This is a genomic window from Allohoeflea poritis (genome assembly GCF_027889715.1).
Lineage (GTDB): Bacteria > Pseudomonadota > Alphaproteobacteria > Rhizobiales > Rhizobiaceae > Hoeflea_A > Hoeflea_A poritis.
Window position 1 is genome coordinate 112,117 of record NZ_JAPJZH010000002.1, and the last position, 57,237, is coordinate 169,353.

General features: G+C 61.5%; 54 protein-coding genes (2 of these 54 cut by a window edge). 30 read left to right on the top strand and 24 right to left on the bottom strand.

The window, feature by feature from the left end; genetic code table 11:
• The 6 genes from OOZ53_RS03590 to OOZ53_RS03615 form a co-directional block, all read left to right on the top strand.
• Positions 1–530, top strand: partial view of a MurR/RpiR family transcriptional regulator gene (locus tag OOZ53_RS03590; RefSeq protein ID WP_271087946.1) — the 3' portion only. It extends 349 nt beyond the left edge of the window; 530 of the gene's 879 nt are visible here — the last part of the coding sequence; its start codon lies beyond the left edge, outside the window; its stop codon occupies positions 528–530.
• On the top strand, positions 527–1,840 hold the full coding sequence (locus OOZ53_RS03595) for a type I glutamate--ammonia ligase (RefSeq protein WP_271087947.1): 1,314 nt from the start codon (positions 527–529) through the stop codon (positions 1,838–1,840). The genes OOZ53_RS03590 and OOZ53_RS03595 overlap by 4 nt, the downstream gene beginning before the upstream one ends.
• A gap of 241 nt (positions 1,841–2,081) precedes the next feature.
• On the top strand, positions 2,082–3,647 hold the full coding sequence (locus OOZ53_RS03600) for an ABC transporter substrate-binding protein (RefSeq protein WP_271087948.1): 1,566 nt from the start codon (positions 2,082–2,084) through the stop codon (positions 3,645–3,647).
• A gap of 9 nt (positions 3,648–3,656) precedes the next feature.
• Positions 3,657–4,643, top strand: a complete 987-nt coding sequence (locus OOZ53_RS03605; protein ID WP_271087949.1) for an ABC transporter permease — start codon at positions 3,657–3,659, stop codon at positions 4,641–4,643.
• Positions 4,640–5,554, top strand: coding sequence for an ABC transporter permease (locus OOZ53_RS03610; RefSeq protein ID WP_271087950.1), 915 nt, complete (start codon positions 4,640–4,642; stop codon positions 5,552–5,554). The genes OOZ53_RS03605 and OOZ53_RS03610 overlap by 4 nt, the downstream gene beginning before the upstream one ends.
• A gap of 81 nt (positions 5,555–5,635) precedes the next feature.
• Complete coding sequence (locus OOZ53_RS03615) at positions 5,636–6,988, top strand: UDP-glucose dehydrogenase family protein (protein WP_271087951.1); 1,353 nt, start codon at positions 5,636–5,638, stop codon at positions 6,986–6,988.
• Positions 6,989–7,003: 15 nt separating this feature from the next.
• On the opposite strand, the gene OOZ53_RS03620 is transcribed toward OOZ53_RS03615, so the two are convergent.
• Positions 7,004–7,672, bottom strand: coding sequence for a nitroreductase (locus tag OOZ53_RS03620; RefSeq protein ID WP_271087952.1), 669 nt, complete (start codon positions 7,670–7,672; stop codon positions 7,004–7,006).
• Positions 7,673–7,966: 294 nt separating this feature from the next.
• Between OOZ53_RS03620 and OOZ53_RS03625 the strand changes: the two genes are divergently transcribed.
• Together OOZ53_RS03625 and OOZ53_RS03630 are read left to right on the top strand one after the other, a co-directional pair.
• Positions 7,967–10,681, top strand: coding sequence for an ABC transporter transmembrane domain-containing protein (locus OOZ53_RS03625; RefSeq protein WP_271087953.1), 2,715 nt, complete (start codon positions 7,967–7,969; stop codon positions 10,679–10,681).
• Positions 10,682–10,725: 44 nt separating this feature from the next.
• Positions 10,726–11,187: a cyclic nucleotide-binding domain-containing protein gene (locus tag OOZ53_RS03630; protein ID WP_271087954.1), complete on the top strand. Its 462-nt coding sequence runs from the start codon at positions 10,726–10,728 to the stop codon at positions 11,185–11,187.
• 9 nt (positions 11,188–11,196) lie between these two features.
• Here OOZ53_RS03630 and OOZ53_RS03635 read toward each other — a convergent pair whose 3' ends face one another.
• A complete protein-coding gene (locus OOZ53_RS03635) occupies positions 11,197–11,835 on the bottom strand; it encodes a DUF3307 domain-containing protein (protein ID WP_271087955.1) in 639 nt (212 codons plus the stop codon).
• A gap of 70 nt (positions 11,836–11,905) precedes the next feature.
• Here OOZ53_RS03635 and OOZ53_RS03640 point away from each other — a divergent pair, with 70 nt between their 5' ends.
• The gene (locus OOZ53_RS03640; protein WP_271087956.1) at positions 11,906–12,664 is read left to right on the top strand and encodes a glucose 1-dehydrogenase; all 759 of its coding nucleotides are present in this window, start codon (positions 11,906–11,908) and stop codon (positions 12,662–12,664) included.
• Between the two features lie 13 nt (positions 12,665–12,677).
• Here the strand turns inward: OOZ53_RS03640 and OOZ53_RS03645 are convergent, their stop codons facing one another.
• Positions 12,678–13,487, bottom strand: a complete 810-nt coding sequence (locus tag OOZ53_RS03645; RefSeq protein ID WP_271087957.1) for an enoyl-CoA hydratase/isomerase family protein — start codon at positions 13,485–13,487, stop codon at positions 12,678–12,680.
• A 20-nt stretch (positions 13,488–13,507) separates the two neighbouring features.
• The gene (locus OOZ53_RS03650) at positions 13,508–14,218 is read right to left on the bottom strand and encodes a transglutaminase-like domain-containing protein (protein ID WP_271087958.1); all 711 of its coding nucleotides are present in this window, start codon (positions 14,216–14,218) and stop codon (positions 13,508–13,510) included.
• A gap of 164 nt (positions 14,219–14,382) precedes the next feature.
• Between OOZ53_RS03650 and OOZ53_RS03655 the strand changes: the two genes are divergently transcribed.
• Both OOZ53_RS03655 and OOZ53_RS03660 read left to right on the top strand, forming a co-directional pair.
• Positions 14,383–15,900 (top strand): class I adenylate-forming enzyme family protein, encoded by a 1,518-nt coding sequence (locus OOZ53_RS03655; RefSeq protein ID WP_271087959.1) that lies wholly within the window; start codon positions 14,383–14,385, stop codon positions 15,898–15,900.
• A 21-nt stretch (positions 15,901–15,921) separates the two neighbouring features.
• Positions 15,922–16,716: an alpha/beta fold hydrolase gene (locus OOZ53_RS03660; protein ID WP_271087960.1), complete on the top strand. Its 795-nt coding sequence runs from the start codon at positions 15,922–15,924 to the stop codon at positions 16,714–16,716.
• Positions 16,717–17,035: 319 nt separating this feature from the next.
• Here the strand turns inward: OOZ53_RS03660 and OOZ53_RS03665 are convergent, their stop codons facing one another.
• On the bottom strand, positions 17,036–17,629 hold the full coding sequence (locus tag OOZ53_RS03665; protein WP_271087961.1) for an NAD(P)H-dependent oxidoreductase: 594 nt from the start codon (positions 17,627–17,629) through the stop codon (positions 17,036–17,038).
• A 116-nt stretch (positions 17,630–17,745) separates the two neighbouring features.
• Positions 17,746–18,732 carry a helix-turn-helix domain-containing protein gene (locus OOZ53_RS03670; protein WP_271087962.1) on the bottom strand — a complete coding sequence of 329 codons (987 nt, stop codon included), beginning with the start codon at positions 18,730–18,732 and terminating at the stop codon, positions 17,746–17,748.
• A 75-nt stretch (positions 18,733–18,807) separates the two neighbouring features.
• Here OOZ53_RS03670 and OOZ53_RS03675 point away from each other — a divergent pair, with 75 nt between their 5' ends.
• Entirely contained in the window at positions 18,808–19,827 is a 1,020-nt protein-coding gene (locus tag OOZ53_RS03675; RefSeq protein WP_271087963.1) for an NAD(P)H-dependent flavin oxidoreductase, read from the top strand.
• A gap of 10 nt (positions 19,828–19,837) precedes the next feature.
• On the top strand, positions 19,838–20,704 hold the full coding sequence (locus OOZ53_RS03680) for an NAD(P)H-binding protein (RefSeq protein ID WP_271087964.1): 867 nt from the start codon (positions 19,838–19,840) through the stop codon (positions 20,702–20,704).
• Between the two features lie 11 nt (positions 20,705–20,715).
• Here the strand turns inward: OOZ53_RS03680 and OOZ53_RS03685 are convergent, their stop codons facing one another.
• Together OOZ53_RS03685 and OOZ53_RS03690 are read right to left on the bottom strand one after the other, a co-directional pair.
• Positions 20,716–20,937, bottom strand: coding sequence for a hypothetical protein (locus OOZ53_RS03685; protein WP_271087965.1), 222 nt, complete (start codon positions 20,935–20,937; stop codon positions 20,716–20,718).
• Between the two features lie 46 nt (positions 20,938–20,983).
• The gene (locus OOZ53_RS03690; RefSeq protein ID WP_271087966.1) at positions 20,984–21,847 is read right to left on the bottom strand and encodes an HTD2 family dehydratase; all 864 of its coding nucleotides are present in this window, start codon (positions 21,845–21,847) and stop codon (positions 20,984–20,986) included.
• Between the two features lie 160 nt (positions 21,848–22,007).
• Between OOZ53_RS03690 and OOZ53_RS03695 the strand changes: the two genes are divergently transcribed.
• Genes OOZ53_RS03695 through OOZ53_RS03705 form a run of 3 tightly spaced genes read left to right on the top strand, consistent with a single transcriptional unit; the run spans position 22,008 to position 25,702 of the window.
• Entirely contained in the window at positions 22,008–23,138 is a 1,131-nt protein-coding gene (locus OOZ53_RS03695; protein WP_271087967.1) for a CaiB/BaiF CoA transferase family protein, read from the top strand.
• 18 nt (positions 23,139–23,156) lie between these two features.
• On the top strand, positions 23,157–24,314 hold the full coding sequence (locus OOZ53_RS03700; protein ID WP_271087968.1) for an acyl-CoA dehydrogenase family protein: 1,158 nt from the start codon (positions 23,157–23,159) through the stop codon (positions 24,312–24,314).
• 23 nt (positions 24,315–24,337) lie between these two features.
• Positions 24,338–25,702 carry an MmgE/PrpD family protein gene (locus OOZ53_RS03705; protein ID WP_271087969.1) on the top strand — a complete coding sequence of 455 codons (1,365 nt, stop codon included), beginning with the start codon at positions 24,338–24,340 and terminating at the stop codon, positions 25,700–25,702.
• Between the two features lie 191 nt (positions 25,703–25,893).
• On the opposite strand, the gene OOZ53_RS03710 is transcribed toward OOZ53_RS03705, so the two are convergent.
• Positions 25,894–26,910, bottom strand: a complete 1,017-nt coding sequence (locus OOZ53_RS03710) for a Gfo/Idh/MocA family protein (protein ID WP_271087970.1) — start codon at positions 26,908–26,910, stop codon at positions 25,894–25,896.
• Positions 26,911–26,951: 41 nt separating this feature from the next.
• Complete coding sequence (locus tag OOZ53_RS03715) at positions 26,952–27,461, bottom strand: flavin reductase family protein (RefSeq protein WP_271087971.1); 510 nt, start codon at positions 27,459–27,461, stop codon at positions 26,952–26,954.
• A gap of 223 nt (positions 27,462–27,684) precedes the next feature.
• Here OOZ53_RS03715 and OOZ53_RS03720 point away from each other — a divergent pair, with 223 nt between their 5' ends.
• A complete protein-coding gene (locus OOZ53_RS03720; protein WP_271087972.1) occupies positions 27,685–28,791 on the top strand; it encodes an LLM class flavin-dependent oxidoreductase in 1,107 nt (368 codons plus the stop codon).
• Entirely contained in the window at positions 28,792–29,595 is an 804-nt protein-coding gene (pcaD, locus tag OOZ53_RS03725) for a 3-oxoadipate enol-lactonase (RefSeq protein ID WP_271087973.1), read from the top strand.
• Positions 29,596–29,601: 6 nt separating this feature from the next.
• Here pcaD and OOZ53_RS03730 read toward each other — a convergent pair whose 3' ends face one another.
• The 3 genes from OOZ53_RS03730 to OOZ53_RS03740 all read right to left on the bottom strand — a co-directional run bounded on the left by OOZ53_RS03730 (position 29,602) and on the right by OOZ53_RS03740 (position 32,283).
• A complete protein-coding gene (locus OOZ53_RS03730) occupies positions 29,602–30,549 on the bottom strand; it encodes a LysR family transcriptional regulator (protein WP_271087974.1) in 948 nt (315 codons plus the stop codon).
• A gap of 81 nt (positions 30,550–30,630) precedes the next feature.
• Positions 30,631–31,530 (bottom strand): AEC family transporter, encoded by a 900-nt coding sequence (locus OOZ53_RS03735; RefSeq protein WP_271087975.1) that lies wholly within the window; start codon positions 31,528–31,530, stop codon positions 30,631–30,633.
• Between the two features lie 306 nt (positions 31,531–31,836).
• On the bottom strand, positions 31,837–32,283 hold the full coding sequence (locus OOZ53_RS03740; protein WP_271087976.1) for a MarR family winged helix-turn-helix transcriptional regulator: 447 nt from the start codon (positions 32,281–32,283) through the stop codon (positions 31,837–31,839).
• Between the two features lie 131 nt (positions 32,284–32,414).
• Here OOZ53_RS03740 and OOZ53_RS03745 point away from each other — a divergent pair, with 131 nt between their 5' ends.
• The 9 genes from OOZ53_RS03745 (at position 32,415) to OOZ53_RS03785 (ending at position 41,443) form a co-directional block, all read left to right on the top strand.
• Positions 32,415–33,434 (top strand): TRAP transporter substrate-binding protein, encoded by a 1,020-nt coding sequence (locus tag OOZ53_RS03745; RefSeq protein ID WP_271087977.1) that lies wholly within the window; start codon positions 32,415–32,417, stop codon positions 33,432–33,434.
• 2 nt (positions 33,435–33,436) lie between these two features.
• The gene (locus tag OOZ53_RS03750) at positions 33,437–33,943 is read left to right on the top strand and encodes a TRAP transporter small permease (protein ID WP_271087978.1); all 507 of its coding nucleotides are present in this window, start codon (positions 33,437–33,439) and stop codon (positions 33,941–33,943) included.
• Entirely contained in the window at positions 33,933–35,237 is a 1,305-nt protein-coding gene (locus tag OOZ53_RS03755; protein ID WP_271087979.1) for a TRAP transporter large permease, read from the top strand. The genes OOZ53_RS03750 and OOZ53_RS03755 overlap by 11 nt, the downstream gene beginning before the upstream one ends.
• Before the next feature lie 263 nt (positions 35,238–35,500).
• Positions 35,501–36,082 (top strand): carboxymuconolactone decarboxylase family protein, encoded by a 582-nt coding sequence (locus OOZ53_RS03760; RefSeq protein ID WP_271087980.1) that lies wholly within the window; start codon positions 35,501–35,503, stop codon positions 36,080–36,082.
• Between the two features lie 41 nt (positions 36,083–36,123).
• Positions 36,124–37,239 (top strand): Bug family tripartite tricarboxylate transporter substrate binding protein, encoded by a 1,116-nt coding sequence (locus OOZ53_RS03765; protein ID WP_271087981.1) that lies wholly within the window; start codon positions 36,124–36,126, stop codon positions 37,237–37,239.
• Between the two features lie 97 nt (positions 37,240–37,336).
• The gene (locus OOZ53_RS03770; protein ID WP_271087982.1) at positions 37,337–37,885 is read left to right on the top strand and encodes a tripartite tricarboxylate transporter TctB family protein; all 549 of its coding nucleotides are present in this window, start codon (positions 37,337–37,339) and stop codon (positions 37,883–37,885) included.
• A gap of 3 nt (positions 37,886–37,888) precedes the next feature.
• On the top strand, positions 37,889–39,385 hold the full coding sequence (locus OOZ53_RS03775; RefSeq protein ID WP_271087983.1) for a tripartite tricarboxylate transporter permease: 1,497 nt from the start codon (positions 37,889–37,891) through the stop codon (positions 39,383–39,385).
• Entirely contained in the window at positions 39,378–40,508 is a 1,131-nt protein-coding gene (locus OOZ53_RS03780) for a Gfo/Idh/MocA family protein (RefSeq protein WP_271087984.1), read from the top strand. Before OOZ53_RS03775 ends, OOZ53_RS03780 begins: the two co-directional genes overlap by 8 nt.
• Positions 40,508–41,443, top strand: coding sequence for a TRAP transporter substrate-binding protein (locus OOZ53_RS03785; RefSeq protein WP_271087985.1), 936 nt, complete (start codon positions 40,508–40,510; stop codon positions 41,441–41,443). The genes OOZ53_RS03780 and OOZ53_RS03785 overlap by 1 nt, the downstream gene beginning before the upstream one ends.
• 32 nt (positions 41,444–41,475) lie before the next feature.
• On the opposite strand, the gene OOZ53_RS03790 is transcribed toward OOZ53_RS03785, so the two are convergent.
• From OOZ53_RS03790 to OOZ53_RS03835, 10 genes are all read right to left on the bottom strand, one after another.
• Positions 41,476–42,012: a DUF2478 domain-containing protein gene (locus OOZ53_RS03790; RefSeq protein ID WP_271087986.1), complete on the bottom strand. Its 537-nt coding sequence runs from the start codon at positions 42,010–42,012 to the stop codon at positions 41,476–41,478.
• Positions 42,013–42,093: 81 nt separating this feature from the next.
• Positions 42,094–42,738: a carbonic anhydrase gene (locus tag OOZ53_RS03795; RefSeq protein ID WP_271087987.1), complete on the bottom strand. Its 645-nt coding sequence runs from the start codon at positions 42,736–42,738 to the stop codon at positions 42,094–42,096.
• The gene (locus OOZ53_RS03800) at positions 42,728–43,309 is read right to left on the bottom strand and encodes a hemerythrin domain-containing protein (RefSeq protein WP_271087988.1); all 582 of its coding nucleotides are present in this window, start codon (positions 43,307–43,309) and stop codon (positions 42,728–42,730) included. The genes OOZ53_RS03795 and OOZ53_RS03800 overlap by 11 nt, the downstream gene beginning before the upstream one ends.
• A 10-nt stretch (positions 43,310–43,319) precedes the next feature.
• Positions 43,320–44,237: a peptidylprolyl isomerase gene (locus OOZ53_RS03805; protein ID WP_271087989.1), complete on the bottom strand. Its 918-nt coding sequence runs from the start codon at positions 44,235–44,237 to the stop codon at positions 43,320–43,322.
• 3 nt (positions 44,238–44,240) lie between these two features.
• A complete protein-coding gene (gene narI, locus OOZ53_RS03810) occupies positions 44,241–44,960 on the bottom strand; it encodes a respiratory nitrate reductase subunit gamma (RefSeq protein ID WP_271087990.1) in 720 nt (239 codons plus the stop codon).
• A 12-nt stretch (positions 44,961–44,972) separates the two neighbouring features.
• Positions 44,973–45,686, bottom strand: a complete 714-nt coding sequence (gene narJ, locus OOZ53_RS03815) for a nitrate reductase molybdenum cofactor assembly chaperone (protein ID WP_271087991.1) — start codon at positions 45,684–45,686, stop codon at positions 44,973–44,975.
• Positions 45,686–47,224 carry a nitrate reductase subunit beta gene (gene narH, locus OOZ53_RS03820; protein ID WP_271087992.1) on the bottom strand — a complete coding sequence of 513 codons (1,539 nt, stop codon included), beginning with the start codon at positions 47,222–47,224 and terminating at the stop codon, positions 45,686–45,688. Before narH ends, narJ begins: the two co-directional genes overlap by 1 nt.
• On the bottom strand, positions 47,221–50,979 hold the full coding sequence (locus OOZ53_RS03825; RefSeq protein ID WP_271087993.1) for a nitrate reductase subunit alpha: 3,759 nt from the start codon (positions 50,977–50,979) through the stop codon (positions 47,221–47,223). Before OOZ53_RS03825 ends, narH begins: the two co-directional genes overlap by 4 nt.
• Before the next feature lie 65 nt (positions 50,980–51,044).
• Positions 51,045–52,652 carry an MFS transporter gene (locus tag OOZ53_RS03830; RefSeq protein WP_271087994.1) on the bottom strand — a complete coding sequence of 536 codons (1,608 nt, stop codon included), beginning with the start codon at positions 52,650–52,652 and terminating at the stop codon, positions 51,045–51,047.
• Between the two features lie 70 nt (positions 52,653–52,722).
• The gene (locus tag OOZ53_RS03835; RefSeq protein ID WP_271087995.1) at positions 52,723–54,138 is read right to left on the bottom strand and encodes an MFS transporter; all 1,416 of its coding nucleotides are present in this window, start codon (positions 54,136–54,138) and stop codon (positions 52,723–52,725) included.
• 264 nt (positions 54,139–54,402) lie between these two features.
• Here OOZ53_RS03835 and OOZ53_RS03840 point away from each other — a divergent pair, with 264 nt between their 5' ends.
• Both OOZ53_RS03840 and OOZ53_RS03845 read left to right on the top strand, forming a co-directional pair.
• Entirely contained in the window at positions 54,403–55,101 is a 699-nt protein-coding gene (locus OOZ53_RS03840) for a cyclic nucleotide-binding domain-containing protein (protein WP_271087996.1), read from the top strand.
• A gap of 70 nt (positions 55,102–55,171) precedes the next feature.
• Positions 55,172–55,918 carry an SDR family oxidoreductase gene (locus OOZ53_RS03845; RefSeq protein ID WP_271087997.1) on the top strand — a complete coding sequence of 249 codons (747 nt, stop codon included), beginning with the start codon at positions 55,172–55,174 and terminating at the stop codon, positions 55,916–55,918.
• On the opposite strand, the gene OOZ53_RS03850 is transcribed toward OOZ53_RS03845, so the two are convergent.
• Positions 55,919–56,878 carry a GlxA family transcriptional regulator gene (locus tag OOZ53_RS03850; protein WP_271087998.1) on the bottom strand — a complete coding sequence of 320 codons (960 nt, stop codon included), beginning with the start codon at positions 56,876–56,878 and terminating at the stop codon, positions 55,919–55,921.
• Positions 56,879–56,964: 86 nt separating this feature from the next.
• Here OOZ53_RS03850 and OOZ53_RS03855 point away from each other — a divergent pair, with 86 nt between their 5' ends.
• A protein-coding gene (locus tag OOZ53_RS03855; protein WP_271087999.1) for a sarcosine oxidase subunit beta family protein crosses the window boundary here: on the top strand, positions 56,965–57,237 show its 5' portion. Its footprint extends 978 nt past the window's final position; only the first 273 of its 1,251 coding nucleotides appear in the window; its start codon is at positions 56,965–56,967; the stop codon falls past the right edge of the window.

The window sequence follows — 57,237 nt, forward strand, 5'->3', positions numbered from 1 at the left end:
CGCAAAGTCAGTTTGACGACGTGTGCGAACTTGTCGGTGATCCCGGCCGCAACATCTTCCTGATCGGCGGCCGGATGAGCGACAGCATCGCCGGCATGCTGACGATGCATTTGCGCCAGATCCGGGAACGCATCTACCACATCCCCTCCAATCCGGAGTTGTGGCCGGATTACATATTGCGCATGCGCAAGCAGGACGTAATGATCCTTCTCGATTTTCGGCGCTATCAATCCAGCCTGACGCAGCTGGCCGAGATCGTATCGGAAAAGCGACACGCGCAGATCGTCGTCATTACCGACCGCTGGCTGACACCGGCATCGCGGCACGCCGCGCATGTTCTCGCCGTTCCCACTGAGATCGGAACAGCCTGGGACGGACAGGTCAGCGCCTTGACTCTGGCGGAGGCGATGATTGTAAAAATCTCCGAGCAGGATTGGGACGCGACACGCAGGCGGATAGAAAAATGGGATGCCGCCAGGCTGCAACAGCCGGGCAGCATTCAGGATGGTATCAAGGACGAGCAGACATGAAATCGGAACCGTTGATTGTGGCCTGTACGAGCGATTTTGCCGGAAAGGTGCGCGGCAAGGCTTTCCCGCAGGACCAATTCGAGAAGCGTCAGAAACGCGGCATCGGCTGGACACCGACAAATGTGCAGATCACCTGTTTCGACATGATTGCCGAAAGCCCCTTTGGCGCGCTTGGCGACCTGGTGCTGATCCCCGCCCCGGAAACACGGGTCAGTCTCGACTACCAGGACGACCTGCCGGCGGAACAGTTCGTTTTCGGCGATATTCTGCACACGGACGGGCGGCCGTGGGAATGCTGCACGCGTTCGCTTCTCAAGGCAGCCCTGGACCGCCTCGAGGCGCTATCCGGCCTGACGCTGCACGGAGCCTTCGAGCACGAGTTCCATATCAAGGACGGAGGCTGCGCCCTTGGCAGCGCCTACACGGCCTCGGGTTTCCGACTGCAGCGCACATTCGGCGAAAAACTGCTCTCGGCCATGCGCAGCGCCGGCCTGAAACCCGACACCTTCATGAAGGAATACGGCGTCGATCAATATGAAGTCACGATGGGTACGTCGGACGGGATCGCGATCGCCGATCATGCGGCGATATTGCGCGAGCTTGTCTATGTCACCGCCGAGCACACGGACAGGCAGGCCAGCTTCACACCCCTGCGCGATCCGGCCGGGGTAGGCAATGGCGTACATCTGCACCTTAGCCTTCGCGACGCGGCAGGAAATCCGGTTACATACGATCCGGACGGCAAGGATGGTCTCAGCGAACCCGCGGGGCGGTTCATTGCCGGGATACTGAAATATCTGGACCGGATCGTCGCGATCACGGCGCCGAGCGTCGTTTCCTATACGCGGCTTACGCCCCATCGCTGGAGCGCCGCCTACAACAATCTCGGATTGCGGGACCGTGAAGCGGCCGTGCGGATCTGCCCGGTATCCGAGTTAAGCGACGTCTCGGTTGCCGATCAGTTCAATTTCGAGTTCCGCGCCGCAGATGCCGCCGCCAGCCCCTATCTCGCCATGGCGGCTATTGTCCACGCTGGCGTCCAGGGCATCGAAGAGGCGCTCGCACAGCCCGACGCAACGGAAGAGGACGTATCCATCCTGTCGGAACAAGCGCTGAAGGAAAAGGGTCTTGTGCGCCTGCCGGGCACCCTTGAAGACGCGCTGGACGCCTTCAGTTCGTCCGACATTGTCAAGGACTGGTTCTCAGCGGAATTCGTGGATGTCTACACGAGGCACAAGAAGGGCGAAATGGCGTTTCTGACCGACAAGTCGGAAGCCGAGATCTGCGCTGCCTACGAAGCGGCCTATTGACACCATAAAGCCGCTGGCGGCACGGATCAGGCCTTGCGGTCCGGCTTGCGACAATCGTAAGGTCAGGCCGGTGCGACCAATCAGAAGTCGACAAAAAACACCGGCATAGGCCGCGGTGCCCCGGCAACCTTCCGGGCATACACCGCGTCACCAGGGTAACGGCCGGCGGGCAAGCCTCTTCGCTCAAGGCGCCTCGAGTACGGAACAGAGCCCGGTCCGGCCTGGATAAAAGGACTGAAAAATGAAGCGACTGATTTTGGGATCTCTCCTGTTTGCTCTTGCGGGAACGGCGGCCAATGCCGAGACGTTCCGCTGGGCCTCGGTAACCGATCCCCAGACAATGGACCCGCATGCTGTCAGTTCCGCACCGGTGCTCGGCTTCCTCAACAATGTCTATGAAGGCCTCGTGCGGCGCGACAAGGATATGCGCATCGAGCCGTCGCTTGCGGTAAGCTGGGAGCCGATCGGCGATGGCCAAGGCTGGCGCTTCAAGCTTCGCGAGGGCGTCAAATTCCACAACGGATCCGATTTCACCGCTGAGGACGTCAAGTTCTCCTACGAGCGCGCCTCGAGCGAGGAGTCGGATGTATCCTCCTGGTTCGCCCCTGTGTCTGAGGTCGTTGTGGTCGACGATTTCACCGTCGACATCATGACCAAACAGCCCAACCCGATCTTCCCGGACTCCATCGCCAACTGGATGATCATGGATTCCGGCTGGGCCGCCGACAACGCAACCGAGCGCCCGGACAAGGAGAACGGCAACCATGCCACGCTCAATGCGAACGGCACCGGCGCATTCATGCTTTCCGAGCGGCAGCCCGGACTGAAGACGGTGCTGGTACCATTCGACGGCTGGTGGGGCGATGCGGAACACAATGTGACCCGCGCGGAATTCACACCGATCCAGAACCCAGCGACCGCCGTGGCCGCGCTGCTCTCGGGCGACGTGGACATGATCAACCCGGTACCGATCCAGGATGCCGAGCGGCTCAAGGCACGCGATGATCTGAAGGTGCTGCAGGGCATCGAGGCACGCGTCATCATGCTCGGTTTCGGACATGAGGCCGACACGCTGAAATATACCGGCGACGCCGGCAAGCCGAACCCGTTCAAGGACCCGCGTGTCCGGGAAGCTGTTGCCAAGGCGATCAATGTCGATGCCATTCTCGCGACCATCATGCGCGGCAATGCCGAGCCGGCCAGCCAGTTGGTGAGCCCGGCCATGCGCGGCTATTCGACCAGTTCCGCCGACCGCCCGGCCTATGACGTCGACGGAGCCAAGGCTCTGCTCGCCGAAGCCGGTTACGGCGATGGTTTCTCTTTCGGTCTCAAATGCCCGAACGACCGTTATCTCAACGACGAGGCGGTCTGCCAGGCCGTTGTCGGCATGCTCGCGCAGATCGGCATCACGGCCGAGCTGGAGGCCATGCCGGTGCGCAATTACTGGCCGGAACTGCGCGCTGACAATTACGACATGTATCTGCTCGGCTGGTCGCCAGGCACGTTCGATGCAGAGCATCCCATCCGCTTCCTGGTCACCACCCCCAACGCCGAAAAGAAGCTGGGATCGTGGAATTTCGGCGGCTATTCCAATGCGCGGGTCGACGAATTGCTGCCGATGATCCAGTCGGAGATCGATGACACGAAGCGTCAGGCTATGCTCGACGAGGTCGCCAGGATACTGCGGGACGACACGGTGTATGTCCCGCTTTATGTGCAGCCGCTGGTATGGGGTGCGCAGGGCAATATCGACCTGACGCAAAGGCCGGACAATTTCTTCATCCTGCGCTGGGTGAACGTGAACTGACCGGGCATCATGCTCGCCTATACCGTCAAGCGCCTGTTCCAGGCCGTCGTCGTATTGCTCGTCGTCGGCCTGGTCGCGTTTTCCATGTTTCGTTTCATCGGCGATCCCATCGACAACATGCTGGGCCAGGAAGCGACGCAGGAAGACATCACGCGTCTGCGCACGCAACTTGGCCTCGACCAGCCCTTTCCGGTCCAGTACGTTAAATTCATCGGCAACAGCCTGCGCGGCGACTTCGGCGTCAGCTACCGCCAGGGCCGGCCCGTGGCCGAAATCATCGCCGAACGCGCCCCGGCGACGCTCGAACTGGCCGCCGTATCCGGCCTTTTCGCCATCAGCATCGGCATCGCCCTGGGCGTCTTTACCGCCATCAGGCGCAAGGGTCTGGGGGCGAACATCGTCATGGCCCTGTCGCTCATCGGTGTTTCGCTGCCGACATTCCTCATCGGCATACTCCTGATTTACATATTCTCGGTGGAACTCGGCTGGCTGCCGAGCTTCGGCCGCGGAGAGACGGTTAAGGTCGGCGACTGGACCACCGGTTTCCTCACCGAGTCCGGCCTCAAGGCGCTGATCCTGCCGGCCATTACGCTGGGCCTTTACCAGATGACCCTGATCATGCGTCTCGTCCGCTCCGAGATGCTGGAAGTGCTGCGTCAGGATTACATCCGCTTCGCCCGCGCCCGCGGCCTGTCGGACAAGGTGGTCCATTTCCGCCATGCGCTGAAGAACACGCTGGTGCCGGTCATCACCGTCACCGGCCTGCAGCTGGGTTCGATCATCGCCTTTGCGATCATCACCGAGACGGTGTTCCAGTGGCCGGGCATCGGGCTTCTCTTCATCAACGCCATACAATTCGTCGATATTCCCGTCATGGCGGCCTATCTGCTTTTGATCTCCGTCATGTTCGTCGCCATCAACTTCGTCGTCGACCTGCTATATTTCGCGGTCGATCCACGTCTGCGCGACGATGCCGTTACGGCAGGTGGATCATGACCGCGCTGTCCGCCGCATGGCAGTCGGATTTCATGTGGTCGTTCCGCCGCTCACCGCTTGCGATGATCTCTTTCCTGGTCGTCGTGCTGCTGATTTTCGGCGCGCTCTTCGCGCCGCTGGTCGCACCTCACAATCCCTATGATCCCGCGACGTTGAACCTGCTCAACGGCTTCACGCCGCCCATGCAGCCCAGCGCGATGACCGGCCAGACCTTCCTGCTTGGCACGGATGGTCAGGGGCGCGACATGTTCTCGACAATCCTCTACGGCATGCGTGTATCCCTCTTCGTCGGCTTCATGGCGGTGCTTTTTGCCATGGTCCTGGGCGTCAGCCTGGGTCTGATTGCCGGTTATGTCGGCGGCTGGATCGAATCCGTCATCATGCGGATCGCGGACGTCCAGCTAACCTTCCCCGCCATTCTTGTCGCGATGCTGATTTTCGGCATTGCAAAGGGCTTCACGCCGGTGCATCTGCGCGACCAGATGGCGATCTGGGTGCTCATTCTGGCGATCGGCCTGTCCGACTGGGTCCAGTTTGCAAGGGTCGTGCGCGGCGCGACGCTGGTCGAGAAGAACAAGGAATATGTCCAGGCGGCGCGGCTCATCGGTCGCCGGCGAAGCGCCATCATGATGCGTCACATTCTGCCCAACGTCCTCGGCCCGGTGCTGGTCATCGCGACGATCAGCCTGGCGCTGGCGATCATAGCCGAGGCGACGCTGTCTTTTCTGGGTGTCGGCGCGCCCCCGACCCAGCCCTCGCTCGGCACGCTCATACGCATCGGCCAGGGTTTTCTGTTCTCCGGCGAATGGTGGATCCTGCTTTTTCCGGGCATCACGCTTCTGGCCCTGGCGCTCTCGGTCAATCTTCTTGGTGACTGGCTGCGCGATGCGCTCAATCCGCGGCTCAAATAGCGGCGGAAAACTGTCTGATCGTTTGATGTTGCAATGCGGCAATGCTAGCATCGGACAGGACTATCAAGCGAAAGAACCAGCATGCATATTGCGATGATTGGCGCAGGTTACGTCGGGCTTGTATCGGCCACCTGCTTTGCTGATTTCGGACATGACGTCGTTTGTGTCGACAAGGATCCGAACCGGCTCAATACACTGCGCGGCGGCAAGATTCCCATATATGAGCCCGGCCTCGAAGAGCTTGTGAAGTCGAATGCGGAAGCAGGCCGCCTGCACTTCAGCGACGATGTCGGTTCCGCAACAGGTCGCGCCGATATTGTGTTCCTTGCAGTCGGAACGCCCTCCCGGCACGGCGACGGCTATGCTGACCTGACCTTTGTTTACGAGGCAGCCAGGGAAATAGCCCCTCACCTGTCCGACTTTACCGTTGTTGTGACAAAATCCACCGTTCCGGTGGGAACCGGCGACGAAGTGGAACGGATCATCAGGGACGTCAATCCGGCCGCACAGTGCGCAGTCGTCTCAAATCCCGAGTTCCTGCGGGAAGGCTCGGCCATCGAGGACTTCAAGAAACCGGACCGCATCATCATAGGAACCGATGATCAACGCGCGCAGTCGATCATGGAAGAGGTCTACGGGCCGCTATGCGCCAATGAAGCACCGATCCTGTTCACGGGACGGCGCACCGCCGAACTGACGAAATATGCAAGCAACGCATTTCTGGCGATGAAGATCACCTTCATCAACGAGATGGCCGATCTGTGCGAAAGGGTCGGCGCCGATGTTCTCTCCGTTGCGCGCGGCATGGGTATGGATGCGCGCATAGGCGACCGCTTTCTGCAGGCGGGTCCCGGCTATGGCGGCTCCTGCTTTCCGAAAGACTCCACGGCACTGACCAATATGGCCCAGGACAGCGACAGTCCGCTGCGGCTTGTCGAGACCACGGTCGCGATCAATGACCAGCGCCGCCGCGCCATGGCCCGCAAGGTCATCCGCGCCTGTGGCGGGCGGGTCCGCGGCCGCAGGATCGGCATTCTCGGCCTGACGTTCAAGCCGGACACGGACGATATGCGCGAGGCGCCGTCCATCCCGATTATCCGGACACTGCTGGACGCGGGCGCCATTATCCGCGCCTATGACCCGGCCGCTGTCGCCGGCGCAAACAACACGCTGCGTGAAATTGAAATCTGCCCTGACCCCTATGCTGCCGCCGAGGGCGCGGCCGCGCTTGCAGTCATCACGGATTGGGATGAATTCAGCTCACTCGACCTTGATCGCCTGCGCCGGCAGATGGATCCGGCTTCGACCGTGCTGGTTGATCTGCGGAATATGTTCGACCCGGCACGGATCACCGGAGCCGGCTTCGTCTACGAAGCCGTCGGACGGGGCGATCTCATCGGCACCGGAGCGACAGTCAAACACGCCGCCGAATAGCGGCTCCCACGCCATTCATTTCATGAACGTTGCGATCTCGTCGACACTCGCCCTGTCGGTGCGCAGCCCGTTGATCGGAGCGGCCTCGTCCATGTAGCCGAGGCCCAATCCGCAAAAGAGCATCCAGTCATCGGGCGGATTGAGATGGCCGGCAACCGTCTCATGCCACTGCACCCAGGCCTCCTGCGGGCAGGTATGAAGCCCGTATTCCCGCGCCAGCAGCATGATGCTCTGCAGAAAAATACCGGTATCGGCCCATTGCGGCGCACCCATGGTGCGGTCGAGATAGACGAACATGCCGACCGGTGCGCCGAAAAACCGGAAATTGCGCTGGAATTGTGCGATCCGGCCCTTCTTGTCCTCGCGCGTCACCCCGATGGTCGCATACATGTCCTCACCGCATTTGAAGCGCCGTGCCTCATAGGGATCCTTCAGATTTTCCGGGTACACCCGGTACTGAGGCGTTTGCCCGCGTGGCATTTCGACCATTGTTTCCTGAATGTCGTTCAGCAGGCCACTCAAGGCGCGACCGGTCAGGACAAAGACGTGCCAGGGCTGAAGGTTTCCGCCGGAAGGCGCGTAACGCGCCTTGTCGATGATGGCACGCACCGTTTCTTCCGGCACCGCATCGGGACGAAAGGCGCGGCAGGTGATGCGGGTGGCAAGGGCATCCGATACGTTCATGCAGATTTACCTGACGGTTGGGATGAATAGCTCATGGCGACCTCCGTAGACGGGATGTGTCGGGTTCGAGTTTCCAGGCAACGGGATCTTTTGAACAAAACAGGCTCCGATTGACAGCGAATTTTTCCACCGGAAACAGCTTCGCAGAGCTATGTGGATGGAGACAAGGTTCGATAGATGCTTGATCTTGACTTGACACAATTGGACCGTCCATGAACTGTCTAGGGCGAATTCGTTTGTTGGCATACCAGTTGGGCTGACCGGGACGGATCCGCCACGCAACCGAGGAAAACCTTGCAGCGCAATCTCCTGAAATACATCTGGACGCATTCGAGAAACCAGCAGATCTGGATATTCGTGGTCGTGGTAGTCTCCATGCCGGTCTATTTCCAGATGCTGCAGCTTCCGAAGCTGATCGTCAATGGACCGATCCAGGGTGACGGATTCGACTCACCAGGCGCCACGCAAAGCTTCCTGACGATCGATCTGCCGTTTTCGGAAACGTTGTTCGGCCGGACAGTCAACCTGTTCTCCGGCGTACAGTTCGACCGCCAGCAGATGCTGATTGCCCTTTGTTTCAGCTTTCTGTTTGCCGTGGCGCTCAACGGCTGGTTCAAGCTCTACATCAATACCTACAAGGGCAAGCTTGGCGAGAAACTCCTGCGCCGGCTGCGCTACGAGTTGTTCGACCGGGTGCTTCGCTACCCGATAGCCAAGGCGCGCCGCGTCAAACCGGCGGAGATAACAAGCGTTATCAAGGACGAGATCGAGCCGCTCGGCCAGTTTTTTGGCGACGCTTTTTCCTCACCCGTGTTCCTCGGCGCCCAGGCCCTTACCGGACTGACCTTCCTGTTCCTGCAGAATACGATGTTCGGCATCATCACCCTGGCGATTGTGCTTTTCCAGGCCTGGATTATCCCGCTGCTCCGCCGGCGCCTGCTTGAACTCGGCCGTCAGCGGCAGCAAACCGCACGCAAGCTGTCTGGGCGGATCGGCGAATATGTGCAGGGCATGGACGATGTCCATCTGCACGCCATGTCAAACCGTGCGCGCGAGAATATCTGGCAGATGCTGCGGCGCATCGTGGTCATCCGTTTCGAACTCTACCAGCGCAAGTTCCAGGTCAAGTTCCTGAACAACTTTCTCATTCAGGTGCTGGCGTTCATCTTCTATCTTCTTGGCGGCTATCTCGTAATAACGGGTCGCATGGATCTGGGCGCGCTGGTCGCCTCTATTGCCGCATACAAGGATCTTCCGGCGCCGATCAAGGGGATCATCGACTGGGACCAGCAGCGCCTGCTCAACCAGATCCGCTACGAACAGGCGGTCGAGGATTTCGCCAACACCCATATCATGCCGGGCGCAAGGCAGGAGGCGAGCGAAACGCCGGTGGAACCGATCAAGGACGGTTTCTCGTTCGATCATGTCACGGTGCTCGACGCCGCCGAGCAACCCGTCATTCAGGATGTGTCCGGAGCGATCTCACGAAACGAAGCTGTTGCGATCGTCGGCAACGCCGATTCAGGCGCCGAGCACCTCGCGGAGATGCTTGCACGCCTGCTTGTCATCGGTTCGGGCCGGATCGCGCTGGACGGGCAGGATCTGGAACGGGTGCCCGAGAGGCTGAGCGGGCAGCGGATCGGATACGCGGACAGCAACATATTCTTTGCCGGCGGCAGCATTCGCACCACTCTTGCCGAAACGCTTCCCTACACAGAAGGCTCGCCGCCCATCATCGATGAGGACAGCAAGAACACCGAATTCCGTGTCTACGAGAACGAACCGATACCGGCAAAGGCCGGCGTGCTGGAAGATGAGAGCTTCGGCCGGGAGATCAACGCGGAGTGGCCGCAGGGCGACACATCGGAACATTTGCTGTCGATCATGCACCGCGTCGATCTCTACGACGATGTCCTGGAATACGGCCTGTTGCGCCGGCTGGGCGATGATGCGGACGACGATATCAAGAACGGCATCATGGAAGCGCGACGCAGCTTTGCCAGCGATCAGTCCGGTGCGCAGATGAAGGGTGCGGTGGAATTCTTCGACCCCGCAAAATACAGCCAGGAACTGACCATCGGCGAAAACCTGATCTTCGGCACGCCCGTCGATCAGGCGTTCAGCCCGGAGAACCTGCCTTCGAACAATTCGGTTCGCGGGCTGCTCGATCAGGCCGGCCTGTTGTCGGAACTGTTCGACATCGGGGTGGAGATTGCGCGAAACAACATCGAACTGTTCGGCGACCTTGCCGAGGACAGCACATTGCTTCAGCGATCCGGCGGCCCCTCGCCCGAACGTCTCCAGGAAATGCGGATTGCGCTGGAGAAGCTTGACGGCAAGACCAGCAAGAGCGCGGACGAAGCGGATCGCGACACGATGCTCGCCCTTGCGTTCGAGTATTGCGAAGCGCAGACCCGCTTCGGCCTGGTCGACGACGCGATGCAGTCCAAGCTGCTGACCGCGCGCGACAGCCTGCGTACCATGCTGGAGAAGGAGCACAGCGGCGCCGTCGCATTCCTTGACCCGGAAAGCTTCAACCCCGCGCTGAGCGTGCTCGACAACATCCTGTTCGGGCGGATCGACGCGCGGCGCATCGGCGCACGCGAGCGCGTCCTAAAAGCGATCAAGACGCTGCTTGAAACCAGCGGCGTTTCGGACACGGTGTTCCATATCGGCCTGTCCTACGATGTCGGCAATGGCGGCCGCAATCTGTCGACGAACCAGGCCCAGAAGCTGAAAATCGTGCGGGCATTGTTGAAGAAACCCGATATTGTTATCCTCAACCGTGCGCTCTCGGCCCTGGAATCCGGCGAGCGGATGAAAATCATCCATGAAGTCGTGCGAATGGGCGCCGAGAACGGGCAGCGTCATATGGGCGTGATCTGTGTCCCGCTCGATAATGGCGGATGGAAGGATTTCGACCGCATCCTGCTCATGGAGCACGGACGTATCGTATCGGAGGGATCGCCGGAGAAGGTTTCCGAGCGGCTTGAAGCGATGGCCAAATAAGACCGGCCTGGGCTCGAAGGCAGGGAGTGAACGGGAGTTTGTAGATGAGCACGCTGAATGATGATGTCGCAATGCTGCGAAAGGTGCCGCTGTTCGAGAGCGTGGATCCCAGCAAGCTCAAGCTGATCGCCTATACGTCGACACAGCTGGTGTTCGACGACGGCGAAGAGGTGTTCTCGCAGGGCTCCAACGGAACATCCGCCTATCTGATCGCCAATGGCGAGGCCGATATTCTGTCCGACAGCGGCGACAAGCAGGTTGTTGTGGCGACCCTCGGCACAAATGCCCTTTTCGGTGAGATATCGGCATTCTGCGACGTGCCGCGCACGGCCTCGGTACGCGCCCATGGTCCGCTCACCCTGCTGGAGCTCAAGCGTGAGAACCTGATGGAGCTGATCGGCGAGTTTCCCGATGTGGCTGTTGAGGTCATCCGCGAACTGGCCAGGCGGCTTGCGCACACGACCTCCGATCTTGCCCATGTCCTGGACAAGCAGAATTCCGGCTGACGGTTTGCCTCAAACCGGTTGCGACAGGATTATGACGGCGATTATCGCCGCATAGGTGAACTGGTGAATGAGCTGGTCGGCGCCGTGAATGACCCAGAAATGCCGGGTGTGAACATCCAGCTTGTGCTTGCAGTCATAGGCACCCTTGGCGAAATCCGTAGCGTAATGAATCACGAACTCGAACACCATCAGCAGGATGACGGTCAGTGCGCTCAGGCCGCACAGCAGCAGGATAGGAAGTGTAAGCAGCACATGGATGCCGGCATGCAGATACCCGCCCATCTTGTTGACATGGCACTTGCCGGCAATCATTGAGGGCCACTGCAGCGTATAGTCCGCCACGTAGTGCTTGACCTGCAAGCCAACCAGCACCCAAACAACAAATAGTTCCATCAATCCACCCCGGAGCGAAACACGCCCTGAACGCAAGGATCGTGCGCCCCTCTCCCCTTCAACATGGATTGTCGTTCGTTTGCGGTCAACGATTTGGCGCCAATTTTTTTGGAGAAGGCCGGCAATTGGCACCATCGGATAAAAATTTTTTTCAGGGCCTTTTTGCTGTTTCCGCGGTGCAAGAAGTGAGATTTCCGGTCGATTGGACCAGCGAGGCGCATTTGCGCCGATCGCCATACGATTGATCACGATCATCGTCCCCGGGCTCAACACTGTCTAAGCTCGCCGGTGTCCTGGCAGCAATCACTCAACAGGGGAACGAACCATGCGCGGATTGAAAGGAAAGCGGGTCATCGTAACCGGCGGAGGCAGCGGCATCGGCGCGGCCACATGTCGGCGGTTCGGAGAAGAAGGCGCTCACGTCCTCATTTTCGATGTCGATATCGAAAAGGCGCGGCAGACCGCGCGGGATATTGCGGCGGGCGGCGGACAGGCGGAGGCTTTCGACGTGGATATCACCGACCGCGACACCATCTCGGCAGCCCTGTCGGAAATCGGTCCGGGCGGCATCGACGCCCTCGTCAACAATGTCGGGTGGGACAGGCTCGTTCCCTTCGTGGATTCCGATACGGAGCTATGGACCAGGGTCATCGATATCAATCTCTACGGCCCCCTGCACATGCACCACGCCGTGCTGCCGGTCATGATCGCGCAGGGCCACGGGCGCGTGGTCAATATCGCCTCGGATGCGGGACGGGTCGGATCGTCCGGCGAAGCCGTCTATTCGGCCTGCAAGGGCGGAATCATAGCGTTCACCAAGACCATGGCCCGTGAGCTTGCGAAAACCGGCATACAGCTCAACGCGGTCTGCCCGGGACCGACGGATACGCCGCTATTCGCAAGCTTTGCCGAAGGCGGCTCGGGTGAACGCATCAAGGCGGCGCTTGAAAAGGCGATCCCGATGGGCCGACTCGCGAGTCCGGACGATTTTCCGGGCATTATCTGCTTTCTGGCCAGCGACGATGCCGGCTTTATCACCGGGCAGACGATATCGGTATCCGGCGGCCTGACGATGAGCGGCTAGAACAAATTCTGAGCTAGACCGGACAGTCCGGATTGAAGTTCGGCTTGCGCTTCTCGCGCAGCGACGCAACGCCCTCACGCACATCCGGCCCCATGAATCCGAGCATCTCCAGCGCCGTCGATGTATCGAAGATCGGCCCGGCCGAGCGCAGCCAGTTGTTCAGCGAATATTTGGTCCAGCGGATGGCGCTCTGCGAGCCGGTTGCGAGGTCCGACGCGATACCGAGTACGGTTTCCTGGAGTTCATCGTCATCGACACACAGCGAGACGAGACCGATACGCTCGGCTTCCTCGCCGGTCAGCGGCTTGCCGGTCAGCAGATAATATTTCGACTTGGCCATGCCGCACAGAAGCGGCCAGATGATCGCCGCCACATCGCCGGCGGCAACGCCGAGCCGCGGATGGCCGTCGACGATGCGTGCCGCCTTGCCCGCCACCGAGATATCGGCGAGCAGGCCGACCACGAGACCCGCGCCGGCGGCCGGTCCGTTGATCGCCGAGATGATCGGCTTGTTGCAGTTCACGATGTTGTAGACGAGGTCCTTCGCCTCCTTCCACACCCGCATCAGCACATCGTAATCGCCGGCCATTTCCTCGATCAGGCCAAAATCCCCGCCCGACGAGAACGCCTTGCCTTCGCCCGTGACGATCACCGCATTGGTTTGCGGATCGCGATCGATTTCGCGCCAGATATCGGTCAGCTGGCCATGGGTTTCGCCGTCGACGGAATTGTAGCTCGACGGATTGGAGAAGGTGATGCGCAATATCCGCTCGGCCGGGCGATCAAGCTTCAGTTTGCCGTAGGCGGCATAGCGGTCGGTCATGGATGTATTCCTTGTTTTTGTCAGGCGGAGCCGGAAAAGGCTTCATCTTCCACCCGCAGGCCCCGCTCCCCTTGCGCCTCCGCATGGGCGGCCAGGTTTGGATAGAATTCGCGAAAATCGGACAGGATCTGCTCCATCGGTGCTTCCTGGAAAATACCCCTGTCCCTGACATATTCCATATGCCGCCGGTTCTTTGTATCGAATTCGTGAAAGAGCGCATCGCCGGTCCCGTCGAACTCCAGCGGCTTGACCCCGAATTTCCCGCACAGCTCACTGTTGAAAGCCGGGGTTACCTTGAAGGATCGGTCGCCAAGCCACAGTTGCACATAGCCGTGATAGATAAACAGGTCGGTCTGCATCATCTCCGACAATTTCGGCGAATTAAGGTGGTTGCGCACATCCGCAAATCCCACCGCCGCGGGAATGCCGACCGCACGCAGGCAGGCTGTCAGGAGGATGGCCTTTGGCACGCAATAAGCGGATTTGAAGCCGGCGATCGCACTGGCGGTGTAATCTTCCGGCCGAAGCGAGAAGGCGTAGGGATCGTATCGGATATCGTCCCGGACCGCGTGAAAAAGCCTGACGGCCTTCTGTGTCTCGGACTGTTCATCTGACGCCGCCAGCGCCCTTTCTACAAATGCGCGAACCGCCTCCGAATCGCTGTCGATAAAGCGGGTCGGCTGCAGATAGCCGTCGATGTCCGCCGGGAGCTGCCCGTTTGCTTCGCTCACCTGCCACCTCCTGCACGCTTCGGAAATTCGATATGATTTTCTAACGACCGTTAGAATATTGGCGCCCAAAAACAGTGTCAATCGACCGCCGGAGCGTTCATTTAAAAAAACTAACATTCATTTGTTTTTTGTGTAACATCGCCCCGCTGATTTCGGAGGCGCGCATGATGTACGAACCATCGGCCCTGTCCGGCCGGTCCACCGTTTATGGCCTGTTTCGCGCTCGGGCACGCGTCGCACCCGACATGCCGGCACTGCGCCAGCGCGACATCGAAATCTCATACGGAGCGCTTCTGTCCCGGACAAACAGGCTTGCCAACGGTTTGCGGGGAAATGGTATCGGGCGTGGCGATCGTATCGCCATCCTGTCCCGCAACCGGACGGAATATATTGAACTGGAACTGGCAGCAGCCGCAATCGGCACCATCGTCTGCTGCCTGAACTGGCGCCTTGTCGAAGACGAGCTGGCGCACTGCATATCGCTGGTGGAACCGTCTCTGATCATCGCCGAGGAGGCGCTGGCATCCGGCCTGCCCGGGGATGGCGGCGCGCCGGTCCTCAAATTGGGCAAACCCTATGAGGCGCTTCTGGCAGGCTCTTCAAGCACCGACGTGGAAGGCGACGTCGAGCCCGAGGACGGTTTGATTATCCTTTATACCAGCGGCACCACCGGTCTGCCGAAAGGCGCGGTCATCAGCCACCGCGCCATGATCGCGCGGTCGCTGGTGTTCTCATCGGAATGGGCGCTGGCGCCGGATGATGGCTTTGTGGCCTGGGCGCCGCTGTTTCATATGGCCTCAACCGATCACGCCCTCTCGACCCTGATGCGCGGCGGTCTTGTCTCAATTGTCGACGGCTACAATGCGGACGAGATCATCGCGGCGATCGAAAGGCACAAGATCGGCTGGCTGGTGCTCATACCGGGCATGATCGAGGATTTCATCGCAGCGGGCAAAGCAGCCGGCGTCAAGCCGGTGGGCATCGTGATCTGCGGCGCCATGGCCGACCTTGTGCCGCCGCAGCAGATTGCCGAGGTGACCCGCATTCTGGATACGCCTTACGCAAACTCCTTCGGCGCCACGGAGACTGGCCTTGCACCGGCGTCGCGCGGCAAAATCCAGCCCGGGGAATTTCCTGAAAGCCTCTCGAAGCAGCAGACCGCATTCTGCGAGGTCCGCCTGGTCGATCCGGACGACAAGGATGTCGCCGATGGCGAGCCGGGAGAACTGGCCCTGCGCGGGCCGACCCTGTTTTCCGGATACTGGAATGCCGACGCGGCCAATGCCGAGTGTTTTCGCGGCGGCTGGTTTCACATGGGCGATGTTTTCCGCCGCAACCCGGACGGAACGCTGGATTTCGTCGACCGCGCGAAATATCTCATCAAGACAGGTGGCGAAAATGTATATCCCGCCGAGATCGAGCGCGTCCTGCTGGCCGATCCGGGGGTCAGCGACGCCGCCGTCGTTCGTACCGGCCATGAGAAATGGGGCGAGGTTCCGGTCGCTTTCGTTTCGGTTTCGGATGAAACCCTGACGGAAGAAGCCCTGTTGCAGCGCTGCTCGCAATCGCTTGCCCGGTACAAGCGGCCGAGCCGGATACGATTTATCGCCTTTGACGATTTTCCGCGCTCGACCAGTGGAAAGATCCAGCGGCATCTGCTTGAACAGATGATTGACGAATAGCCGCCCCAATAAGGAGGTCCCATGCACAACAAAGTGTCGGTCGGAGATTATGAGCTGGCTTACAGCTTCAACGGCGTCGAACCCGTCGGAGAAGGCCCGGTCATCGTGCTGGTCCACGGTGCCGGCGGCCAGATGGCCGACTGGCCGATGGCATGGCGCGGCAATGCCAAGGGCTGCCTTGCAAAATTCCCGTGCTACGCCATCGACCTGCCCGGGCACGGCCAGTCGGGCGGCACGAGCCAACGCACGGTGGACGACTATGCGCAGGCGGTCGCCGCCTTTCTGGAGGCGCTTGATCTCAACAACGTCTTCCTTGCGGGCCATTCCATGGGCGCCGGGATCGCCCTCACGCTCGCCGTCGCAGGCAATCCGCGTCTGTGCGCGATCGCCATTGTCGCGGGATCCAGCAAACTCTCCGTCAGCCCGGCAATCCTCGAAGGTCTTCAGAACAATTTCGAGGCGACCGTCGACAACATCGTCAAATATTCATGGCACCGCGACACGTGCGATGCCTTCAGGCAGGAAGGCCGCAAGCGGCTGATCGAGGCCGGCCCGGAGGTTGTCCATGACGATTTCTTTGCCTGCAGCAACTATGACCTCTCCGACAGGCTGGACAAGGTAGGCATTCCCGTTCTCGTCCTGGCCGCCACCGCCGACAAGATGGTGCCCGCCGACAAGAGCGAAGCCTTGGCCGGCAAACTGAAGCGTGCCAGTTTTGTCGCGCTCGACGGCTGCGGACATTATCTGCAGATCGAGCAGACCGAAGCCGCCGGACAGACGTTTTCCGACTTTCTGACCAAAGAGATCGCGCGTTAGGGGCCGGGAACGCGATCTGAACACCGCGACCACGCGCCAAGCCTGTATTTTCAGGTCGCCGGCCGGCCTGCACCCGATGGTGCAAATCACGGCCAGCGACCTGCCTCTGGAGCGCCTTTGCGGCACCCTCGCAAAGGTCCCCTCTGGACCTGCACAGAACATTGCAAGCTCTATGCCAGATTTTCGAGAGAAGATTTAGATTATTTAATTCAATGAATTACGCCGATTTCTTTATTCTTTTTGACCGGCGAGCTGGACCTTCAGAAGTGAATAAGCAGGCAGCCGGCTCAAAATTTGTGCACCGCACCGTTCCGAATGATCAGAACTTCGACAGGATTTTTTCGACCTTCCCGAGAAATCGCGCGCGGGCGCGGTCGTCGGCATGGTCCATATCGTAGAGCTGCAGCCAGGTCGTCCTGCAGGTCGGGCTGAACATGATACGCATGCCGCGCATCAGGAAATTGCGCCCCGGATCGCGCACGATCCGCAACCACCAGCGCGGCGAGCCGGACGTCGTGATCACGCAGAACCGCCTGATATTCTTCAGCTTTCCAACGATACGCGCATTCTTCTCCGGCGCCACCTCGAATGCAACGCCCGGAAGACTCACCCGCTCCAGCCAGCCCTTGAGCATGGCCGGTGGGCCATACATCCAGGTCGGAAAGATCAGCACCAGCCCTTCGGCCCAGGCAAGGGCCTCCGCATAGCGCTTTACCGCCTCGATGTTCTTTTCCGGCGTGCTGAAATAGGAAAGCCACTCTTCACGGCCCAGAACCGGATCGAACTCTTCCTTGTACAGGTCAATAACCCGAACCTCGTGCCCGCCCGCCTCAAGCGTCGATACCGCGCGCCCATGAACCGAGGCCACAAAGCTTTCTTCGCACGGATGGCAGTAGATGATCAGCAGGCGCACGTGCCCTCCCCGGTTCCCGTTTGACCGACAATCAGTTAAACGCAATTTCAGCGCAAGTCACTCGCCACCGACGACCTGTCGTGTGCAAGAGGAGCACTGGCTCCGGTCCGATGCGTTCAGCAGAGGCCGCGCATGGCCGAGGGTGTCATGCCGAATTCGCGCGAGAAGCAGCGCGAGAAATGACTGGGGCTCTGGAAGCCCGCCTCCAGGCCGATCTCGACAATCGGACGCTGCGGGTTCAGCAGAAGCGCGATGCGCGCCTTGCGCAGCCGGCTGCGCAGAAGAAACTGTCCGAAGCTGATGCCCGAGCGGGCGAAAAGTTTGTGCAGGTGTCGGGTGGAAATGCGGAAATGCGCTGCCACCGTGCCAGGCGACATGGCGGGATCGCTGCAATTGCCGGCGACAAACCGCTTGATATGCCGCAAATGCCGGTCGGCAAGCGCATCGGCGCGACCGTCGCCAAGACTCAGCCGCAGCAGATGCACCAAATGATCGGGCGATCCTTCCGTGTCCTCCTCATCGATAATGGCATCGACACTGTCGAGCAGCGCCGCCCCGAAGACGTCGCCCCGCCCGACCGGCCTTGCCACGGCCATCTCCGGATTGAAACCGTGCCCGTCCAGCAGGTGCATCGGCAAATGCATGCAGACCTGCCTGAAATTTCCGTCAAAACGCATGTCGAAGGGCTGGCGTGCATCCAGCATGACGAAGCTGCCGGGCTCCAGTTTTGCCTCCACGCCGCACTGGCGCACAGCGCTTGTACCCGACACCTGGATATTGACGAAGACGGCATCGCATGGCCGGTCTTCCACATCGCGCCTGCGCCGCTGAACAAGTTGCGGGCTTGCGGTGATTCTGGAGAAGGTACCTGTTTGCCCGAAGGGCGAAAGCCGTATTTCTCCGGCAAACCGGCCGTCCGAAATGCGTTCGGGCGTCAGCTTGGTAAAGGCCTGACAAACGACTTCTCGCCAATGGGCGAACGTATCGTTCCGCCCGACCGTAGACCAGACATTCGATCCTGACGGCACCGCTCCCATCGCGAAAATATGGCACCGAACCGCCTCATGGGCAACGGGCGCGGACAAGAGTGCACTTTCAGGCAAGGCGGGGTCACGCTGGGGCAAGCGCCACGATTTGCCTTCATCTACGGTTTTCGAATTCAGATCCGGGAGCCGACAATGAACGACCGCCTTGCAACACGCCTTACCGAAAAATATGGCCTGTCGACACCCATCGTGCAGGCAGGCATGGCCTTTGCCGGCATGACGCCGCCGCTGTGCATCGCCGTCAGCGAAGCCGGAGCGCTGGGCTCGATCGCCGGTGTCGGCATCATCCCGCCGGAGGGCGTGCAAATGCTTGTCGGCGGCGTGCAGGCCGGAACGTCGCGCCCGTTCCACGTCAATTTCATCACCTGCTACACGACCGACGCCCACATAGACCTGATGTGCGACATGAAGCCGGCCGCCGTATCGTTCCATTGGGGCCGCCCATCGTCCGCCTGGATCGGCAAGCTGCACGATGCCGGCATCGATGTGATCGAACAGGTCGGCTCGGTCGAGGACGCGAAATCAGCGGCGGATGCCGGCGTCGACATCATCGTCGCGCAGGGAACGGAGGCCGGCGGACACAATTACGGGACCGCCGGCACCATGGCGTTGACGCCGGCCGTGGTCGATGCGGTCGGGGACCGGGCGCTTGTCCTGGCCTCCGGCGGGATCGCCGACGGACGCGGCCTGGCGGCGGCGCTGATGCTCGGCGCGGACGGTGTCTGGGTGGGGACCCGGTTTGTCGCGACAGCCGAGAGCGCCGTCGCCGAGGATTATAAAAACCGCATCGTATCCTCCGGCACCGCCGACACCGTTCTCACTCACGTTTTCGGGCGTCATCACCCGGAATTCAATCCCATCCGCGTGCTCAGGAACCGCGTGGTGTCCGAGTGGCAGGACCGGGTTGCTGAAATCCCGGCCGACAATTCGGGTGAGCCGGTGGTCGGCCAGATGGATCTGCTCGGCGAGGCAACGCCTCTGCTCAAATTCACGAACCTTGTGCCCATGGCCGGCGCCAGTGGCGATTTCGAGGAAATGCCGCTTCTGGCCGGCGAAGGGCTGGGGCTCGTCAACGATCTGCCATCCGCAGCCGATGTCGTGCAGCGCATGACCGATGAGGCCCGTTCGGCGTTTGCCGGACGCCGGGCGTAGGGCCGGAAAGTTGGCCCGCATCCTTGTCACCGCCGCCACCGGCCGCGTCGGCTCCGAGCTGGCGCAAAGGCTGATTGCGGCAGGCCACGATGTGTCGGCCGTCACAAGCCGGCCGGAAAACGCCGACGCGCTTCGCGATGCCGGCGCAACCCCGGTCATTGCCGATCTGCAAGAGCCGGAAACCTTCCGGCAACCGGCGGAGGGAATGGATGCGATCTTTCTCGCGACGCCGGATGACCCCAGACAGGATGTCATGGAGGGCAATCTGATCGCCCTTTTCGCGGCAGCCGGCAAACCGCATATCGTCAAGCTGTCCGCCCAGTCCGCGGGGCTCGATCCGCCGGTCAGTTTCGGAGCCTATCATCGACGCTCGGAGGAGGCGCTGGAAGCAAGCGGCCTGCCCCACACCGTGCTGCGACCGACCTTTTTCCAACAGTCGCTGTTGCTCTTTGCGCAGGACGTTGCGCGCAAGCGAAAAATCACCGCGCCCGTCGGCAAGGGTCGGATCGCCATGGTGGATGTCGCCGATGTCGCGACAGCCGCGGAAGCCGTGATCTGCAGTGACCGCCATTTCGGTGAAACCTACACGCTGACCGGGCCGTCAGCACACAGCTTTGACGACATTGTCGGCCTTCTCTCGGATCGGCTTGGCCATAAGATAGGCTTTTCCAGCCCGCCGGCCTTCGCCGCACGGATCGTATTGCCGCTGGTGACCGGAATGCCCCGCTGGCAATCAGGCCTTGTCGTCGATCTTCTGTCGGCTCTCAAGGCCGGTGCGCAACAGGAAACAAACGGCGATGTCGAGCGGCTGACCGGCCGCCCGCCCCGATCCATCGAGGATTTCATCACCCACAATCTCCACGCCTTCGGCGGTTGAGGAAGCAAGGCTCACGCAGCGGAGCGGGCCACGAACCAGCGCCGAAGCGCAATCACCGACCAGATCCCCTCGGCAACGACAAAGGGATAGGAGTGGATCAGGACGGCATAGAACGCCGCGAGGGCGCAGCCTCCTGAAAAGATGGCTATGAAAATCGGGTGGCGATGTTCCAGCGCATAGCTGGTCACCATGATGATCACCGCCACGATGCCGATTGTCTCTGTTCCAACCATGGTGCCCTCAGCTTCCAAAACAGACATTGACGCCTGGCAGGATCAGTCATGACCAGTACGCCGTTGCTTCCATCGCAGCCGGACCGCCCTCCCGCGCCGTCCATAGATGCAGAACGTCGCCGTCTTGCGCTGCATGGAGGATAAAATCGCCGTCATCGAACAATGGCGCTTTGCTGCGAAAGGTGAAGCGTGACGGCGACCGGCCGGCATTCAGTTCCGCGGCGAAGTGCAGGAGCAGTGTCGCCTGCAGCGGGCCGTGCACGACGAGGCCCGGATAACCTTCCGTGCCGGTCGCGTAAGCCCGGTCGTAATGAATGCGATGCCCGTTGAACATCAGCGCCGAATAGCGAAAGAGGAGCGGCGCGGTGACGCGGATGCGCCTGCTATGCTCGCCGGATTTCGCGGGCTGCGGCGAGCCAGCTCCGCGCGACGGATCGCTCGGGCCACGATAGACGATGTTCTGGATCTCGGTCAGCACCGGCCTTGCATCGACTGAAATCCTGTGCTCGACCGTTACGAAACACAAGGCGCCGCTGCGGCCCTGCTTGACCGCGATATCGGCCACACGCGAGTGCCGCTCGACCCGGTCGCCGATCCGAAGATCATCGAAGAATTCCAGTTCACCGCCTGCCCACATGCGGCGCGGCAGCGGTACCGGTGGCACGAAATCGCCGCGCGGCGGGTGACCGTCCGGACCGAGTTCGCCGGTCGCGGCAACCGACGGAGCGAGGCACAGATGGACAAGCAGCGGCGCCGGCGCTCCGATCTCCGGTGGTGGCGCACCAATGTCGAGGGTCGCGTTGAAGCGGCGCACCAGTTCCGGTGTCACCACATCCGAGACGGTCTCCTCGCGCCCGATCCATCCGTTCAGATAATCCAGATCCAATTCTTCAGACCTATCGTCAGGCACGTTGCGTCCTCCGGCTTGCTTCCCAAAGACATGGCAGGTTTTTCCCGATCGGAAAAGACCGCGCATGCGGGCTGTTTCGCAGAACAGATTGCTCCTATAAGAAATGCGTACCGCTTGCCGCCGGTGAGCCTGAGGCCCGCATGCTGACGGAGACCGTTTCATGACCGCCATGCTTGATCGTGAACTTGAGGGCATGACCGCCATATCGCTGGAACAGGCCGTCGCCGCGCCCTATTGCGGCCTGCTTCTGGCCGATGCCGGCGCGCGGGTCATCAAGGTCGAGCGTCCGGACGGCGATTTCGCGCGCCTCTACGACCATGGCGCGGACGGCGAGAGCGTCTGGTTTGCCTGGCTCAACCGCGGCAAGGAGTCCATTGCCGTCGACCTCAACAACCCGGACGACGCGGCCTTGCTGCACCGGCTCATCGACAAAGCCGACATCTTCCTTCACAACCTTGCGCCCGGCGCATTGGAGCGGCGCGGCTTCGGCGGCGAGGCCCTGCGGCAAACCAATGCCGGGCTGATCACCTGCCAGATTTCCGGCTATGGCGATCATGGCACCGCCGCGCAGATGAAGGCCTATGACACACTCGTCCAGGCCGAGAGCGGCATCTGTTCCGTCACCGGAACGCCGGAACAGCCGTCACGGGCCGGTGTCTCGATCTGCGACATCGCTACCGGCTTGACAGCCTTCTCGGCAATCCTGCGCGCCCTGATCCAGCGCGGCCGAACGGGAAGCGGCCTCGATCTGTCCGTCTCCCTCTTCGATGTCATGGCGGACTGGATGAACATGCAGATGCTGGTCTACCGCTACCTCGGTCACGCGCCCGCGCGTACCGGCCTCACGCATCCGGTGATTGCGCCCTACGGACCCTACGAAACCTCCGACGGCCAGATCATGATCGCCATTCAGAGCAATCACGAGTGGCAGAATTTCTGCAAAACGGTGCTCGAACGCCCGGAACTCGGCGCAGATCCGAGATTCGTCGACAACACGGCACGCGTTGAAAACCGTCCCGTCATGGACGAGGCGATCAATGCGGTGTTTTCGAAGCGAGGCCGCGACGAACTGATGGCAATCCTTCGCGAGCACAAGATCGCCTGCGCGAGGATCTCCAGCGTCGAGGACCTTTCCAATCACGAATTCCTGCGGCAAACGCAGATCCATTTCGGCAATGCCGAGCTGATGGCCGCCGACCTGCCGGTCCTGACCGCCGGGCCGCGTCGCTCCCATGTCCCCAAACTCAACGAGCACGGAACGGCCATCCGGCGCGAATTCGCCGAAGGCTGACCGTGCGATGGAAACGTCATGAGATACGAAACCGGAAATGAGGACATTCGCGAGGGCGTGCGCCGCCTGTGCACCGATTTTCCGGATGCCTACTGGCGGCAATGCGACCGCGAACAGGCCTATCCGAAGGATTTTGTCGACGCGCTGACGAAGGCGGGCTACCTCGCGGCACTGATACCGCAGGACTATGGCGGCTCCGGCCTGACCATCTCCGCCGGCGCGGCAATTTTGGAAGAGATTCACAGATCTGGCGGCAATGCCGCCGCCTGCCATGCGCAGATGTATACGATGGGCACGGTCCTGCGCCACGGATCGGACGAGCAGAAAAAAGCCTATCTGCCGGCCATTGCCTCCGGCGAACTTCGGCTTCAGGCCTTCGGCGTGACGGAACCGACCAGCGGGACCGATACCGGATCGCTGCGCACCACCGCGCGGCGCGAAGGAGACACCTATTTCGTCAACGGCCAGAAGATCTGGACGTCGCGCGCCGAGCACTCGGACCTCATGGTGCTTCTGTGTCGCACGACACCGCATGAAGAAGTCGCGAAAAAGACCGACGGGCTTTCGGTGCTCCTGGTCGATATGCGCGAGGTCCGGGACAAATCGCTGACCATCCGGCCGATCCGAACCATGATGAACCATTCGACGACGGAGATCTTCTTCGACAACATGCCCGTGCCTGCCGAGAACCTGATCGGCGAGGAAGGCAAGGGTTTCCGTTACATCCTGTCGGGCATGAACGCCGAGCGCATCCTGATCGCCGCAGAATGCATCGGCGATGCCAAATGGTTCATCGAAAAGGCGGCGAGCTACGCAAGCGATCGCGTGGTCTTCGACCGGCCGATCGCCCGGAACCAGGGCATCCAGTTTCCCATCGCAAAGGCCTATGCGCAAATGCGCGCGGCCGAACTGATGCTGCGCGAGGCGATCCGCCTTTATGAAGCCGGCAACAATCCCGGGGAAGAGGCCAACCTTGCCAAGATGCTGGCGGCCGACGCGTCCTGGGCTGCTGCCGAAATGTGCCTGCAGACCCATGGCGGCTTCGGCTTCGCCGAGGAATATGATGTCGAACGCAAATTCAGGGAAATACGGCTCTACCAGGTCGCGCCGATTTCCACGAACCTGATCCTGAGCTACCTTGCGGAACATGTTCTGGGACTGCCCCGCTCCTTTTGAAGGCCGATCACAGGGAAAAACCAATGTCTCGCACGGATGCGCCGCCGAACCGGACAGAACAGATCTCGCCGCGAATTGCCGAATTTGCCGTCGCCCTGCCTGCAGCGGACATTACCGAGAGCGCCCGCCAAATCATGCGCCTTTCCCTGCTCGACTGGGCAACCGTCGCGATCTGCGGCCGCGACGAACCGGTCGCCCGCAAGCTGCGCGGCCTGGTCGCAGGCGAAGGCGGCACCGCCGAAGCGTCGGTGATCGGACTGGACACCCGGCTGCCGGCACGGGCGGCGGCGCTTTCAAACGGCACCACGTCCCACGCGCTCGACTATGACGACACCCATTTTATCCACGTCGGCCACACCAGCGTCGTCGTTGTCTCCGCCGCCCTCGCGGCGGCGCAGAAGACCGGTGCAAATGGCGGCGCGTTCCTCGATGCCGCGCTGATCGGCGCCGAGACCGCCTGCCGCATCGGCGACTGGCTCGGCCGAAAACACTATGATGCCGGCTTCCACCAGACCGCGACCGCCGGCGCCTTCGGTGCCGCGATGGCCTGCGCCCGGCTTCTCGGGCTGGACGCGACGAAGGCACAACACGCCCTCGGGATTGTCTCGACCCGCGCTTCGGGGCTGAAATCCCAGTTCGGGACCATGGGCAAACCATATAATGCGGGGATCGCCGCATCCAATGGCGTCGAGGCGGCCCTGCTCGCAGATGCCGGCTTTGTTTCCCGCCCGGACGGACTTGAACGCCAGCAGGGTTTTGCGGAAACCCATGCCGGCGCGTTTCGCGATCCAAACACCGTTCTGGCCGGCCTCGGAGAACACTTCGTCTTTGAAGCCGTCCAGCACAAGTTCCACGCCTGCTGTCATGGTCTGCACGCCATGCTCGAGGCGCTCACCGAAATGCGTATGCAGGATTCGCCCTCACCGGACAGTATTGCGGAAATCGTCGTGACAACGAATCCGCAGTGGCTTCGCGTGTGCAATCAGGCAGAGCCGCAAACCGGGCTTGAGGCGAAATTCAGCTACCGGCTGACGGCGGCCATGGCGCTGTGCGGAATCGACACCGGCGCGCTGGCCTCCTTCACCGACGCGATCTGCGGCGACGAGCGGCTGGTCCGGCTGCGCGACCGGGTCCGCGTCGAAACCGACGATCGCCTCGCGGAAACGGCAAGCCGTGTTTCCGTCACGCTCGATTCCGGTGCCGTCCTGTCCAGGGAGCACGACCTGAGCGCACCGCTGCCCATGCACGTGCGGGAAGACAAGATCCGCGCCAAGGCAGCAAAATTGCTGGGCGCCGATGAAAGCGCCGAACTCTGGCGGATCGTGTGTTCACTCCATGCCACAAATCTCGATGATTTCACGGGCTTTCTCGGCCGGTACACAATCTGAAAATACGAGAGGCCGCATGCGCCCCCGTGCATGCCCACCATACCGTCCGAACAAAAACCGGACCGGAGGACGGCCCCGCCCTGCCCTTCCGGTTCCGGTATTGGGCCGCCCTTGCGGCACCGGCCCCGTGTCGATCTTTTTCGGACGCCAGCGATTTGGGAGCAATGCCGGGCAGACATAGGACGCCAATATCAGCCGATATGCACCGTCTCGCCTTCCTCTGCCGAGCGGGCAATTGCCTCGAGAACCTCGATATTGTGAACCAGTTCCTCGGACGTGTAGGGATAGACCGCTTCGCCGCGTATGGCGGCGGCGAACGCCTCCAGATTGGCAACAACCGTATCGGTCCATTCATAGCGCTCGACAGCGTGTGGCGAACCGGTGCGCGACAGCACAAGCTCCGCTATGCCGCCCGGCGTGTCGGGATGCGTATCGTTGCGCACCTCGACCCACTGTTCGGAACCGAAGACATGGAATCGGATGAAATGCGGGGTCGCCAGCACGGCACTCAGGCTTGCCGTCATGCCGGCCTCGAAGCCGAGCTGAACGGTGACGACGTCGCCCGTCTCCCAGCCCAGTATCCGGTTCGCTGTCAACGCCTGCACCGTGCGCACACGGCCGAATAGCGAGATGTAGAGATCGGTCAGATGGATGCCCATCGCCGTCATGCCGGCAGCCGGCGACACGGCTTTCGACGTGCGCCAGTCGCCGGCCGGCACATTGATGAGCTTGTCGTGGCTGAAGGCCGCTTCGGCGTGCATCACGGTTCCGAGTTCGCCCTCTTCCACAAGTGCGCGAACCTTCACGAGCGCCGGCTCGAAACGGCGTTCGTGACCGATACCAAGCACGACGCCAGCGGCTTCGCACGCGTCGACCGAGCGGCGCGCGCTCGCGCCGGTCAGGCCGAGCGGCTTTTCGCAAAAGACATGTTTGCCGGCGCCCGCAGCCGCCACCACCTGCGCCTCGTGCATCGTGTTTGGCGTCGTCAGGACGACGGCTGTGATCTGTGGGTCGGCAAGGGCGGCATCGAAATCGGCCGTCGTGCGTACGCCCTGCTCGCCGGCAAGCTTGCGCCGCTCCGCATCGGGATCGATGACCAGCAATGGACGTATGTTTTGATTTTCCGACAGACGCCGGACCATGTGCTGGCCCCACCAGCCATAGCCGGCAATTGCGATATTGACCGTTTCGGATTGACCGTCCGGCATTGCGCCCCCGTTTGTTGCGTGTCGGATGTTCTCCGCCGGCCTCAGGCGGCGGCTTCGGAAAGATGTGAAAACTGGCCGCGATGGAACACCAGCGGCTGTTTTTCATAGGTCGAGATGCCGACCACCTCGCCAAGGTAGATTTCGTGGTCGCCGCCCTCGTGGCGCCGGTAGGTACGGCACTCCAGCTGTGCATGGACACCGTCGATCAGCGGCACATTCTCGATCCCCGGCCGGAAAGCCACGTTGCAGAATTTGTCGTCCGACGGCCGGGCGAACTGCATGCACAGATCGCGCTGATCGCTGGCCAGGATGTTGATGGCGAAACTGTTGTAGTTGCGGAACGCATCGAAACTCGGCGCCGTGCACGCAAGGCTCCACAGGATCAGCGGCGGCGAAAGGGAAACGGAGTTGAACGAGTTGATCGTCAGGCCGACCGGCGCCCCGCCGTCGCCCACCGTTGTGACCACGGCAACGCCGGTGGCGAAGTGGCCGAGCGCGTCGCGCAGCATGTTCCGGTCTATCGGGACCATATTCGGGATCGTATCACTCATATTCACCGCCGATTGTTGTTGCAGATTGCGGATTGGGCACAAAATAGGTGAGCCCGCAAAAGCGAACAAATTATTTTGCTTTATGCCGGTCATCAGCACTTCTGAAGCCCGGCCATCAGCAGCGCTGAACGCGCCAATAAGCCAAAATCATTACGCTTTCCCGCCCGGGAACCATATGCTCAAAAGCGTTCCCTTCAACCGGAAAAACCAGTGGGATTAAGCGATGGATGTCTCGTTTTTCACCATGCCGATCCATCCGGTCGGCAAGCCGATTGCGCAGTCGCTGCGCGAGGACCGCGAGGCATTCCTTCTGGCCGACAGGCTGGGTTTCAAGGAAGGATATATCGGCGAACACACGACGGACCTTGCCGAAAACGTCACATCCTGCGTCGCCTTCGTCGCAAGCCTCGCCTACGCGACCGAGAATATTCGCCTCGGAACCGGAACCGTCAACCTGCCGAACAGCCACCCGGCCGCCGTCGCCGGCCAGATCGCCATGCTCGACCACATGCTGGAAGGCCGCTTCAATTTCGGCATCAGTCCCGGCGGACTTCTGTCCGATGCCGAAGTCTTCGGCAATCTGGAAGCCGACCGCAACGCCATGTTCGTCGAATGCATCAACATGATCCTCGACATCTGGGCCGGTGAAGCGCCCTATAACCTGAAGGGCGACTACTGGCAGATCACCACACAAAAGACCATGATGCCGGAGATCGGCCAGGGCACGGTCATCAAGCCCTTCCAGGATCCGCATCCGCCGATCGTCGGCACTGCGGTCGCCCCGTTCTCCAAAGGCGTAACGGCCATGGCCGCGCGGGGATGGGAGCCGATTTCGGCCAACTTCCTTTTGCCCAAATGGGTCGCCAGCCACTGGCCGAAATATGCCGAAGGATGCGAACTCGGCAACCGCCCGGCCGATCCGGATAACTGGCGCGTCGCCAAGAGCATCTTCGTCGCCGATGACGAGGAGACTGCACGGCGCTATGCAACCGATCCGAACGGACCCTATGTGTCCTATTACCGCTCGATCGTCACCAAGATGCGGCGCGGCGGCCGGCTCAACCTGTTCAAGGAAGACCAGAACATGCATGACGACCAGGTCACGCTGGAAAATGTCTGCGATCAGCTCATCATCTACGGCACGCCCGAAAGTGTTACGGACCAGATCCTCGCCTTCCGCGAGCAGGTCGGCGATTTCGGACACCTGGTCTACGCCGGTCACGACTGGGCCGACCAGGAACTCGGCCGGCGGTCCATGGTGCTCATGGCTGAAAAGGTCATCCCGGCCATCAACGAGGCCACCAAGATGCCAGCGGCCGTGGCACAGTAGATGACATCAGGAAAGATCAAGGTCGGCGCGCACGAACTCCAATGCCGGATCGAAGGCGAAGCCGGCAATCCCTGGCTCATCCTTTCGAATTCGCTGGCCACCGACCATGCGATGTGGCAGCCGCAGATCGACACCCTCACCCGGACCCACCGGGTCTTGCGCTACGACACGCGCGGTCACGGCGAAAGCGCAGCCCCTGCCGGCCCTTATGCGTTCGACGATCTTGTATCCGACGTCATAGGACTGATGGACGCGCTCGAGATCGAAAAAGCGACATTCATGGGCCTCTCGCTGGGCGGCATGACAGCGCTCGGCCTGGCGCTCGATCATCCGGACCGCATCGAACGCATCCTGTGCTGCGACGCGCGCGCAGACGCGCCTGATCTCTACAAGCAGATGTGGCCGGCGATGATCAAAAAAGCCCGTGAGGAAGGTATGGACGCCCTGGTCGCACCGACGCTGGAGCGCTGGTTCAGCACGAATTTCCGCACCAACCCCACCAATCGGCCGGCGCTGGAGGCAACAGGCGACATGATCCGGCGTACCGCCGTGGAGGGTTATGCAGGCTGCGCCTCGGCGCTCATGCGTCTCGACTACCTGCCGCGCCTTTCGCAGATTGCAATCCCTGCGCATTTCATCGTCGGCGAACATGATCCGGCAGCTCCGCCGAACGTTATGCGTGAGATGGCCGCCGCAACACCGGGTGCAGATTTCACGGTGATTCCAGGCGCCGCACACCTGTCGAATGTCGAACGGCCGGATGTTTTCAACGACATCGTCGCAACCTGGCTGGCCCGCTCTTGAACCGCTCTAACCCGCGATCGCGTCCGCTGCCCCGAGCTTGCTGTTGCAGAAGGTGCAGGTCGTGCGGATTTCCTTGACGATCTCGTCTGCGAAGAGTTCCGCCGCCTGGGTCTTCGACTGCGAGGCCGGCTCGATGAAGACATAATCGACAACCAGGGGCGGATTGACGATGGGATGCAGCTTGCGGCGCGGATCGTCGATATCCGGCAGGCAAAGGCAGCCCGGCAGGATCGTCGTCCAGTCGCTGCGCGACACCAGGTCGAGCGTCGCCATCATCGTATCGAGTTCCATGATGGAATCGATCGGCACCTGGTAGGTTTCCAGATAGGTATCGATCTTCTCGCGCCGCGCGTTTCCGGGCCCCGGAAGCGCCAGTTTCAGCGGCTTGTTCTTGGAAAGATCGACGGGTTCGAGATGGGTGCGCTTGGTGTTCGGCGACGTGACGAACACCTCGACATCGGTCGCCAGATGCTCCGCCTTCAATCCCGGCACCATCTTGCCGGAGGGCACCACCGCCATGTCCAGCTGGCCATTGGTGACCGCTTCGCACAAAACCGCGCTGTAGGCCTCGGTGACCTTGATCTCGACATTGGGATAATGCCGGGCGAAACGCTCCAGCACCGGCGCGAGCACAGCGCGGGCAAAGGTCGGCATCATGCCGACCTGCACGCGTCCGCTGACCTGGCCGGAGAGCGTCTGAACATCATTCTCGATGGCGCTGACCTCCCGCAGGATGCGGGTCGCGCGCTCATAGAGACGGTCGCCGGCTGTCGTCGGCGTCACGCCCGTCGAGGAGCGGTCGAAAAGCCGCAGACCCAACCGCTCTTCGAGTTCCTTGATCTGCATGCTCAGCCCCGACTGCGTCGCATTGACCCGGCGGGCCGCGGCCGTGAAAGAACGCTCCTCGTGAATGGCGACGAGAAAGCGCAACTGGCGGAGATTCACATAAATCATGCGATCGTATGGCTATCCCTGATTGTTATCATTATTACTGATATCCCTTACAGCACCTCCGGGACTTGCGCAACGCCGGACTCATTGCGGCAACTGGCCGGAAACCGCATAGGCGGACCAAAGAAGCGCCGGCAACAGCGCGAATGTCAGCAGAGTCGAGACCACAACCGCACCGGCGACCTGCCGCGAATCCTCGCGATAGCGTTCGGCAAAGACGTAGTTGACGATCGCCGTCGGCATCATCGCCAGCAAAAAGACCGTTCCCGCCTCGACACCGCTCAGCGACAGGGCCGCAATCACGATGAGGCTGGCCGGCAGGCCGATACACAGGCGGGCTATGGCAATCGTAATTGCCGGTTTGAGATCGGACACCGAGAGCCGGGCGAGCGACGTACCGAGCAGGATCAGCATCGCCGGGATCATCATGCCGCCAAGAAGTTCGGTGGTCGATGCGATGATGACGGGCACCTCGATGCCGGTAACGGCCACGACGCCGACAAGCAGGATGGAATAGATCAGCGGCTGATTTGCCAGATCCCTGAACCGGTACTGGCCCGACGAAATCGCCGCGCCCACCGTATATTGCAGCAGGGCGATGACGAAGAAGTAGGAAATCCCCAGCGCCAGACCGGTTTCGCCAAACGCAAGCAGCACCAGGGGCAATCCGATATTGCCCGAATTCGGCATCATAAGGCTGGGCAGGAATGTCCGGTAGGACATGCCGGCGAGCTTCAGAACGGCGAGCCCGAGCAGCGCCGCGATCGAGACGCACAACACGGCGGACAGCGCCATCTTCGCGACTGTCTCTCCGCTGATGTCGAGCGAGGTCAGCGTCGAAAATATCAGGCAGGGCGTTGCGACAAGCAGAACCAGCGAACTGATCGTGGCGCTGTCGAGCTGCAGCTTGGAGCGGCCGAGCACATAGCCCACGAACGTCATGACGAATATCGGACCAACCACGTTCAATATCTGACCGTACATCGCAAAACCTTGGGTGTGGATCGGCCGGATGGCGTTTCATCATGCCAATGGAATCATACCTTTAGATACAGGACCTATACGCAACCGGCCTCTGGAATAACCCGAAAGCACCTCGAGCCGGCATCCGGAGCTGGGGCGCAATCAGAAGAATCTAGCCTGAAGGTTTGCTGTTCACAACGGGGTCCGGCAATCAGGATTCCTGATACTGGCCATCGCGAACGGTGATCGTCGAACGGGTGGAGACCGCCAAGTTGGGCGCTTGCGATTCGTCCGACTGAAGATCCCGCACGGAGATTGCGTAAACGCCTACAAACGAACGAGCGTTGCGTTCTCGCCCTCGGTCAAGCGGTCGATCGCGCGCATGAAATCCTCGTAAGCCCGCGGTTCGAGCTTGCCGGAAAAATGCGTATTGAGTTCCTTGACCAGCCGGTGGCAGGCCCGCATCTTGCCCCGCCCCTTGTCGGTCAGGTGCACCTCCGTCACGCGCCCGTCGGTATCGATCCCGTTGCGCACAAGCAGCCCCTGCTCTTCCATCGTCTTCAGCAGCCGCGATATCGCCGGCCGCGCAATACCGATATAGCTGGCCAGCGCTGACGGCGTGGTGACATTCTCCATGCCGACCCCGCGCAACACGCACCACATGAGCCGTGTAATACCGTGCTCGCCGATCCGTTTTTCAAGACGAACCTCCATCAGCCGGGCCAGCCGTGTGACCTTGTAGCCAATGCGGTTATGCAGCGTGAAGTCTTTCATGACGGCCCCTTTGGCAGGCTTAACTCTCCAGTTGACAGTGAATCGGCCACAGTCCACAATTTTGCGCAATAGATAACATCGATAATTATCAATATTAACCAGATTGCCGATTGAGTTCTGGGAGGGACGACATGAAATCCATACACCGTGTGAAATGCGCCGTGTTCGCGGTCGCCGTGGTTGCGGCTTCAGCAATACTGCACACCCCGGGAACCGCTTCCGCCAAGGAGCTGAAGGCCGCGCACTTCATGCCGCCGATGCACCCGATGGATCGCGGCGTGATGACACCGCTTGCCGAGGAACTCAACGCAGCGACCGGCGGCAAACTGACCATTCGCATCTATCCGGCCGGAGAACTCGGCAAGGGTCCTGTCCAGCAATACAAGCGCGTTGTGACCGGCGTCGCGGACATCGCCTTCGGCATCCCCGCTTACACGCCCACCCAGTTCGGCAAGACGGTGCTGGTCCACATGCCCGGCCTGTTTGCCAGTGGCGAGGAGGCAACCAACGCGCTATGGGACAATCTGACGGCCATCGAGGACGAATATGCCGAGACCAAGCTGCTTGGTCTTTGGGCCAACAACCCGTCGGTGCTGATCACCGCCGAGAAGCCGGTCCGCACACTGGCCGACATCGAAGGCCTCAAGGTCCGCACACCCAATCCGGTCATGGCGGAAGTGGTCAAGGCCTGGGGCGGCATACCCGTGTCGATGCCGACGCCGGACATCTACAACGCCATGAATACCGGCGTGATCGACGCCGTGATGATCGGGCCGTCCGGCATCCGCTCCTACAAGCTCAACGAGATCGGCAAACACGCCACCGTCAACATCCCCTCGGCGGTCGACAGTTTCTACCTGCTGATGAACCGCAATAGCTGGGACGCGCTCAGCGATGAACACAAGGCCAAGCTCGACGAGCTGGCCGGCCGCGGCCTCAGCCTGCGCGGCGCCAAGGCGTTCTACGATGCCGGCCAGGCCGGGATCCAGCTTGCCCGCGACAGCGGCGTGGAAATCATCGAAATAGACGAAGCAGCGGATGCCGAGTTCCGGGCCGCGATGGCCGAGGCCCTTGAGGCGCTGGTCGACAAGACCTCGAAGGAAACCGGCGCCGATGCCCGCGCGATCATTTCAGGATTTTCAGGGCAATAGGCATGTCCGATGAGGATAGCGAGAGCGCCGGCCGACCGGTATCGGCAGACGGCTGGCGGCGCTGGATCGAAGCGCCGCTGACCGCTTGCGGCGCTCTTGCCGTCTTTGCCATGATGTTCCTGTCCGTCGGCGACGCGCTGCTGCGCTCACTGTTCGATGCGCCGATCTTCGGCGCCAACGACTATACCCAGATCATCCTGTCGATCGCCGTGTCGATAAGCCTGCCGCTATGCGTGCTGGCCGGCCGGGTGATCGCCATCGACACGCTGGTGGCGCTCCTTTCGGCCGGCTTACGGCGACCGATCGATATAGCGGTTTCGCTCGCCGGAGCGGTGATGATGGCCTATCTCGCCTGGCGGGCCCTGCTCAACGCCCGTGAAGCAGCCCGCTTTGCCGAAACGACCCTGCTGCTGCAATTGCCGCTCGATATCTCCTATTATGCCCTTGCCGCCGGCAGTGCCTTGTCCGCGCTGTTGCTGCTGACCGAAAGCAGGACCCATGAGTCCTGAACTGCTTGGCGTCGCCGGCTTTGCCGTGCTGTTTGCGCTGATGGCGCTCGGCACGCCCGTCGCCATCGCCCTGCTGATCGTCGGTTTCTGCGGCACGATCCTACTGTCGGGCTTCCAGGCGGCCGCCTATACGCTGAGCGGCCAGGCCTTCGCCACCATCACGATCTATGAGCTTTCGATCATTCCGCTCTTCATCCTGATGGGCAATCTTGCGTCCGCCGCCGGGCTCAGCCGCGACCTGTTTGACGCCGCCTACCGGCTGATCGGCCATTTGCGCGGCGGGCTTGCGGCCGCAACCATTCTGGGCTGCGCCGGATTTTCCGCGCTGTCCGGCTCGTCCATCGCATCAGCCGTGACCATGGGAAAGGTCGCCTATCCTGAAATGCGCCGCTACGGCTATGGTCCGCGGCTCGCGACCGGTTCGATCGCCGCCGGCGGCACGCTCGGCATTCTCATTCCGCCGTCCACGGGCTTCGTCATCTATGCGGTGCTGACCGAAGAATCGATCGGACGCCTGTTCATGGCGGGCGTTCTGCCGGGCCTGATGCTGACAGGCCTTTTCCTTGTGGCAATCGCCGCGATCACATTCTTCACGCCCGAGGAAGGCCCGAGAGGTCCGACCTTCGACCTGCGGGAAAAGCTGTCGAGCCTTGTGCGCTCTACCGGCATCGTCACCATCATCGTGATTACGATCGGCGGCATCTATACGGGCTTCTTCACCCCGGTCGAGGCGGCCGGGGTCGGCGCCTGTTTCGCCCTCCTGATGCTGATCATCCGGGGCAAATGCACGCCGCACACATTGTGGGTCGCCAGTGCCGACACGTTGCGGACAACAGGCATGGCGTTCTTCATCCTGATCGGCGCCAACGTCTTCGCGCCCTTCGTAGCCCTGTCGCATCTTCCGGAGACCATCGCGAACGGCATGTCGGGGCTGGCGCTTGGCGCCTACGGAACGCTTGCCGTCATCCTGCTCGGCTATGTGGTGCTGGGCATGTTTATCGAGGGTCTGTCCCTGCTTGTCATTACCCTGCCGATCGTCTTCCCGCTGATTGTCTCCCTGGGCTTCGACCCGATCTGGCTCGGCGTGGTCATGGTTATCGTACTTGAGATGGGCCTTATTTCACCGCCCATCGGCGTCAATGTCTTCGTCGTCAAGAGCATCGTTCCGGACGTGAAGATGGAAACGATTTTTGCCGGCATCATGCCCTTCTGGCTGGCCATGGCCGTCGCCCTGTTGTTCCTGGTGCTGGTGCCGGATATCGCCCTGTTGTTGCCCAACGCGATGTTTGACTGACCCGTAGTCTCGCAACATGCGGCAATCCGCAATTCGCATCCCGCGGCGCTTCAGCAATCAGCTTTCTTGATATGCGCCATAGTGACATATGATCACCGGAGCGACTTTTCTCGTCGAAATCTGCGGCATGAGCCCGTATCCTCGAATCTGGGTTCGTAAGTGGATGGCGACGCGCCCTATACGCCCCGCGAATGAACAGACAACAAGAATTCTGCCGTACCAACGGCGGAGCGAGCGAAGGCGCCTGCCTGGGAGGGATCGGAATGTCGCATGTCGAGCCGTTGAGCATCGAGGAAACGGACGCGGCAAAGGCCGACATCGAACAACTCGCCTCCGCGACCGGTTTCGTCGCCAATTCGATGCTGCTGCTTGCAAGACGTCCGGAAATCGCCCGCGCCGTGCTCGGCCTTATTCGCGCCGTCGTCCGCAATCCGGACGGCACGGTGGATCCGGCGCTGCGCTGGATGGTTGCCCATGTCACAAGCCGCGCCAACGGCTGCACCTACTGTTCGGCGCATACATTCAAGAACGGCGCAGACAACGGCGTTCCGGACGAGAAGCTGGCGGCGATCTGGGAGTTCGAGACGAGTCCGGTCTTTACCGATGCCGAGCGCGCCGCATTGCGCATCGCCGTGACGGGCGGACAATGCCCGTCCTACGCGACGCCGGAGGACATGGCCGAACTGCGCCGGCATTTTTCGGAAGAACAGATCATCGAGATCGGCTCGGTCATCGCGCTCTTCGGCTTCAACAATCGCTGGAACGCACTGATGGCAACCGATCTGGAGCCGGAGGTCACGGACTTTCTGGCCGGAAAATCACTTTCAGGGGAGCAGAACAACTAGCCATTCCGGATGCAGATCCGGCTTTTTGAGTGGAGGAGAAAATGGCAAAAACCAAAGGGAACGCAATCGCCGCGATCGATCGCAGGACGTTTCTAGCCGGATCGGCGGCAACCATGGCGGCTCTGTCGATCACGATCCCGGCCGGCAAGGCGCGGGCAGCCGGTTATCCGGAGCGCGCCATAACGCTCGTCGTCATGTATGGCGCCGGCGGCGGCACGGACACGATCATGCGCAAGCTTGCCGAGGAAATGGCGAATTCGCGCGGCTGGAAGATCAACGTCATCAACAAGCCGGGCGCCGTCGGCGGCGTCGCGACGCAATATGTCCACGGCCAGGCCTCGGACGGCTACACGGTTCTTGGCGGCGCCAACTACAACAAATTCGTGCGCGTCATGGGCCATGTCGATTTCGTGCCCTGGGACGAATGGGTGTTCTTCCAGGCGGCGACCGCCAATGCCAGCTGGTCGGTGCCCGTCGACTCGCCCTTCAAGACCTTCGATGATGTTGTCGCCGCGGCCAAGGCCGACCCGGGCAAGATCACCATCTCGACATCCGGCACCGGCGGCCTGTGGCACGAGCTTGCCCTCATCGTCGGCTCCTTCGCCGATATCAGCCTGAAATACGTGCCCTACAAGGGCGGCAAGGCGGCGACGCTCGCCGGCCTGCAGGGTGAGGTCGATATTGCCGGCGGCGGCGTCCATGAGCATGTCGATCTGGTCCGCGCCGGAAAGCTGCGCTGCCTGCAGCAGACCTCGACCGCCGACATAGACCTCGGCGACGGCAAGGTCATGCCGACGATCGGCGGACCTTTGCCCGCAATCAAACCCTTCCTGCCGATCGGCGGCACCTATAACTTCATCATGAAGCGGGACACGCCGACGGAGGTGCTGGAGGAAGTCAGCAAGGCCTTTGTCGAGGCCGCGAATTCCGACGGCTTCCAGGACATGGTCAAGAGCAAGTTCTTCCAGACCGACATCCGCACCGGCGAAGAGGCGGACAAGCGCGCCGCGCTGCTTGAGGTGGTTACCGTGGACACGTTCAACAAGTTCTCGGACCAGATCGGTGCTGACGTGGTGACTGCCGAGGATCTCGGCCTGCCCAAGCCGGCCGATTTCGAGGCCTGGTGGCCGCCGGCGGGATACAAGCCGCGTATCTGATTGCCAGGACGGGCAAATGCCCGTCGAATGAACCGACAAGGCGGAACCGGAATCGTAGCTCCGGTTCCGCCACCATTCGACATCTGGAAAGAGCGGCATGAGCGAACAGCACAAATTCGCCGGCGAAGACGAGCACGCCGGCTTTGCGACACCCGTACAGGACTTGATCGCGGCGGCGTTCCTGATTGCGCTGTCGCTGTGGATCATGGTCGAAAGCGTACGCCTGACCAACCCCGGATCGCTTTCGACGACGCCAGGCCTGCTGCCGTTCCTGACGGCCGGCAGCCTGTGCGTCATGGCGCTGATCCTCGGCACCATGGCGCTCCGCCGCCGGGCCGCTGGCGCGACCGCCGCCGAAGACGATGAAAAGCCCGAACATGTGCGCACCGCGATGCTTGCGGCCTTTATCGGCGCCTATCTCCTGGCGCTGCAATATCTGAACTTCGAATATTCGGCGACGATCGCCGGCATGGAGCTCGGCTATGGCGGCTTCGAGGTCATCACCATCGTCTTCCTCACGGTCATCCTGGCGATCTTCTGGACCGGGGTCCTGTGGAAATGCCTCCTCGTCTCGGCGGTTTGGATCACGCTGCTTGCCGCAGCGTTCCGCTACGTGTTCGCCATTCCGTTACCGGGCTCGCTCTGACCCATGATGCTGGAATCCATCCTTCAGGCGCTGACGCCTTACATTCTTCTGGTCACCCTTGCCGGCGTGTCGCTCGGTATCGTGTGGGGCGCAATGCCGGGCCTTTCGACGACTATGGCGATGGCCCTGCTCATCGGCCTTTCGGCCAGCATGGACCAGGCAACCGCCATCTCCTTCATGCTCGGCGTCTACACCGGCAGCGTCTTCGGCGGCGCGATCTCGGCGGTGCTCATCAATATTCCGGGAACGCCCGACGCCGTTCCGACCATGATCGAGGGGCACCAGCTTGCAAGGAGAGGCGAAGGCGGCAAGGCGCTGGGCATGGCCATCGGCGCCTCGTTCATCGGCAACTGGGTCGGCATTCTGCTGCTCATCGGTTTCATTCCGCTGATCCTCGCCTTCGCCCTGCATTTCCGGTCATGGGAAATGTTCCTGCTCGCGGTCATCGGCATCACCGTCAGCGGCTCGATGTCCGCCGGCAGCCTGCCGCTCAAGGGCTGGATCGCCGGCTGGCTCGGCCTGCTCGTCGCCTTTGTCGGCATCGATCCCATCCACGGCGTACCGCGCTTCACCTTCGGCACGCTCGAGCTGATGGACGGCATCAACTATGTCGCGGTGCTCATCGGCCTGTTCGGTCTTGCCGAAGTTCTTCGTGTGCTGCCGCAGCGCCAGCACTACTCCATTCCCTCAGAGGTCGGCCGTGTCATGCCGTCGCTGGGCATGCTGCTGCGCTATTTCCGCACCGCCGTCCGATCCGGCATTATCGGCACCCTGATCGGCGCGATCCCCGGTGCCGGTGCCAATGTGGCATCGTTCCTGTCCTACGATATCGGCCGGCGCAGGGCCAAACCCGAGGAGCGCAAGAAATGGGGCAAGGGCAGCTATGAGGCGATTGTCAGTTCGGAAGTCGCCAACAACGCCAATATCGGCGGATCCATGCTGCCCATGCTGGCGCTGGGCATTCCGGGCAATGCCGCCGCGGCCGCGCTGCTCGCCGCCCTCACCCTGAAGAACATCGTGGTCGGACCGACCATCGAGATCGATCATCCGGGCCTGATCTACTTCATCTATTCGGCGCTGATTGTCGCCAATATCCTGATGTACGGGGCGGCGATCGCGCTGATCAAACCCTGCGTGAAACTGTTCAGCCTGCCGCGCGGGTTGCTTCTGCCGCTCATCATCCCGATCTGCGTCATCGGTGCCTACGCGGTGCGGCTCAGCATGTTCGACGTGTGGATCATGTTCGGCGCCGGCATTGCCGGCTACATCCTGCATGCATTCCGCTTCCCGACGGCTCCGGTCGTTCTCGGCGTCATTCTCGGGCCCCTTGCCGACGAGAATTTGCGCCGCGCCATGCTGCTCTTCGAGGACAAGTCCTTCGGCTTCGTCCTGTCGCAATATTTCGGCACATTCCTGCTTATCGCCCTTTGCGTCATCTTCGCCGAGGGCCTCATCCGCGCACGGCGCAACAGAAACCCGGTTGGAGGTGTTGGTGACTGAGAAACGGAAGGAAATCGGCCTGGCGATCATCGGCTGCGGCACGATCGGACGCATTCGCGCGGAACTGGCCCGCGCCTATCCCGGTGTCGGCTGGATCGGCTTGTGCGACATCAAGTCCGATATCGGCGAAAAACTGCGCGACGATGTCAAAGCCGATTTCTTCACCACCGATTTCCGCGAGCTGCTCGCCCGCCCGGAAGTGACCGCCGCGATCATCGCGACGGACGAGAACTTCCACACCGACCCGACACTCGCCGCCGTCGAGCGCGGCCTTGACCTCTTCATCGAAAAACCGCTGGCGACCGACGCACGCCAGTCGCAGCAGATCCTCGACGCAATCAATGCCGCCGGCGTCGATGCCGTCGTCGGCTATACGCAGCGTTTCCGCCGCCGCTTCCTGGCGGTCAAGGAGCGGCTGGTGACCGGCCAGATCGGCGACGTGACATCGGTCGTTACGCGCGCCTTCATGAACCGCATGGTGCCCATCGCAACTGTCAGCCGCACCCAGGACCGGGCGAACCTGACACCGATGGTCGTCTCCGGCACCCATAGCCTCGACATGTGCATGTGGCTGATGGAAGGCAAGAAGCCGGTCTCGGTCTATGCCCAGTCCTGCGATGCGGCGCTCGGCAAATGGGGCACCAAGGATTCCACCTTCGGCATCTTCACCATGGATGACGGCACAATCTGGAGCATGAACATCTCCTGGGCCCTGCCGGTTGTCTGGCCCGGCGCGGTCTACGGCATCGAGATCGGCATTGTCGGCACCAAGGGCGTCATCGATATCGAGGACACGCACCGCGATGTGGTTCTGGCGACGGAGGTGGCGCAGGGCGCCGGCTACGCGCCGGAAGGCTTCGATCCCGGCGCGCCGCGCCACGTCGACTTCCTGACCAGCTATCCGCCCGGCGACCTGCATGACAACCAGCTCTGGGGGCCGATGCGCGAGGAAACCAATGCCTGGTACCAGCGCGTCTATACCGGCCAGCGCACGCCGCACGCCACGGCAACGGACGGCCACAACAACCTGCTCCTGACCATGGCGATGGACCTTTCGGCCAAGCGCGGACGGCCGGTCGAACTTCCCGCCGATCCGGACGAGTTGATGCGGGAACTCGTCTGATGGCAGCAATCCCGCTGAAATTCGGCGGTTATCAAGGGCCGGCCTCGGTACACACCCGAGGGGGACATGTTTTCGGCAACGCCCTGTCCGAGGAACTCGGCGGATCGATCGATTTCTCCTTCGACAGCAATATCGTGGAACGCGGGCAAAAGGCCTCGGACCTTCTTTCCATGGTGGAATCCGGCACGCTCGACGCCTGCTACTTCTCCTCCAGCTACCTGGCCTCGCGGGTGCCGGAACTTGGCATTTTCGACCAGCACTTCATCGTGCCGGACCGGACCCGCGCCTATGCGGTGCTCGACGGCGCGCTGGGCCTAGAACTGGCCGGGCTGATGCAGGAAAAGACCGGATTTGCGGTGCTCGATTTCTGGGACAATGGCTTTCGCCATATCTCGAATGGCAAAGGACCGCTCCTCGCCCCGCAGGATTGCGCGGGCCTCCAGATCCGAACGCTCGCCAACGACAATCACCAGCGCGTCTTCCGCGCCCTCGGCTTCGAACCGAAAACCATCGACGTGCGCGACCTGCCGGCTGCGGTGGCGGACGGAACAGTGGACGCGCAGGAAAACCCGCTGACCAACATCTACAATTTCGGCCTTCACAAACACCACAAGCATATCACGCTGACCCGCCACCTGATCGGCGTCGCGATGGTGCTCTTCAACAAGGACGCGGTGAATGCCTGGCCCTCGGACTTCAGGGAAGGCGTTCAGCGGGCGCTGCGCAAGGCAACGCTTGCCCAGCGTGGCTTCGCGGAAGAGGATGATGTCGTCTGCGCGGAAAAACTTATCGCCGAGGGCGTCGAGATCAGCGAACTCGGCGGTGACCAAAGGCGCGCCTTTGTCGATGCGACAGCCGACGAGGTGGCGAAAACGCGCGCGCAATTCGATGCAAGGTTGATCGGCCTGTTCGACGAGGACCTAGCGGGCAGGTAAGGCATCCCCCACCGGCTCGGGCATGCCGGCGTTCAGGCGTCTGCCATCCAGCGGCTCACCGCCCTGCCCCAATCGACAACCGCATCCGCCTCGGCCGGCAGCAGGGCCGCCAGATCGCCGGCGAATTCCTCGAAGGCCGGCTCATAGGTGTCGCGCACGGCGGTCAGCACCGGTATGCCGCGCTCGAGCGCCTTTTCGATGACAACGCGGAAACCGTGACCATCGGATTCGCCCTTGCCGAAGCGGTTGAGGACGAGAAGATCGACATTCTCTTCCAGCGTGCCGACGAGATCGCCGCATACACCGGCAAGCGCCTGCGGATCGAGCTTGCATCCGCGCGAGCCGGCACCGAGCGCCTGCGAAATCCGGTGCCGTTGACCCGTTTCGATATCTTCCAGATAGGTGATGTCGCAACAGGTGCTGGGATCCGGTGTCTCCCGCTGCACGTAGCCGGCAATGCGCAGGCCCTCCGCGCGCAACGCGGCAATCGCCGCGTCGAACACGCCGTCCACATGAAAATCCTTGCCGAAACGGATGGCCGCCAGTCGCCGCGCGGTCTTGTCTGTCATTGGAAACTCCGTTGCATCACAACAGCTTACACATTTGCGCGCAAAGGCAAATGGGCCAAATTGCCGCCGATCGATAAAGGCTCAGGCATGACCCTGCCCAACCCAGTCGCTGTCCGCTTCGCCCGTCGCACCAGAAAGTCCCTTGCATCCGCATTCCAGGTCACGCAACAGCCCGTCATTGAGTCCGTAGACCCAGCCATGGATGGCCAGTTCCTTGCCGCGGCTCCAGGCCGAGCGAATGATCGGCGTCCGCGACAGGCTTTCCACCTGCGCCGCGATGCTCATCTCGCAAAGCCTGTTGAGGCGCGTATCGGGGTCGCCGATCTTCTCCAGTTCCTCGGCACATTGATCGGCCGTGTCCCGCACCGGCTGAAGCCAGTGGTCGATTATGCCGTGCCGGTGTCCGTCCATGGCCGCGCGCACGCCGCCGCAGCCATAATGCCCGCACACGATTATATGTTTTATTTCAAGGCTTTCCACCGCGTATTCAAGAACCGACAGCAGGTTGATATCGCCCCGGTGCACAAGGTTCGCGACATTGCGGTGCACGAACACCTCGCCCGGCTCCAGGCCGGTGATCACATTGGCCGGCACACGGCTGTCCGAACAGCCGATCCACAGATAATCCGGGCGCTGCAAGGCCGAAAGCCGACTGAAATAATCCGGGTCCTGTCGTTGTTTTTCGGTGGCCCATTGGATGTTGTGATCGAGCAGGTCAGACAGCATGTTTCTTCTCCGGATAGTCGATACCGCGGCGCGCCGCCATGCGGCGCCCCAGATTGCGCAGGTCGTCATCGTTCAGACGCGCCCTGGCGAGTGGCATGACAATAGCATTTTCGACGATCAGATGCCTCCTTTCACCTGCGGCGAAGCGCTTGAGGAGCGCCGCGAACTCCGCGTCCGGAAAATCCGCGCGCCTCGTTTCAAGGGCCTGTGCCAATCCCTCGACAATCCGTTCCGCGTCGTCGTGGTCCGAAGCGTGTTCGAGGCTCAAGGCGCCAAGCACCATGTTTATGTCGTCCTCGGGAAGCGCCCGTCGGCGCAGCAATGGAAACAGGTCCTCTTCCTCATCGATGACGTGGAGGCCGAAATCGGATTTCATGAAACGCAGAACCGCTTCGGCCATCTCGCGATCGAAATCGTCCGCGTTGGCCAGGTCCTCCACCGCCTTGCAGAGGGAGCGCTGCCGGAAATGATCGGACAGGATGTAGTCAAGCGGCGCAAGAAGCTGTGCGACAGGCGGCGGCTCGCCGAGTGCGGCGATTGCCAGCTTGCGTGCTTGAGCCAGCCTGTCCATGCATCATGTCCTATTGAACCAGCGGCCCCTCGCCGGCCTTGAGGCTGACACCTTTAATGTCGGCCTTGCCGGCCAGAATGGCGATATATTGCGATACGGCCTTTGACCATGCAGCGGCTTCCAGCCAAGTGGCGATGCGTTCACGTACAAGCTCAAAGGGCAGCAACTCGCCCGGTTCCCTGCGGCCGAGTGCGATGATGTGGTAGCCGAACCGGCTTTCCACCGGAACCGGCGAGATCGCGCCTGGTTTCATCCGTTCGATCGCCCGTTCGAATTCGGGCACGGTGCTGCCGCGAGTCAACTGCCCGAGATTGCCGCCCTGTTCGCGGGACGGACAGGCGGAATGCTCCCGTGCCAGGTCGGCAAAATCTTGCCGCCTGTCCGCGAGGTGGTCGCAGAGCCGCTGTGCCAGCGCAGATGCTGCCTTCCGCGCCGCGCCGTCTTCGGGCGCCGCTGCCAGCAGAATATGCCGCGCCTCGACGATCGGCTGCGACGAAAACCGGTCCGGGTTCTGTTCATAGAAACGCCGGCACTCCGCCTCACCCGCCGAGGGCACGTCCACTTCCCGGTCGATCAGAAGACGTATGGCTGCGTCCCGCTCGGTTTCCGGGCGCCCGTCCTTGTCGCGATCCGGTTCGACGGCAATCCCGAGACGCCGGGCTTCCTGCCAGAGGAGCTCGCGCACCACCAGGGCGCGGGCCGCTTCCGCGAGCGCGCCGCCCGGATTTTCCGCCGGATGGTTCTGGGCCTCGGCCAGGAGCTCGGTCTCGGCGATCGCAACCCCGTTGACGCTGATCTCGCGCGTCACCGGTCCCGCCTTGGGCGGGATCGACGTGTCCGGTTCCTGATAGCTCGTGTAACCCTCGCCGTCCGGCCGCGGCGCAACCGCGGCCGGTTCGATGGACGGATTCCTGTAGACGATCGCCATCACTTACTCCGCCGGTATGCGGTTTGGCGCTTCGCGCCGGTTGCGCTCGCGCACCACCTGGTATCCCGGCCGCCACATGTAACGAACGGGCACACTCAGCATGTGTACGAGCCGTGAGAACGGGAAGATCAGGAAGATCGTCAGTCCAAGCAGGATATGCACCTGATAGGGCCAGGCCTGCGCGGCGACGAGCTCGGCGGTCCCGTCAATGCGGAGCGTGAGAATGCGCTGCGCCCATTCGGACAGCGCCAGCATGACCGATCCGTCCGTATGCTGCAGCGAATAAGGTACCGTGATCAGGCCAAGCGTGAGCTGTATCCACAAGATCACCAGGATCGCATTGTCGGCAAAGGTGGAGGTTGCGCGGATGCGCGGATCGAAGAACCTCCGGTGTATCAGCATTGTCAGCCCGATGAAGCAGACGATACCGGCGATCGATCCGGCGATGATTGCCAGCAACTGCTTGGCCTCGGCCGAAATGAAGTGTTCGTAGACAAAGTGTGGGGTCAAAAGACCGACGAAATGGCCGAAAAACAGGAACAGCACGCCCACATGGAACAGCACCGAGCCCCAGACAAGCTGCCGCCGGCGCAGCAGCTGCGATGAACCCGACCGCCAGCTATAGGGCTCGCGTTCATAGCGCAGGACGGAGCCGACGATCATGATCGCCAGCGCCACATAAGGGTAGACGGTAAAGAGCAGCGTATTGAGATAGTCCGACATGAAAGCCTCCGTTCAGGCGTTCGGCGCGGCAGCACCGCTGTCCGGCTTGCGTTGATGGGCGCGTAACTGACGTTGCAGGCGGTCCGGGCCGCAGGCATTCTCGCCGGCATTGCCGCCGAAGGTGACAACCTCTTCTTCCCAGACCCGGTCGAGTGCCTCCAGGTCGTCCGGATCATCCAGTGGCTCATTCAGAAGATCGTCGAGCAACGCCCGGTCGGGCTTTCCCCCGGCAATCAGCTCCAGCGCCGCGAAGGCGTTGGCGTAGATCGACTTGCGCTTCTTCAGCCGCTCGCGGAGAGCCGTCAGAATATGCGCCGTCTGCCCGAGGAGTTCGCAGGCCTCCGCCTCCGGTTTGGTCGACAGGAATTCCAGGAACATCGGCAGGTAATCCGGCAGTTCCTTGACGCCGATCTCGAAGCCGGCCTTGCGGTACATGTCCATCAGGTCGACCATGGCGCCGCCCCGGTCACGGCTTTCGCCATGCACATGTTCGAACAGATGCAGCGAAAGGGTCCGCGTGCGGTCGAAAAGATGGACGTAACGCTCCTGCGCGTCATAGAGATCGCGCCCGGCGATATCGTCACACAACCGCTTGAGAAACAGTTTCTCGCGATCCCCGAGGCCGGTATCGCCCATGACGGCGGCCTTCAGTTCGGGAATAGCGTCGACCAGTTCCTGCGTCGGATAGGTCAGCAGCAGCGAAATGACTTTGAGGGTTCTGTTCATCAGACCTGCTCCTTGAAACGATCGGTCGGTGTCTGCGTGGTGCGCGTGCGTTTGACACCGAAGAGATCGGACTCCGCCGGGCCGACCGTGCACCCGTTGCCGAAGGAAAAGCCGCAGGAGCCGCGCACGTCATAGGCGTCTTCGCTGATTTCGCGGTGCGTCGTCGGAATGACGAAGCGATCCTCGTAATTGGCGATCGCCATGATCCGGTACATGTCCTCGATCATCGCGCCGGTCAGGCCGACCTTTTCGGCCACCACCTCGTCGATGACGCCGTCGATCGTCTTGGCCCGCATATAGGCGCGCATGGCAAGCATGCGCTCCAGCGCTGAAACAACCGGCGCTTCCTTGCCGGCGGTCAGGAGATTGGCGAGGTAACGCACCGGAATGCGCAACGACTTGACGTCGGGCATCTCACCATCGACGCCGATCTTGCCGGCTTCCGCCGCGGACTGCAGCGGCGACAGCGGCGGGATGTACCAGACCATCGGCAGCGTCCGGTATTCCGGATGCAGCGGGAACGCCACTTTCCAGTCCATCGCCATCTTGTAGACAGGCGATTTCTTCGCTGCTTCCAGCCAGTCGTCCGGAACACCGTCCTTCCTGGCCTGTTCGATGACCTTCGGATCGTTCGGATCGAGGAAGACTTTCAGTTGTTCTTCGTAAAGATCCCGCTCGTCGGAGGTTGCCGCCGCATCGCCGATCCGGTCTGCATCGTAGAGCACGACGCCAAGATAACGGATGCGCCCGACGCAGGTTTCGGAACACACGGTCGGCTGTCCGCTCTCGATGCGCGGATAGCAGAACACGCATTTTTCGGATTTGCCGGAAGACCAGTTGTAGTAGATCTTCTTGTATGGACAGCCCGAGACGCACATGCGCCAGCCGCGGCATTTCTCCTGGTCGATCAGCACGATGCCGTCATCCTCGCGCTTGTAGATCGCACCCGATGGACAGGCCGCGACGCAGGCCGGGTTGAGACAGTGCTCGCACAGCCGCGGCAGATACATCATGAAGGTGTTCTCGAATTCGCCGTAGATTTCCTTCTCGACGCCCTCGAAATTGGTGTCCTTCGACCGCTTGGAGAACTCGCCGCCGAGGATTTCCTCCCAGTTCGGCCCCCACTCGATCTTCTCCATGCGCTCGCCGCTGACCATGGAGCGCGGCCGCGCCGTGGGCATGGTCTGGCTTTCGCCGGCGGTCTGCAGATGGCCGTAGTCGAAATCGAAGGGCTCGTAGTAGTCGTCGATCTCCGGCAGGTCCGGATTGGCGAAGATCTTCGCGAGAATGCGCCATTTCGGGCCCATCTTCGGCTGGATCTTGCCGTTGGCCTTGCGTTCCCAGCCACCGTTCCACTTCTTCTGGTTTTCCCATTCCTTGGGATAGCCGACGCCGGGCTTGGTCTCGACATTGTTGAACCAGGCGTATTCGACGCCCTCGCGGTTCGTCCAGACATTCTTGCAGGTGACGGAGCAGGTGTGGCACCCGATGCATTTGTCGAGGTTCAGCACCATGCCGATTTGTGCGCGGATTTTCATTCTGCCGCCTCCGTATTCGGTGAAACCGGACCCGCATAAGGCCCTTCCATCCAGTCGACCTTGTCGAGCTTGTGCACGACGACGAACTCGTCGCGGTTGGCGCCGACCGTGCCGTAGTAGTTGAAGCCGTAGGACTGCTGGGCGTAGCCGCCGATCATGTGCGTCGGCTTGGTAATCGCCCGCGTGACGGAATTGTGGATGCCGCCGCGCTGCCCTGTGAGCTGTGAGCCGGGCGTGTTCACGATCTTCTCCTGGGCGTGGTACATGAAGATGGTTCCATCCTTCATGCGCTGCGAGACCACGGCCCTGGCGACGATCGCGCCATTGACGTTGAACACCTCGACCCAGTCATTGTCGACAATGTCGGCCTTCTTCGCATCGGTTTCGGAAATCCACACGACCGGACCGCCGCGATTGAGCGTCAGCATCATCAGATTGTCCGAATAGGTCGAATGGATGCCCCATTTCTGGTGCGGGGTGATGAAGTTCAGCACCACCTGCGGCTTGCCCGAGGATTTCGCCTCGATCACCGGATTGATCGTCTTGGTGTCGATAGGCGGGCGGTAGAGGCAGAAGGCCTCGCCGAAGGCCCGCATCCACAGATGATCCTGGTAGAGCTGCTGGCGGCCGGTGATGGTGCGCCATGGGATCAGTTCGTGGACATTGGTATAGCCGGCATTGTAGCAGACCTTCTCCGATTCCAGGCCCGACCAGGTCGGCGAGGAGATGATCTTGCGCGGCTGCGAGACGACATCCCGGAAGCGGATCTTCTCGTCTTCCTTGGGCATGGCGAGATGGGTGTGGTCGCGGCCGGTGTTCTTCGACAGCGCTTCCCAAGCCTTGACCGCCACTTCGCCATTCGTCTCCGGCGCCAGCGACAGGATCACTTCCGTCGCGTCGATGTCGGTCTCGATCTTGGGCCGGCCCTTTGTCGGCCCCTCATCATCGACCACGCCGTTGAGACGGCCGAGCAGATCGACCTCGTGCTCGGTGTTCCAGGAAATGCCCTTGCCGCCATTGCCGAGCTTGTCCATCAACGGGCCGAGCGCCGTGAAACGCTTGTAAAGATTGGGATAATCCCGCTCGACGACGGCCACCGCCGGCATGGTCTTGCCGGGCACGGGCTCGGCCTCGTCCTTCTTCCAGTCCTTGACATCGAGCGGCTGGGCAAGTTCGCCCGGCGTATCGTGCAGGATGGGGACCAGAACGACATCCTTTTCAACGCCGAGAATCTCGGGCGCAACTTCCGAGAACTTCTCGGCAATGCCCTTGAAGATGTCCCAGTCGCTGCGCGCGTCCCAGGCGGGATCCGCCGCGCTGGTCAGCGGATGGATGAACGGATGCATGTCCGACGTGTTGAGGTCGTTCTTCTCGTACCAGGTGGCCGTCGGCAACACGATGTCCGAATAGACGCAGGTCGTCGACATGCGGAAATCGAGCGTGACCAGCAGGTCGAGCTTTCCTTCCGGCGCCTCGTCGTGCCAGACCGCTTCCTTCGCGCGCTGGCGCCCCTCGTCGCCAAGGTCCTTGCCCATGACGCCGTGGCTGGTGCCAAGCAGGTGCTTGAGGAAATACTCATGCCCCTTGCCGGACGAGCCGAGCAGGTTGGAGCGCCAGACGAAGAGGTTGCGCGGCCAGTTGGCTGCATCGTCCGGGTCCTCGCAGGACATGTGCAGCCGGCCGGATTTCAGTTCCTCGGCCACATAGTCCTTGGCCTCCTTGCCGGCCTCGCCCGCGGCCTTGGCGACCTCCAGCGGATTGGTCCTGAGCTGCGGCGCCGACGGCAGCCAGCCCATGCGCTCGGCACGGATATTGTAGTCGATCAGCGTACCGTCCCACGGACCTTCCGGTGCCGTCGGCGACAGGATTTCCTCCACCTGCAGCGTCTCGTAGCGCCACTGGTCGGTATGCGCATAGAAGAACGAGGTCGAGTTCATCTGCCTCGGGGGGCGGCCCCAGTCGAGGGCAAATGCGAGCGGCAACCAGCCGGTCTGCGGGCGCAGCTTTTCCTGGCCGACATAGTGGCTCCAGCCACCGCCGGACTGGCCGACACAGCCGCACATGACCAGGAGATTGATGATCCCCCGGTAGTTCATGTCCATGTGGTACCAGTGGTTCAGGCCCGCCCCGAGAATGACCATGGACCTGCCATTGGTCTTTTCCGCGTTTCTTGCGAATTCGCGCGCGACCGTGATGATCTGCTCACGCGGCACGCCGGTAATCTTCTCGGCCCATGCCGGGGTGTAAGGCAGCTCGTCGTCGAAGGACTTCGCTGAATTGCTGTCTTCAAGACCCCGGTCGAGACCGTAATTGGCAACGAACAGGTCGAAGACCGTGGCGACCAGCGTTTCGCCCTCGGCGAGCTTCAGTTTCCTGGCCGGAACCGAACGCACGAGGACGCTGTCATGGTCCGTGCCTTCGAAATGGTCGTGCTCGCGGTTGCCGAAATAGGGAAACGCGACATTGGCGATCTGGTCGTGGTCGGTGTCGAGGATCAGGCTCATGCCGAGTTCGACATCCCTGCCCTTGCCGTCCTTGGCCTCGAGGTTCCACTTGCCCTGTTCGCCCCAACGGTAGCCGATCGAGCCGTTCGGAGCGACGACCTCGCCGGTCTTCTCGTCGATGGCGACCGTCTTCCATTCCGGATTGTTTTCCTCGCCCAGACCGTCCTTGAAATCGGACGCGCGGACCAGCCGCTCCGGCACATAGTTGCCGTCCTTCTTCACCAGACGCACCAGCATCGGCATGTCGGTGTAGCGCCGGCAGTAATCCTCGAAATATTCGGCCTGGCGGTCGAGATGGAACTCGCGCAGGATCACATGGCCCATCGCCATGGCGAGCGCCGCGTCGGTGCCCTGCTTGGGATGCAGCCACATGTCGGAGAATTTCGCCGCTTCCGAATAATCCGGCGACACGACCACGGATTTGGCGCCCTTGTAGCGCACCTCCGTGTAGAAATGCGCATCGGGCGTGCGCGTCTGCGGAACGTTCGAGCCCCACAGCATCAGGAAACCGGAATTGTACCAGTCGGCCGATTCGGGAACGTCGGTCTGCTCGCCCCAGGTCATCGGCGACGACGGCGGCAGGTCGCAATACCAGTCATAGAACGACATGCACACGCCGCCGAGCAGCGACAGGTAGCGCGAGCCGGCAGCGTAGGAAATCATCGACATGGCCGGGATCGGCGAGAAACCGATCACCCGGTCCGGGCCCCAGCGCCGCGCCGTATAGGCGTTGGCCGCGGCGATCATCTCGTTGACCTCGTCCCAGGTGGCGCGAACGAAACCGCCCAGTCCGCGCATGCGGACATATTCCGCTCGCTTGGCCGGATCTTCCTGGATCGCCGCCCAGGCGCCCACCGGCGTCTTCAGCGTCCGCTCCCTGCGCCACAGCTTCAGCAGTCTGGAGCGGATCAGCGGATGTTTCACGCGGTTGGCCGAATACATGTACCAGCTGTAGCTGGCGCCGCGCGAGCAGCCGCGCGGCTCGTGATTGGGAAGGTCCGGCCGGGTGCGCGGATAGTCCGTCTGCTGGGTCTCCCAGGTGACGATCCCGCCCTTCACGTAGATTTTCCAGGAACATGATCCGGTGCAGTTGGCACCGTGTGTGGAGCGCACGACCTTGTCGTGCTGCCAGCGCGCCCGGTAGCTGTCCTCCCAGTCGCGGGATTCATTGGTGGTGACGCCATGGCCGTCGGAAAACGTGCCTGTTTTCGTCGGCGCCAGGAAATTCAGCCGGTCAAGGAGATGGCTCATGGGTGTTCTCCGGTTTCGATTGCGGCGGGCACGCCTCCGCGCCCGCCGGGTAGCATTTCGTCAGCTCACGGGTTCTTCACGTAGGCATTCTTGCGCAGGTAGAACCACCAGTTGATGATGATGCAGACCATGTAGAAGGCGGCGAAGCCGTAGAGCGCCAGTTCGGGCGTCGCCAGCTTGATCTGCTCGCCCAGCACCTTCGGGATGATGAAGGCGCCGTAGGCGGCAACCGCCGAGGTCCAGCCAAGAACCGGACCGGCCTGCTCCTTGTCGAACACGACAGCGATGGTGCGGAAGGTCGAACCGTTTCCGATGCCGGTGGCCGTGAACAGGATCAGGAACAGGATCAGGAAGGGAACGAAATAGTCTTCCGGCGTAGCCGAGGCATAGGCCTGCTGCATGAAGTAGGCGACGCCCAGCGCGCTGGCGACCATGACGACCGAGATGATCTGGGTCACCTTCGCGCCGCCGATCTTGTCGGAGATCGATCCGCCGATAGGCCGGATCAGCGCGCCGATGAACGGCCCCATCCAGGCATACATGAGCGCGCTCGGCCCGTTGGGATTGACGGTATCGTGCGTCATCACGCCGTCGACCATGATGTGCTGGAAGCCGAAGATGACCTTGATGGCAAGCGCGAAGGCCGCCGAGTAACCGATGAACGATCCGAAGGTCATCGTGTAGATGACGGTCATCGCCCATGTGTGCTTGTTACCGAAGATCCGGTACTGGTGCTGCAGGTTCTTGCCGACCTGGCCCGGGATCATCCGCAGCAGCAGCACCGTCGCGGCGATGACGAGCGGCAGGACGATCCATTTGCTGACATCGAACCCCGATCCGCCGACATTTTCCGGCAGCATCAGCCACAGGCCGCAGGCGGCTGTGAACAGGCCGATAACCAGCATAAAGACAATGATGCCAAAGGCGCTGAACGGGTTGCCGATATCGGGTGAAACATGCTCGTCACGGATATTGTTCATGCCGAACCAGCCGGCAAAGGCGAGCGGGATCAGGAAGACCAGCCAGATGAAGCCGGCATTCTGGATGTAGGTGACGGTGCCGGCGGGGATCTTGCCGATCAGCGTGCCGGACGTGTTCTGAAGCACCATGCCCTCGCCGCCGAAGATGCCCATGGTCATGGCCAGCGGCACCAGGATCTGCATGGTGGTGACGCCGAAATTGCCGAGACCGGCATTCATGCCGAGCGAATAGCCCTGCATCTTCTTCGGAAAGAAGAAGCTGATATTGGACATGGACGAGGCGAAATTGCCGCCGCCGATGCCGGACAGGAAGGCAAGGATCTGAAACTGCCACAACGGCGTGTTCGGGTCCTGCAGCGCAAGGCCGGCGCCCGCCGCCGGGATCATCAGCAGTGCCGTGGTGAAGAAGATCGTATTGCGCCCGCCGGCAATGCGGATGAAGAAGGTGCTCGGGATACGCAGCGTCGCGCCGGTCAGGCCGGCGATCGCCGCAAGGGTAAAGAGTTCGGACTTTTCGAACGGAAAGCCCAGATTGAGCATCTGAACGGTGATGATGCCCCAGTAGAGCCACACGGCAAAGCCGCACAAAAGGCTGGGAATGGATATCCAGAGGTTCCTGTTCGCGATGGCTTTTCCGTCGCTTTTCCAGAACGCCTCATCTTCCGGGTTCCAGTTGCGTAAATCTTGTCCCACAAGTCATCTCCTGGTTAAGTTCAATGCGTGGACCTGGCGAGCGGAGGGCGTGTTCGCCCTCCACCGGTGTTCATTGCGCCGGTTCACGGGTCTTTTCCTGTCGGCTCCTGATGACGGCCATACCTTCTTCGAACTCCTTCATGGCCTTGTCGGCACGGGCACGAAGGGTCTCGATATTGGCCTCCACGAAGTTGGCTTTCTCTTCCTCTTCCTGTTCCGGGCTGAACCGGACGAAGAAAGCGAGGAAAGACGCGACGGTCACCACCATGCCGAGGATCAGGAACGCATCGTTCCAGTCGATGGCACCCTTGAACAGGAAGCCGGCAAGGACCGCTCCGGCGTTGCCGCCCGCGCCGACCACGCCTGCGACCGCGCCCAGCGCCTTCTTGTTGATGAAGGGAACGACCGAGTAGGTGGCGCCTTCAGCCATCTGGGTGAACAGCGAGAAGACGATCAGGGACGGAAGCGCCAGAAACAGGACGTTCATGCGTGAGAACAGCATGAGCGCGAGGCCCTCGCAGAACAGGCAGATAAACAGCCAGAACGCGCGGCCGCGCAGTCCCCAGAGCGCGCCGTAATTGTCGCCGAAAATGCCGCCAAGCGTTCTGGCGAAGATGTTCATCAGGCCGAAGCAGGCGGCCATCAGGCCGGCCTCGACGAGACCCAGATCAAAATAGTCGGCGAAATAGAGCGCGGCGGTGTTGTTGACGGTCAGTTCGATGCCGAAGCACGCGCCATAGATGACGAACAGGATCCAGACCCGGCCATCGGCCAGAGCCCGCCAGTAATTGCCCGTCACCGTCTTCTTGGCCGGCATCAGGCCCTTGGCGCGCAGTTCGCTGAAATTGCCGTCGGGCGCATCCTGTGTCCAGAAGTAGTAGGCAATGCCGGTACAGAAGATCGCCGCGCCGACAACCATCATCGACAGGCGCCAGCCGATCGCTTCGGAAAAGCCGAAGCCGAGCACGAAGACCGAGAAGATCAGCGGCATGACGAACTGCGTGACGCCGCCGCCGAGATTGCCCCAGCCGGCAGACGTGGCATTTGCCTGCCCGACCACATTGGGAGCGAACATGACGGAGGTATGGTACTGGGTGATGACGAAGGAGGCGCCGATGGCGCCGATCGCCAGGCGGAACAGCAAAAACGTCTCGAAATTATGGGCCAGGCCGATACCCATGACCGGGAAGGCGCCGAGCATAAGCAGGCCGGTATAGGTCAGCCTCGGCCCGATCCGGTCGCAAAGCCATCCGATAAGCAGGCGCGCGAAAATCGTGATGGCGACCGAACCGATGATCGTCCAGCCGACCTGATCCTTGGTAAGCTGCAGTTCGTCGCGAACCACTTTCATAAGCGGTGCAATGCCGAACCACGCGAAGAAGCAGAGAAAAAACGCGAACCACGTCATGTGGAACGTTCTGATTTGAACCATCGTCACCTTGAAGAAGTTTCCCCAAAGGCTCGTGGCTTTGTGCTGCAGTTCCATCGAAGTCCCCCGATGAAGTCGGATAATTGTCCCAGAACGGCCCGTGCAAAAACCTGATGCAGGGCTGCAGGGCGTAGAATTTACCCGCGCCTATTCTCTGGAATTGATCTAAATCAACGGCTTGGACGCTTGCCGAAGAAACAAGAACCGCGCGAACAAGCCGCAAGGCAACCGCGAAAACAGGTCAACGAAGCCGATTGCGGTTGCCGGCACGGGCTGCTAATTACGTCAATCGAACTCTTGATTTTTATTAAGGATCGATACGTGCGTTCTTCCGACCTGCCTGAGGTCCGCTCGCTTGAACTCTTCGAAAGCATGAGCGACTCGAACTTTGAAGCGCTCATGCAGGCCGCCTATCTGCAGACCTTTCCAGCACAGCTCGAACTGATCACCGAAGGCGATCCGGCGGACTTTCTCTACGTCGTTATCGAGGGTTGTGTGGAACTGTTTGCGCGCACGAATGGACGCGAATCGACCATGGGCATGGTTCGCCCGGTCGGAACCTTCATCCTGGCGGCTGTATTGAAGGATGCCGTTTACCTGATGTCGGCGCGCACATGCCAGCGCTCGAAGCTGCTGATGGTGCCATCGGAAAACATCCGCGACATCTTCCAGCGCGATGAGGCCTTTGCCCGGGCCATCGTGGTCGAACTGGCCAATTGCTATCGAACCGTCGTCAAGGAACACAAGGACCTGAAGCTGCGCACCGCTGTCGAACGCCTCGCCAACCGCCTGCTGCGCTACCACACCGATCAGGGCGGCACCGGGATGCTCGAATTGCCGCAAGACAAGCGCACTCTCGCCTCGTTGCTCGGCATGACCCCGGAAAACCTGTCGCGCGCCTTCAACACGCTCAAACCCTACGGCGTCGTTGTCCGCGGCAACAAGATCAGCCTTGACGATCTTGAGGCCCTGTCCACGCTCGCCAAGCCCAACCCCCTTATCGACGGTCGTGATACCTGACACACCGTTTCCGCTGCCCGCGGGACAAACCGTTACGGATATGACCTCGCACTGAAAGGATACGCCCGCCATGAGCGAAGCAAAAAAGTCGATCATCATCACCGGCGCCGGCTCCGGTATCGGCAGGTCTTGCGCGGAGGTTTTTCTTGCTCACGGCTATCGGGTGGGGCTCGTCGGCCGCAGGGTCGCTCCGCTCAAGGAGGCCGCCGACGGGCACGCGGATGCGCTTGTGCTGCCCGGTGACGTGACCGACCCCCGGCAGGTGGAGGACATGTTCCAGAGGGCTTTCGACAAATGGGGTCGGATCGACGTCCTGTTCAACAATGCCGGCATCTCCAAGCCGGGCCGCCCGATCGACGAAATCGCCGTCGAGGACTGGCTCGAAACAGTCAATGTCAACCTGACCGGTGCCTTTCTGTGCGCGCGGCAGGCATTCAAGATCATGCGCGAGCAAACACCGCAAGGCGGGCGCATCATAAACAACGGCTCCATATCGGCCTATGTGCCGCGTCCGGGTTCGGTTCCCTACACGGCGACCAAACACGCAATCACCGGCCTTACGCGAACGATTTCCCTGGACGGACGCCCCTTCAACATCGCCTGCGGGCAGATCGATATCGGCAACGCGCTCACCGAAATGGCCGCGCCGATGACCAAGGGCGTTCCGCAGGCAGACGGCTCCGTCCAGGCCGAGGCAACCATGGATGTCGCCAATGTCGCCTCATCTGTCCTGCACATGGCCGAATTGCCGCTCGATGCCAATGTGCAGTTCATGACAGTGATGGCGACGGCCATGCCCTATATCGGGCGCGGATAGCTATTGACGCCTTGACGACGGCGAACGCCCGAACTTGCGGCGATAGCTGTCGGAGAAATGCGCCGAATTGGCAAAACCCGTCGCCAGCGCCACGTCGGTCACGTTCAGCGTCGATTGCGAAAGCAGATTGTCCGCCTTGTCCAGCCGCAGGCCGCGGTAATAGGCCATTGTGCTGCAACCGAGCTTTGCCCGGAAAAGCCGGTTGAGCTGGCGCGCGCCGAGATTGCATAATTTCGCCAGTTGGTCGAGCGCCAGCGGATCGGCGATATGGTTCTCCATCAGCTCAATGGCCTGCAACACGGACGGGTTGGAAGTGCCGTAGCGCTCGACCGGCCCCGCCCTTTGCGGCCCGCCCGCCGGGCGGATTTCAGTGTGCACGAACCAGTCGCTGACCTGTCTGGCGAAATCGGCCCCGTGATGATCCGTGATCAGGGCGTGCATCATGTCCAGCGCGGCCGTGCCCCCGGCGCAGGTCAGCCGGTCCCGGTCGATGACATAAAGATCGCGCTCCAGAAGCAGCGCCGGATCGAGTTCCGCCAGAACGGGCGCATGTTCCCAGTGCACCGTCATGCGCCGTCCGGCCATGACGCCTGCACGCGCCAGCACGACCGGTCCGCCCGATACGCCGCCGATCAGCACCCCGCGGCGGGCAAGGTGCCGCAGCCACTGGAAAATCCTCTGATCGGAAAAGCGAGCCGGGTCGCCCCCTGCCACGACCATTATCAGATCGAAATCCACCCGCTCGCCAAGATGCGACGTCGCCCGGATAATCGCGCCGCTTGAGCTCACCGACTGACCGCCGACCACCGGAAGATGGTCAATGGTGTAGAGCGCACGCCCGGCCAGGAGATTGGCCGCCCGCAGCGGCTCGACCGCCGCCGAATAGGACATCAGCGCAAAACCGTCGATGAGCAGAAAGCCGACCCGGAATGGCCTGCCTGTTGAGCGAGATTTGTCCATTATTCGAAAAAATACGACTGTTTCAGGAAAGTCAATCACATGGCCCGGCCGGATGATGCGGCCGGCGACGAGGGGAGCGAACCAGTATGCGTTACTCCGGTATGAAAGTGTTGTGGGAAGGGCTGACCGGCAACCGCGGCTGGAAGCCTGTCTGGCGCGAGCCGGAACCCAAGAAATCCTATGACATCGTCATTGTCGGCGGCGGCGGTCACGGGCTTTCGACCGCCTACTATCTCGCTAGGGAATTCGGGCTGTCCAACATTGCTGTGCTGGAAAAGGGCTGGCTCGGCTCCGGCAATATCGGCCGCAACACGACCATTATCCGCTCCAATTATCTGCTGCCCGGAAACGAGCCCTTC

Coding starts and splice junctions, on each gene's coding strand:
- OOZ53_RS03595 (WP_271087947.1), top strand. CDS start 527: ATGAAATCGGAACCGTTGATTGTGGCCTGTACGAGCGATTTTGCCGGA.
- OOZ53_RS03600 (WP_271087948.1), top strand. CDS start 2,082: ATGAAGCGACTGATTTTGGGATCTCTCCTGTTTGCTCTTGCGGGAACG.
- OOZ53_RS03605 (WP_271087949.1), top strand. CDS start 3,657: ATGCTCGCCTATACCGTCAAGCGCCTGTTCCAGGCCGTCGTCGTATTG.
- OOZ53_RS03610 (WP_271087950.1), top strand. CDS start 4,640: ATGACCGCGCTGTCCGCCGCATGGCAGTCGGATTTCATGTGGTCGTTC.
- OOZ53_RS03615 (WP_271087951.1), top strand. CDS start 5,636: ATGCATATTGCGATGATTGGCGCAGGTTACGTCGGGCTTGTATCGGCC.
- OOZ53_RS03620 (WP_271087952.1), bottom strand. CDS start 7,672: ATGAACGTATCGGATGCCCTTGCCACCCGCATCACCTGCCGCGCCTTT.
- OOZ53_RS03630 (WP_271087954.1), top strand. CDS start 10,726: ATGAGCACGCTGAATGATGATGTCGCAATGCTGCGAAAGGTGCCGCTG.
- OOZ53_RS03635 (WP_271087955.1), bottom strand. CDS start 11,835: ATGATCGTGATCAATCGTATGGCGATCGGCGCAAATGCGCCTCGCTGG.
- OOZ53_RS03640 (WP_271087956.1), top strand. CDS start 11,906: ATGCGCGGATTGAAAGGAAAGCGGGTCATCGTAACCGGCGGAGGCAGC.
- OOZ53_RS03645 (WP_271087957.1), bottom strand. CDS start 13,487: ATGACCGACCGCTATGCCGCCTACGGCAAACTGAAGCTTGATCGCCCG.
- OOZ53_RS03655 (WP_271087959.1), top strand. CDS start 14,383: ATGATGTACGAACCATCGGCCCTGTCCGGCCGGTCCACCGTTTATGGC.
- OOZ53_RS03660 (WP_271087960.1), top strand. CDS start 15,922: ATGCACAACAAAGTGTCGGTCGGAGATTATGAGCTGGCTTACAGCTTC.
- OOZ53_RS03675 (WP_271087963.1), top strand. CDS start 18,808: ATGAACGACCGCCTTGCAACACGCCTTACCGAAAAATATGGCCTGTCG.
- OOZ53_RS03685 (WP_271087965.1), bottom strand. CDS start 20,937: ATGGTTGGAACAGAGACAATCGGCATCGTGGCGGTGATCATCATGGTG.
- OOZ53_RS03695 (WP_271087967.1), top strand. CDS start 22,008: ATGACCGCCATGCTTGATCGTGAACTTGAGGGCATGACCGCCATATCG.
- OOZ53_RS03700 (WP_271087968.1), top strand. CDS start 23,157: ATGAGATACGAAACCGGAAATGAGGACATTCGCGAGGGCGTGCGCCGC.
- OOZ53_RS03705 (WP_271087969.1), top strand. CDS start 24,338: ATGTCTCGCACGGATGCGCCGCCGAACCGGACAGAACAGATCTCGCCG.
- OOZ53_RS03710 (WP_271087970.1), bottom strand. CDS start 26,910: ATGCCGGACGGTCAATCCGAAACGGTCAATATCGCAATTGCCGGCTAT.
- OOZ53_RS03715 (WP_271087971.1), bottom strand. CDS start 27,461: ATGAGTGATACGATCCCGAATATGGTCCCGATAGACCGGAACATGCTG.
- OOZ53_RS03720 (WP_271087972.1), top strand. CDS start 27,685: ATGGATGTCTCGTTTTTCACCATGCCGATCCATCCGGTCGGCAAGCCG.
- pcaD (WP_271087973.1), top strand. CDS start 28,792: ATGACATCAGGAAAGATCAAGGTCGGCGCGCACGAACTCCAATGCCGG.
- OOZ53_RS03730 (WP_271087974.1), bottom strand. CDS start 30,549: ATGATTTATGTGAATCTCCGCCAGTTGCGCTTTCTCGTCGCCATTCAC.
- OOZ53_RS03735 (WP_271087975.1), bottom strand. CDS start 31,530: ATGTACGGTCAGATATTGAACGTGGTTGGTCCGATATTCGTCATGACG.
- OOZ53_RS03740 (WP_271087976.1), bottom strand. CDS start 32,283: ATGAAAGACTTCACGCTGCATAACCGCATTGGCTACAAGGTCACACGG.
- OOZ53_RS03745 (WP_271087977.1), top strand. CDS start 32,415: ATGAAATCCATACACCGTGTGAAATGCGCCGTGTTCGCGGTCGCCGTG.
- OOZ53_RS03750 (WP_271087978.1), top strand. CDS start 33,437: ATGTCCGATGAGGATAGCGAGAGCGCCGGCCGACCGGTATCGGCAGAC.
- OOZ53_RS03755 (WP_271087979.1), top strand. CDS start 33,933: ATGAGTCCTGAACTGCTTGGCGTCGCCGGCTTTGCCGTGCTGTTTGCG.
- OOZ53_RS03760 (WP_271087980.1), top strand. CDS start 35,501: ATGTCGCATGTCGAGCCGTTGAGCATCGAGGAAACGGACGCGGCAAAG.
- OOZ53_RS03765 (WP_271087981.1), top strand. CDS start 36,124: ATGGCAAAAACCAAAGGGAACGCAATCGCCGCGATCGATCGCAGGACG.
- OOZ53_RS03770 (WP_271087982.1), top strand. CDS start 37,337: ATGAGCGAACAGCACAAATTCGCCGGCGAAGACGAGCACGCCGGCTTT.
- OOZ53_RS03775 (WP_271087983.1), top strand. CDS start 37,889: ATGATGCTGGAATCCATCCTTCAGGCGCTGACGCCTTACATTCTTCTG.
- OOZ53_RS03785 (WP_271087985.1), top strand. CDS start 40,508: ATGGCAGCAATCCCGCTGAAATTCGGCGGTTATCAAGGGCCGGCCTCG.
- OOZ53_RS03790 (WP_271087986.1), bottom strand. CDS start 42,012: ATGACAGACAAGACCGCGCGGCGACTGGCGGCCATCCGTTTCGGCAAG.
- OOZ53_RS03795 (WP_271087987.1), bottom strand. CDS start 42,738: ATGCTGTCTGACCTGCTCGATCACAACATCCAATGGGCCACCGAAAAA.
- OOZ53_RS03800 (WP_271087988.1), bottom strand. CDS start 43,309: ATGGACAGGCTGGCTCAAGCACGCAAGCTGGCAATCGCCGCACTCGGC.
- OOZ53_RS03805 (WP_271087989.1), bottom strand. CDS start 44,237: ATGGCGATCGTCTACAGGAATCCGTCCATCGAACCGGCCGCGGTTGCG.
- narI (WP_271087990.1), bottom strand. CDS start 44,960: ATGTCGGACTATCTCAATACGCTGCTCTTTACCGTCTACCCTTATGTG.
- narJ (WP_271087991.1), bottom strand. CDS start 45,686: ATGAACAGAACCCTCAAAGTCATTTCGCTGCTGCTGACCTATCCGACG.
- narH (WP_271087992.1), bottom strand. CDS start 47,224: ATGAAAATCCGCGCACAAATCGGCATGGTGCTGAACCTCGACAAATGC.
- OOZ53_RS03825 (WP_271087993.1), bottom strand. CDS start 50,979: ATGAGCCATCTCCTTGACCGGCTGAATTTCCTGGCGCCGACGAAAACA.
- OOZ53_RS03835 (WP_271087995.1), bottom strand. CDS start 54,138: ATGGAACTGCAGCACAAAGCCACGAGCCTTTGGGGAAACTTCTTCAAG.
- OOZ53_RS03845 (WP_271087997.1), top strand. CDS start 55,172: ATGAGCGAAGCAAAAAAGTCGATCATCATCACCGGCGCCGGCTCCGGT.
- OOZ53_RS03850 (WP_271087998.1), bottom strand. CDS start 56,878: ATGGACAAATCTCGCTCAACAGGCAGGCCATTCCGGGTCGGCTTTCTG.